General features: G+C 63.0%; 60 protein-coding genes and 1 tRNA gene (1 of these 61 running past the window's edge). 20 read left to right on the top strand and 41 right to left on the bottom strand.

What is annotated here, in order from left to right; genetic code table 11:
- From P1T08_03310 to P1T08_03260, 11 genes are all read right to left on the bottom strand, one after another.
- Positions 1-152 carry the beginning of a pilus assembly protein TadG-related protein gene (locus P1T08_03310; GenBank protein MDF1595120.1) on the bottom strand. 238 nt of this gene lie to the left of the window's left edge, so only the first 152 of its 390 coding nucleotides appear in the window; it begins with the start codon at positions 150-152; its stop codon lies off the left edge, out of view.
- Complete coding sequence (locus tag P1T08_03305; GenBank protein MDF1595119.1) at positions 149-577, bottom strand: TadE/TadG family type IV pilus assembly protein; 429 nt, start codon at positions 575-577, stop codon at positions 149-151. Before P1T08_03305 ends, P1T08_03310 begins: the two co-directional genes overlap by 4 nt.
- A complete protein-coding gene (locus tag P1T08_03300) occupies positions 574-960 on the bottom strand; it encodes a pilus assembly protein (protein MDF1595118.1) in 387 nt (128 codons plus the stop codon). The genes P1T08_03305 and P1T08_03300 overlap by 4 nt, the downstream gene beginning before the upstream one ends.
- Before the next feature lie 29 nt (positions 961-989).
- Positions 990-1,202: a hypothetical protein gene (locus P1T08_03295; GenBank protein ID MDF1595117.1), complete on the bottom strand. Its 213-nt coding sequence runs from the start codon at positions 1,200-1,202 to the stop codon at positions 990-992.
- 67 nt (positions 1,203-1,269) lie between these two features.
- Positions 1,270-2,184, bottom strand: coding sequence for a type II secretion system F family protein (locus P1T08_03290; protein MDF1595116.1), 915 nt, complete (start codon positions 2,182-2,184; stop codon positions 1,270-1,272).
- Positions 2,181-3,041: a pilus assembly protein TadB gene (locus tag P1T08_03285; GenBank protein ID MDF1595115.1), complete on the bottom strand. Its 861-nt coding sequence runs from the start codon at positions 3,039-3,041 to the stop codon at positions 2,181-2,183. The genes P1T08_03290 and P1T08_03285 overlap by 4 nt, the downstream gene beginning before the upstream one ends.
- A complete protein-coding gene (locus tag P1T08_03280) occupies positions 3,038-4,345 on the bottom strand; it encodes an ATPase, T2SS/T4P/T4SS family (GenBank protein MDF1595114.1) in 1,308 nt (435 codons plus the stop codon). Before P1T08_03280 ends, P1T08_03285 begins: the two co-directional genes overlap by 4 nt.
- Entirely contained in the window at positions 4,342-5,130 is a 789-nt protein-coding gene (locus tag P1T08_03275; GenBank protein MDF1595113.1) for a chromosome partitioning protein, read from the bottom strand. Before P1T08_03275 ends, P1T08_03280 begins: the two co-directional genes overlap by 4 nt.
- Positions 5,127-5,714, bottom strand: coding sequence for a hypothetical protein (locus tag P1T08_03270; GenBank protein ID MDF1595112.1), 588 nt, complete (start codon positions 5,712-5,714; stop codon positions 5,127-5,129). The genes P1T08_03275 and P1T08_03270 overlap by 4 nt, the downstream gene beginning before the upstream one ends.
- 109 nt (positions 5,715-5,823) lie before the next feature.
- The gene (locus tag P1T08_03265; GenBank protein ID MDF1595111.1) at positions 5,824-6,717 is read right to left on the bottom strand and encodes a hypothetical protein; all 894 of its coding nucleotides are present in this window, start codon (positions 6,715-6,717) and stop codon (positions 5,824-5,826) included.
- The gene (locus P1T08_03260) at positions 6,675-7,706 is read right to left on the bottom strand and encodes a hypothetical protein (protein MDF1595110.1); all 1,032 of its coding nucleotides are present in this window, start codon (positions 7,704-7,706) and stop codon (positions 6,675-6,677) included. The genes P1T08_03265 and P1T08_03260 overlap by 43 nt, the downstream gene beginning before the upstream one ends.
- Positions 7,707-8,100: 394 nt before the next feature.
- Here P1T08_03260 and P1T08_03255 point away from each other — a divergent pair, with 394 nt between their 5' ends.
- The 5 genes from P1T08_03255 to P1T08_03235 all read left to right on the top strand — a co-directional run bounded on the left by P1T08_03255 (position 8,101) and on the right by P1T08_03235 (position 12,551).
- On the top strand, positions 8,101-8,343 hold the full coding sequence (locus P1T08_03255; GenBank protein ID MDF1595109.1) for a helix-turn-helix domain-containing protein: 243 nt from the start codon (positions 8,101-8,103) through the stop codon (positions 8,341-8,343).
- A 58-nt stretch (positions 8,344-8,401) separates the two neighbouring features.
- Positions 8,402-9,568, top strand: a complete 1,167-nt coding sequence (locus P1T08_03250; GenBank protein ID MDF1595108.1) for a tyrosine-type recombinase/integrase — start codon at positions 8,402-8,404, stop codon at positions 9,566-9,568.
- Positions 9,569-9,575: 7 nt separating this feature from the next.
- The gene (locus P1T08_03245) at positions 9,576-11,657 is read left to right on the top strand and encodes a DUF262 domain-containing protein (protein ID MDF1595107.1); all 2,082 of its coding nucleotides are present in this window, start codon (positions 9,576-9,578) and stop codon (positions 11,655-11,657) included.
- 67 nt (positions 11,658-11,724) lie between these two features.
- Positions 11,725-11,967, top strand: coding sequence for a hypothetical protein (locus P1T08_03240; GenBank protein ID MDF1595106.1), 243 nt, complete (start codon positions 11,725-11,727; stop codon positions 11,965-11,967).
- Positions 11,967-12,551: a hypothetical protein gene (locus P1T08_03235; protein MDF1595105.1), complete on the top strand. Its 585-nt coding sequence runs from the start codon at positions 11,967-11,969 to the stop codon at positions 12,549-12,551. The genes P1T08_03240 and P1T08_03235 overlap by 1 nt, the downstream gene beginning before the upstream one ends.
- A 53-nt stretch (positions 12,552-12,604) precedes the next feature.
- Here the strand turns inward: P1T08_03235 and P1T08_03230 are convergent, their stop codons facing one another.
- The 5 genes from P1T08_03230 to P1T08_03210 form a co-directional block, all read right to left on the bottom strand.
- Positions 12,605-13,264 (bottom strand): hypothetical protein, encoded by a 660-nt coding sequence (locus P1T08_03230; protein ID MDF1595104.1) that lies wholly within the window; start codon positions 13,262-13,264, stop codon positions 12,605-12,607.
- A gap of 140 nt (positions 13,265-13,404) precedes the next feature.
- The gene (locus tag P1T08_03225; protein ID MDF1595103.1) at positions 13,405-14,058 is read right to left on the bottom strand and encodes a transposase; all 654 of its coding nucleotides are present in this window, start codon (positions 14,056-14,058) and stop codon (positions 13,405-13,407) included.
- 14 nt (positions 14,059-14,072) lie between these two features.
- Positions 14,073-15,626 (bottom strand): group II intron reverse transcriptase/maturase, encoded by a 1,554-nt coding sequence (ltrA, locus tag P1T08_03220; protein MDF1595102.1) that lies wholly within the window; start codon positions 15,624-15,626, stop codon positions 14,073-14,075.
- Positions 15,627-16,047: 421 nt separating this feature from the next.
- The gene (locus P1T08_03215; protein ID MDF1595101.1) at positions 16,048-16,914 is read right to left on the bottom strand and encodes a transposase; all 867 of its coding nucleotides are present in this window, start codon (positions 16,912-16,914) and stop codon (positions 16,048-16,050) included.
- Between the two features lie 69 nt (positions 16,915-16,983).
- Positions 16,984-17,478, bottom strand: coding sequence for an ABC transporter permease (locus tag P1T08_03210; GenBank protein ID MDF1595100.1), 495 nt, complete (start codon positions 17,476-17,478; stop codon positions 16,984-16,986).
- A gap of 231 nt (positions 17,479-17,709) precedes the next feature.
- Here P1T08_03210 and P1T08_03205 point away from each other — a divergent pair, with 231 nt between their 5' ends.
- Positions 17,710-17,856, top strand: a complete 147-nt coding sequence (locus P1T08_03205) for a hypothetical protein (GenBank protein ID MDF1595099.1) — start codon at positions 17,710-17,712, stop codon at positions 17,854-17,856.
- Here the strand turns inward: P1T08_03205 and P1T08_03200 are convergent.
- From P1T08_03200 to P1T08_03155, 10 genes are all read right to left on the bottom strand, one after another.
- On the bottom strand, positions 17,831-18,793 hold the full coding sequence (locus P1T08_03200) for an ABC transporter ATP-binding protein (GenBank protein ID MDF1595098.1): 963 nt from the start codon (positions 18,791-18,793) through the stop codon (positions 17,831-17,833). The genes P1T08_03205 and P1T08_03200 overlap by 26 nt on opposite strands.
- Positions 18,786-19,124, bottom strand: a complete 339-nt coding sequence (locus tag P1T08_03195; GenBank protein MDF1595097.1) for a hypothetical protein — start codon at positions 19,122-19,124, stop codon at positions 18,786-18,788. Before P1T08_03195 ends, P1T08_03200 begins: the two co-directional genes overlap by 8 nt.
- Positions 19,124-19,807, bottom strand: a complete 684-nt coding sequence (locus tag P1T08_03190; GenBank protein ID MDF1595096.1) for a Clp protease N-terminal domain-containing protein — start codon at positions 19,805-19,807, stop codon at positions 19,124-19,126. Before P1T08_03190 ends, P1T08_03195 begins: the two co-directional genes overlap by 1 nt.
- Before the next feature lie 236 nt (positions 19,808-20,043).
- A tRNA-Met gene (locus P1T08_03185) sits at positions 20,044-20,117 on the bottom strand.
- Positions 20,118-20,234: 117 nt separating this feature from the next.
- A complete protein-coding gene (locus P1T08_03180) occupies positions 20,235-23,105 on the bottom strand; it encodes a UPF0182 family protein (protein ID MDF1595095.1) in 2,871 nt (956 codons plus the stop codon).
- Positions 23,106-23,355: 250 nt separating this feature from the next.
- Entirely contained in the window at positions 23,356-25,290 is a 1,935-nt protein-coding gene (locus P1T08_03175; GenBank protein MDF1595094.1) for a DivIVA domain-containing protein, read from the bottom strand.
- A gap of 47 nt (positions 25,291-25,337) precedes the next feature.
- Positions 25,338-26,408, bottom strand: a complete 1,071-nt coding sequence (locus tag P1T08_03170) for a PDZ domain-containing protein (protein MDF1595093.1) — start codon at positions 26,406-26,408, stop codon at positions 25,338-25,340.
- Between the two features lie 110 nt (positions 26,409-26,518).
- Positions 26,519-28,702 carry a hypothetical protein gene (locus P1T08_03165; GenBank protein ID MDF1595092.1) on the bottom strand — a complete coding sequence of 728 codons (2,184 nt, stop codon included), beginning with the start codon at positions 28,700-28,702 and terminating at the stop codon, positions 26,519-26,521.
- A gap of 53 nt (positions 28,703-28,755) precedes the next feature.
- Positions 28,756-29,301, bottom strand: coding sequence for a class E sortase (locus P1T08_03160; GenBank protein MDF1595091.1), 546 nt, complete (start codon positions 29,299-29,301; stop codon positions 28,756-28,758).
- A 106-nt stretch (positions 29,302-29,407) separates the two neighbouring features.
- Positions 29,408-30,721, bottom strand: a complete 1,314-nt coding sequence (locus tag P1T08_03155) for an ABC transporter substrate-binding protein (protein ID MDF1595090.1) — start codon at positions 30,719-30,721, stop codon at positions 29,408-29,410.
- Between the two features lie 2 nt (positions 30,722-30,723).
- On the opposite strand from P1T08_03155, the gene P1T08_03150 reads away from it, so the two are divergent.
- Entirely contained in the window at positions 30,724-31,299 is a 576-nt protein-coding gene (locus P1T08_03150) for a biotin transporter BioY (GenBank protein MDF1595089.1), read from the top strand.
- A 92-nt stretch (positions 31,300-31,391) separates the two neighbouring features.
- Entirely contained in the window at positions 31,392-31,769 is a 378-nt protein-coding gene (locus tag P1T08_03145) for a four helix bundle protein (protein ID MDF1595088.1), read from the top strand.
- A 106-nt stretch (positions 31,770-31,875) separates the two neighbouring features.
- Here P1T08_03145 and P1T08_03140 read toward each other — a convergent pair whose 3' ends face one another.
- The 7 genes from P1T08_03140 to P1T08_03110 all read right to left on the bottom strand — a co-directional run bounded on the left by P1T08_03140 (position 31,876) and on the right by P1T08_03110 (position 39,372).
- Complete coding sequence (locus tag P1T08_03140) at positions 31,876-33,294, bottom strand: ABC transporter substrate-binding protein (GenBank protein ID MDF1595087.1); 1,419 nt, start codon at positions 33,292-33,294, stop codon at positions 31,876-31,878.
- 42 nt (positions 33,295-33,336) lie between these two features.
- On the bottom strand, positions 33,337-34,446 hold the full coding sequence (locus P1T08_03135) for a branched-chain amino acid ABC transporter permease (GenBank protein MDF1595086.1): 1,110 nt from the start codon (positions 34,444-34,446) through the stop codon (positions 33,337-33,339).
- Positions 34,443-35,339 (bottom strand): branched-chain amino acid ABC transporter permease, encoded by an 897-nt coding sequence (locus P1T08_03130; GenBank protein ID MDF1595085.1) that lies wholly within the window; start codon positions 35,337-35,339, stop codon positions 34,443-34,445. Before P1T08_03130 ends, P1T08_03135 begins: the two co-directional genes overlap by 4 nt.
- The gene (locus P1T08_03125; protein MDF1595084.1) at positions 35,336-37,189 is read right to left on the bottom strand and encodes an AMP-binding protein; all 1,854 of its coding nucleotides are present in this window, start codon (positions 37,187-37,189) and stop codon (positions 35,336-35,338) included. The genes P1T08_03130 and P1T08_03125 overlap by 4 nt, the downstream gene beginning before the upstream one ends.
- Entirely contained in the window at positions 37,186-38,010 is an 825-nt protein-coding gene (locus P1T08_03120; protein ID MDF1595083.1) for an ABC transporter ATP-binding protein, read from the bottom strand. Before P1T08_03120 ends, P1T08_03125 begins: the two co-directional genes overlap by 4 nt.
- Positions 38,007-38,795, bottom strand: coding sequence for an ABC transporter ATP-binding protein (locus tag P1T08_03115; protein MDF1595082.1), 789 nt, complete (start codon positions 38,793-38,795; stop codon positions 38,007-38,009). Before P1T08_03115 ends, P1T08_03120 begins: the two co-directional genes overlap by 4 nt.
- A 142-nt stretch (positions 38,796-38,937) precedes the next feature.
- A complete protein-coding gene (locus tag P1T08_03110; protein ID MDF1595081.1) occupies positions 38,938-39,372 on the bottom strand; it encodes a molybdenum cofactor biosynthesis protein MoaE in 435 nt (144 codons plus the stop codon).
- 12 nt (positions 39,373-39,384) lie between these two features.
- Between P1T08_03110 and P1T08_03105 the strand changes: the two genes are divergently transcribed.
- The 3 genes from P1T08_03105 (at position 39,385) to P1T08_03095 (ending at position 42,340) form a co-directional block, all read left to right on the top strand.
- A complete protein-coding gene (locus tag P1T08_03105) occupies positions 39,385-40,683 on the top strand; it encodes a trypsin-like peptidase domain-containing protein (protein ID MDF1595080.1) in 1,299 nt (432 codons plus the stop codon).
- Positions 40,680-41,771: a zinc-dependent metalloprotease gene (locus P1T08_03100; protein MDF1595079.1), complete on the top strand. Its 1,092-nt coding sequence runs from the start codon at positions 40,680-40,682 to the stop codon at positions 41,769-41,771. The genes P1T08_03105 and P1T08_03100 overlap by 4 nt, the downstream gene beginning before the upstream one ends.
- Before the next feature lie 104 nt (positions 41,772-41,875).
- Entirely contained in the window at positions 41,876-42,340 is a 465-nt protein-coding gene (locus P1T08_03095; GenBank protein ID MDF1595078.1) for a redoxin domain-containing protein, read from the top strand.
- A 7-nt stretch (positions 42,341-42,347) separates the two neighbouring features.
- Here the strand turns inward: P1T08_03095 and P1T08_03090 are convergent, their stop codons facing one another.
- The 6 genes from P1T08_03090 to P1T08_03065 form a co-directional block, all read right to left on the bottom strand.
- The gene (locus tag P1T08_03090; GenBank protein ID MDF1595077.1) at positions 42,348-43,250 is read right to left on the bottom strand and encodes a hypothetical protein; all 903 of its coding nucleotides are present in this window, start codon (positions 43,248-43,250) and stop codon (positions 42,348-42,350) included.
- On the bottom strand, positions 43,247-43,672 hold the full coding sequence (locus P1T08_03085) for a zf-HC2 domain-containing protein (GenBank protein ID MDF1595076.1): 426 nt from the start codon (positions 43,670-43,672) through the stop codon (positions 43,247-43,249). Before P1T08_03085 ends, P1T08_03090 begins: the two co-directional genes overlap by 4 nt.
- Positions 43,669-44,172 carry a sigma-70 family RNA polymerase sigma factor gene (locus P1T08_03080; protein MDF1595075.1) on the bottom strand — a complete coding sequence of 168 codons (504 nt, stop codon included), beginning with the start codon at positions 44,170-44,172 and terminating at the stop codon, positions 43,669-43,671. The genes P1T08_03085 and P1T08_03080 overlap by 4 nt, the downstream gene beginning before the upstream one ends.
- 41 nt (positions 44,173-44,213) lie before the next feature.
- On the bottom strand, positions 44,214-44,390 hold the full coding sequence (gene tatA, locus P1T08_03075) for a twin-arginine translocase TatA/TatE family subunit (GenBank protein MDF1595074.1): 177 nt from the start codon (positions 44,388-44,390) through the stop codon (positions 44,214-44,216).
- 212 nt (positions 44,391-44,602) lie between these two features.
- Positions 44,603-45,547: a hypothetical protein gene (locus P1T08_03070; GenBank protein MDF1595073.1), complete on the bottom strand. Its 945-nt coding sequence runs from the start codon at positions 45,545-45,547 to the stop codon at positions 44,603-44,605.
- A gap of 138 nt (positions 45,548-45,685) precedes the next feature.
- Positions 45,686-45,970, bottom strand: coding sequence for a WhiB family transcriptional regulator (locus P1T08_03065; GenBank protein MDF1595072.1), 285 nt, complete (start codon positions 45,968-45,970; stop codon positions 45,686-45,688).
- Positions 45,971-46,324: 354 nt separating this feature from the next.
- Here P1T08_03065 and P1T08_03060 point away from each other — a divergent pair, with 354 nt between their 5' ends.
- The 6 genes from P1T08_03060 (at position 46,325) to P1T08_03035 (ending at position 52,726) form a co-directional block, all read left to right on the top strand.
- Entirely contained in the window at positions 46,325-47,056 is a 732-nt protein-coding gene (locus tag P1T08_03060) for a succinate dehydrogenase cytochrome b subunit (GenBank protein ID MDF1595071.1), read from the top strand.
- Positions 47,057-47,070: 14 nt separating this feature from the next.
- Positions 47,071-48,996, top strand: a complete 1,926-nt coding sequence (locus tag P1T08_03055) for a fumarate reductase/succinate dehydrogenase flavoprotein subunit (protein ID MDF1595070.1) — start codon at positions 47,071-47,073, stop codon at positions 48,994-48,996.
- Positions 48,996-49,760, top strand: a complete 765-nt coding sequence (locus P1T08_03050) for a succinate dehydrogenase/fumarate reductase iron-sulfur subunit (protein MDF1595069.1) — start codon at positions 48,996-48,998, stop codon at positions 49,758-49,760. Before P1T08_03055 ends, P1T08_03050 begins: the two co-directional genes overlap by 1 nt.
- Positions 49,761-50,405: 645 nt before the next feature.
- Positions 50,406-50,852, top strand: a complete 447-nt coding sequence (locus P1T08_03045; protein ID MDF1595068.1) for a pilus assembly protein — start codon at positions 50,406-50,408, stop codon at positions 50,850-50,852.
- Entirely contained in the window at positions 50,840-52,264 is a 1,425-nt protein-coding gene (locus P1T08_03040) for a pilus assembly protein TadG-related protein (GenBank protein ID MDF1595067.1), read from the top strand. Before P1T08_03045 ends, P1T08_03040 begins: the two co-directional genes overlap by 13 nt.
- A 72-nt stretch (positions 52,265-52,336) precedes the next feature.
- Positions 52,337-52,726: an SCP2 sterol-binding domain-containing protein gene (locus P1T08_03035; GenBank protein MDF1595066.1), complete on the top strand. Its 390-nt coding sequence runs from the start codon at positions 52,337-52,339 to the stop codon at positions 52,724-52,726.
- Between the two features lie 391 nt (positions 52,727-53,117).
- Here P1T08_03035 and P1T08_03030 read toward each other — a convergent pair whose 3' ends face one another.
- Positions 53,118-53,420 (bottom strand): HU family DNA-binding protein, encoded by a 303-nt coding sequence (locus P1T08_03030; GenBank protein ID MDF1595065.1) that lies wholly within the window; start codon positions 53,418-53,420, stop codon positions 53,118-53,120.
- A 380-nt stretch (positions 53,421-53,800) separates the two neighbouring features.
- Positions 53,801-54,739 carry a malate dehydrogenase gene (gene mdh / locus P1T08_03025; GenBank protein MDF1595064.1) on the bottom strand — a complete coding sequence of 313 codons (939 nt, stop codon included), beginning with the start codon at positions 54,737-54,739 and terminating at the stop codon, positions 53,801-53,803.
- Positions 54,740-54,825: 86 nt separating this feature from the next.
- On the opposite strand from mdh, the gene P1T08_03020 reads away from it, so the two are divergent.
- The 3 genes from P1T08_03020 to P1T08_03010 all read left to right on the top strand — a co-directional run.
- Positions 54,826-55,971: a hypothetical protein gene (locus P1T08_03020; GenBank protein MDF1595063.1), complete on the top strand. Its 1,146-nt coding sequence runs from the start codon at positions 54,826-54,828 to the stop codon at positions 55,969-55,971.
- Between the two features lie 17 nt (positions 55,972-55,988).
- Positions 55,989-56,855 carry a dihydrodipicolinate synthase family protein gene (locus P1T08_03015; protein ID MDF1595062.1) on the top strand — a complete coding sequence of 289 codons (867 nt, stop codon included), beginning with the start codon at positions 55,989-55,991 and terminating at the stop codon, positions 56,853-56,855.
- A gap of 68 nt (positions 56,856-56,923) precedes the next feature.
- Positions 56,924-57,407 (top strand): helix-turn-helix domain-containing protein (locus P1T08_03010; GenBank protein ID MDF1595061.1); only part of this gene is annotated, 484 nt, incomplete at its 3' end.

The following is a 57,407-nucleotide window of genomic DNA, read 5'->3' as shown; positions in this document are numbered from 1 at the left end:
TGGGCGCCGGCCCGGGCGGCGTTGTCAGCCAAGTGGCTCGCCTCCCTGAGGGCGTTGACTTTCCGGCCACCGTCGATTGCCAGCCCCGCTGCCATCAGCAGGGCAAGAGCGATGACCGCAAGGAACGTGGAGACGGCCCCACGCTCGTTCATGGGACGCTCCGGGGGTTTGCTCGGTAGGTGTCGACCACCTCGATGGCGTTGGCGGTGAAGGTACGGCTTCCGGGAACGGCCAGCATGGCGATATCACCGAATGCCGCCTGACAGGTGACGGCAACGGCGACCTGGCCTCCCGCTGCGAAGTTGGTTGTGTCGACGGACACGTCGAGGGTCCGGCACGCCACTCCACCTTCGGTGATGTTGGCGAAGGCTGTCGCCTGGGCGGCTTCCACCGCTGCTGACGGGGTGGCGGTGAGGGAGGCGGCTCGGGCCGCCTCGTGGGCGGCGTGGGCGACGTCGCCTTCTGCTTGGGCGACCCGACCCGCGAACACGACCAAGAGCATGAACCCGATCAGCAGCGGCGTGAGCACCGCCAATTCGGTGGAGACTGCCCCGTGTTCGTCGCGAATCCGCATCATCGGTCCGGCTCCGGTACGAACCGTTCCACCGGACCAGACGCCCGAACCGCCACGCTCCAGTCGAATCCGGGGATGAGCCGAGGTGCCCGTCCGGTGATCTCGACAGTGACGGTCTCGGCGGTGCGGGTGACGGTCACCTGGGGGTCGGTGAGGTTGCCAGCAGCGTCGAGGAACCATTCGGCCGCTCGGATCCCGTCGCCGTCGGTGGCGGTGACGACCTGGGCGGCGTCGACGGCTTCGCGAGCTGCGCCGTCGGCGACCTGATGGGCGTGCCACCACAGCGCGATCTGAAACGGGACCAACACGAGCGCGATGAGCACCGGCATGACCACGGCCAGTTCGGTGGAGGTGAGGCCCTCCTCGCCTGTTCGTCTCCTCGTCATCGTTACCACGACCTGCGCCTTCGGCTCGATCAGGGGGCGGGCACGTTGTCGGGGATCGCTTCGGCGTTGGATCGCATCTTGGCGATGAGTATCACCCCGGCGGCGACGGCGACGGCGACGAGCACGCCGGTGAGGACGGCTGCCTCGGTCGACATTGCTCCCTTCTCGTCTCGGAGGCGGACTCCGACCGAAGCCAGGGTGACTTCGATGAGGAGGCGGGTGTACTCGATGTAGGCGGTCATATCAGTCGCTCCTTCCAATAGCGGATCGTGCGGTGTTGTAGACGCTTGATGTTTCCTTTCGGTGGTGTCATGGGACCGTCCCCGGCGTGGAGATCGCTTGGACGACTCCGAAGCCGATGAAGAGGATCATCCCGACGACGAGGGTCACCACCGGCAGGAGCATCTTCTCGGTGGCGGCTTCGGCTTGGGCTTCGATAGCGGCGGTCTGGGCTGCACGCATGGAGTCGGCTTTGGCGGCGAGGGACGCCCGAATGCGCGCCCCCTGGTCGCCAGCCAAATGAGCCGATGCGGCGAGTTCGCGGAGTTCGTCGATGCCGAGCTCTTGACCGAGTTCGTCGAAGACGTCCCATGGGGTGCGGTTGGTGACCTGCGCTTTGCGGAGGGCGGCCCGGATCTCGGTGAATGCCCACCCCTCGCCCAGGTCGGCGGAGGTCTGGAGTGCGGTTTCGAGCCCCCCTCCGCCGGCCAGGATGATGGTGACCAGATCGAGATAGGCGGAGAGGGAGTGGCGGAAGTCCCGCCGGCGACGTTCGATCCGCTCCGACAATCCGAGGTCTGGCCACATGAACCCGCCGACACCGAACCCGACGGCGAGGGCCGCTACCCACCCAGGTGACATCGATACGCCCCCGACGGCCAACACCGTGGCGAAGCCGAGGGGGAGGAACAGTCCGGCGAGTCCGCCCACCAACTTTTCGTAGGCGTGGGCTTCGATTGGTTTGCCCACTGCCCGCAGCCGCTGGTCGAGGTGTCCCAGGTCCACCAGTCCAGTGGCTTCCATGACCCGGACAGCCATCTGGCCGGCCCGCCCGGTCATCCCTGCCACCGACCCCGAGTGGGCCTGGATGGGTGTCCGGCGGGGACGCCCCAGATCCGCCAGTGCCTTCTGGAGTGGCACCGGTCGAGGGAACATCGCCCTGGCGGCCAAGAAGACACCGAGCCCGATCCCCCCACCCGCGGCCATGACCGCCAGTACCGTCATCGGAGCGCCTCCTTGTGTGAGATGTGGCGGAGGGTGAAGCGTTCTGGTGCTTCGAGCTGGCTGTAGTGGTGGAGCATCACCCCAGCACCGAAGAACACAGCCATGACGACCAGCAGCCAGACTTGGCCGCCGGCGGTGTCGTAGGGCTCCAACAGGTGGCCGGCGAACAGGTATAGGAAGACGACCGTGGCAGTGGTCGTGGCGACTGCGATTCGGGCAGAGGTTCTGATCCGGGCGCGGCCGATCTCGATGCGGGTGCGCATCCGGACGTCTCCCCGGATGGCCTCGGCCAGACGGGCGAGGAGCCCACCGAGGTCGCGGGCCTCGAGACGGGCGGCAGCGGCCAGGGCAGCGACGATCAGGTCGGCGGATGAATGGTTGAGATCATTGGCGAGACCGTCGAGGGCGGCTTCGAGGGGCTGATGGCGCAGCCGGTGAGCGAACGCCTGCAACTGCCTTCGGATGGCGGTTGGCGCGACGGCGGCGGTCTGGATGAGTGATTCCTCCAACCCCGACGCTCCGGCCATGGTGTCGCGGATCATGTCTGCCCAGGTGGCGATGGCGTCGGCGGTAGCCGTCTCCTGTGCACGCCGAGCGGTGCCACCCATAGCGGCAGGTCCCGCCAGCACGCCGAGGGTGGTGCCGATGCCCGCGACTGGCCACCCGGTGACCAGTCCCACGATGATGCCCGTGAGCAGTGCTCCGGCGAGCCAAGCGGTGGCCCGTTCCGCCCGTACCGCCGCAGGTACCAGCCGGCGGGCATCGGGTACCACCTTGATTCCTCTCACCGCGGTGACGCCCAACCACAGTCCGAACCCGATGAGACCACCGGTGGCTGCGGCGACGAGGAGATTCATGTTCGCCGCCAACCAGAAGCGGTCGAAAGGAAGGAGGCGTCAAAGCTGGCGGCGACCAGTCGTGCCAGCGTGTCGTTTCTGATGGTCGGGCCGGGAGCCGGTACCGCTTTTCCGTCGGCTGCCGGTCGGTAGACCTCGTTGGTCGCGATCTGGCGCTGCTCCGCCTCCAACACCTCGCGGATGCTGGTGACCCGGCGGGTGCCGTCCACCCATCCCAGGTGGACAATCAGGTCCACGGCGTTGGCGATCCACTTGTTCGACGTCTCCTCGTCGAGACCGGCTTCGGCCGTGTACATGCCGAGTCGAACGATCGCTCCCTTGGAAGAGTCGGCATGGATCGAGGACATCGAACCGTCGTTGCCCTGGGACATGGCCCGCAGCATGTCGACCACCTCGACACCGCGGATCTCCCCAACGATCACCCGGTCGGGGTTCTGACGCAGCGTCGCCCGCACACAATCAGCCAGGGACGCTTCGCCTCGGCCTTCAATATTCGCACCCCGGCGCTCCCACATCACCTGGTCGGGGTGGAGATCAGCGAACCGGTCTAAACCGATCTCGAGGTTGTCCTCAACGGTGACAACCCGCTCATCCGGCGGAATCTCATTGAGGAGACACCGCAGCATCGTCGTCTTGCCGGTGTTCGTCCCTCCGGCCACGATCAGGTTCAGTTTCGCTCTCACCGCCGCCCCCAAGAACTCGGCCAACCCTTCGTCGATCACGCCCAGCTCGATGAGATGCTTGAGCCGGTAGATACTGAAGTCGTGGCGGCGGATTGTGATCGCCGGCCGACCCGTCAACCCCATCACCGCATGGAGGCGCTCACCTCCCGGGAGTTGCAGGTGCAGCTCCCACGACACCTGATCCCAACGCTTCTCGCTGCGTCCGATCCTGCGGGCGGCGCTGGCGACCATGTCGATCAGGTCACGGTCCGAATCGGCGGCCGGCTCGCCTCGGACCTTGGTGCCGTCCCGGTACACGAGCCACACGTTGTCGAAACCGTTGACATGGATGTTCGACACGTCCGGATCATCAATGTATGGCTGGAGACGTCCCAGCCCGTGGACCCGGTGGAAAACCGCCTCGGCCAGGTCCGACTCCGTGGCCGGGTCGAGAGGAGTCTGTCCGTTCCGGTAGGCGTTCTCGGTAAGTTGGGTCAGCTCGGCGGCGATCAGTGAGTGGGTGAGGGCACGTTCGTCTTCGAGGCTCAACGGAGCATCCCCGTCGTGAGTCCGGAGATGCTCGGACAGCTTCTCTGCCACCGCACGGTGCAGCCGCCCACCCAGGTCGTTGTTGCCGGTCACGAACCCGTCTCCTCTGCAACCTTCGACGCCACAACCTCCGCTGCGGGGACCATTGCCATACCCTGATCGAGGACGGCGCGGGGCGGCGCCAAGCTGGCCGCCAGCGTGGCTGCCGATCGGACAAGGAGGGAACGGCGCAGGTCGCGAACCGCGCCATGGGTGCCCGACAGCACAGCCGCCGTCCTCGGATCCCAGGCGATCACACCGGCCACTTCAGCACCGAACGCGGCGGCCACCTCGTCGGACCCGTACGGCCGGTCACCGACCAACAACAAGCCGGCGTCGATCCCGGATTCTTTGAGAGCCGCCCGTCGATGGGCGGCAGGTCGAAGCTGATCGAGCGACGGGCGTGTCACCACCATCACCACTCCTGCCTCCAGCAGAGGACCGATCACGCCAGAACCCGGTGGCATCCGGCCACAGTCAACGATCACGTCAACCTCGGTCTGGGCAGCGGACCAGACGGCGAATGCTCCGGCCAGATCCCCCAACACGGCATGAGCCTCGTCGGCGGAGGCAGGACCGACCAGCACCCGAACCCCACCGGGTAGCTGCTGTGCGCACTGCCAAACCGCGTCGTCGTCGAGTTCCCGCCGAGCGACAGCCGCCAGCGAAGACAACCCAGGGGAATCACCGAGGCCGTACCGGGCCGCGATCACCCCACCGAAAGGGTCAGCTTCCACCAGCAGACAGGAGCGACGCTCCGGCCAGGTCGCTGCCACCGCCAATGCAGTGGTCGTCACCCCGGGAGCGCCGTGGGCGGAACCAAAACAGACCAGGCTCATCGTTCGACCCCCGCGACCAACACCAACCGAACCTGACCCGCCCCAGCTGCCCCAGCTACCTCGGCAGCCGCGGTGGCCGGAACCCGCAGCGAAATGAACCGGTCCCCCTGCGTGCCCAGCTCGGCGACATCGAACACCTCCGCTGACCGGACCACCACCCGGGTGCTGGTGCTATCCGAAACAGACGACCCCCCGTCGGTCACTACCACGTCCACCCGGTCACCAGGCGCCAACAGCAGCGTCGGATACTCGCCCGGCGACAACGCCAACCCGACCACACCCTCCCCGGCGTCGAGGACGCTCCGGGAAACGAAATGCGCACCGGTGAGGATGGTTCCCGCCTCCAGATCAGCCACCGCGGTCAGACCCACGATCCCCGACGCCGCCTCCGACGACAGTGTCGTGATCGGGTCGTCGGTCGCCACAAACACCACCATCAGGTCACCGGAGGAGATCACCTGGCCCCTCTCCACCGGCTCGGCGAGAGCCAGCACGGGCTCTCGGGCGGCGGCACCCGAGAACAGCACCACCGCCACCAGCGCGCTCACCGCCACCACGAACACCGCGATCAGCAGCTGAGGCACCTGCACCCTGCGGCGTGGCGGCTCCAACCGGAAGGGGCCAGAACCAAGTTTGCCGTCGCCAGCTGGGTCCGCTCGCCCAATCGATGAGCTTGTAGTGCTCCGAGTCACGTCATCCTCCTGTCTCCACCGCTTGGATCTCGCCGACCGCCACCCCGAATGCGGCGCTCAGATCAGCCGTGCCGAACACTCCCTGGTAGACGTCGTTGATCCACCACTCGAACTCCCACGTAACCGTCACCGACGCCTCGAAACGGCCCTCCGGCTCGCCGTAGGACGAGTGCTCATACGTGTATGAACAGTCCGTCGCGTCCTCCGAAGCCCCGGACGTCCACGCCACACCCGGCCCCAAACATGTGACTCCACCCCCGTCGCCCATCACCCAACGGGCATGAGTCGGAGTCGCCCGCACCGTCACAGTGGTAAACCCACGAGTCTCAGAAACCTCGACCGGCGACCAGGACGCCGGATCCAGCCACAACCATGTCGGAACAGCAACGAATGTCTGCTGGACCAGGGGCGGACTCGTCTCCGGGACAGGCGGTGGCGGTTCCAAACGGGCCACCGCCACATCGCGGATCGCCTCAGGCGGCACCGGTGGTGTCACCTCCACCGCGAACTCGTGGGAATGGACCGGCTCCCCATCCCGCCAGCAGGTCACGTTCCACCACCAATACTCCCCCGTCGGATCGAACCCAAGATGCTCCACGTCCCCCGCGGTGAACTCGTCGGTGGCATAGAACTCGACCTCATCACCCTCCTGGTACGGGCCCACTGCGGCGGTGCAATAGATGTCCCAGGTCTCATGAACCGTCCGCTCACCAGGCCGTCCCGGCGTCTTGCCGTGGCACTCAGCAACCACATCACCGCCGCCCTGATAGATGTCACCCTCGCCGGAGCAGTGGTTGGCAGACGCCGGCGCGGCTTGGAGCACCACCGCCGCGGAGATGGCGATGGCGAGACTCAGACGGACGGAAGTCCGCGATCTGTTGGAGCAAATTCGCATGCGAAATCCACTTGCCCTTGTAGGTCGGACACCTTCCACAGGCCGTCCTCGAGAATCATCACGGCTGACTCGAGGTTCCTTTGACCGGTCCGAACGGCCGGCACGTCGTCGAGTCGCTCGCCCGTATCAATGTCATAAAGCCCGTAATCGGGGGATGGCTCGAGGCAGCTGAGAATCACGAGTTCGGTCGGGCTGCGCAGCTCGATCACCTCGGGGTGCAGGCTGGGTTGACCCCGAAGCGCAGCTCCGCGAGCCTCGTGATCAGAGAGAAGATCCACGACCAGACCAAGCTGCGGCTCGGCAAGAACTTGATCAATGATCGGGGACTCGGGGTCGGCTGGATCCCAGTAGTCCGTCCAACCCGCGTAGAAGGCCTCATATCCCTCAATGGCTGCCTCGGCCATGGCCCTGGGAACGCATCCGCCAGCTCTGGGGATACGAACGGCGTCCACGATCCAGCCCTTGTCGCTTCGAATAAGATCCGCCTCGTACCAGACGCCGACGGCGTCGGTGAACGATGGTGCCAAGAGCACGCAGTCCTCGACGGTGGCCCGATCAGCGTCCGAGGTCGTGACGGCTGCGTGCAACGCGACTTCGGTTTGAACCGGACCAAGGCCAGACGAGCGTTGGCGCTCGAACAGAGTGAGAGCACCATCGACCACCTCCGGGGAGGCAACGGCTTCGAGAGGACCCCGATCAAGGTCATCGGACGCCCGCACATCGATCCATGCGTTCCAGTACGCGCCCCATGCGGCGATCACGTCCTGTTCGGAGGGACGGGTCGTGGTGGTCGTGAGCGACGTCGGCGTTGTTGTTGAGGACGCTTCGCCAGTGGTCGACACCGGATCGGTCGACGATGTCGTCGTGGATTCCGTGGATCCGGTCGACGTGCAGGCGCCAAGGATCAGCAGCGCCGCAAATGCGACGCCAACGACAAACGGCGGCCGGGGCAGGTCGCCGAACCCGATTGACCAGCGCCCTGGGCTCAAATGGCTACCACCTTTCACAGACGCTGAACCAACACTACGCGTCGGAGGTAGCAGGGGGTGGGGCAGAAATATTCGCATCATGTCATCAAGGAGATATGGGGCGCCTGCCGCGGGGCAACGCGACAGCCCTGTCATTTCAATGTCGGCAGCCCTCCAACACAGCGTGGGGCCGCCCGGGATAGCAAGATCTGACATCTCCATGAGCAGACAGTTGCATCGAACCCTGTCACCAGAGTGTCAGTAGCCCTGTCAAGAACCCTCCAATCCCAACGTGCTCCTGGGGAACTCGGGGTCTCGGCGCGCTAGTGGGCGTTGCGTGGGCGCGGGAGCTGGCGGGTAGGAATCGACAACGAAATGGCACTCCCCTGAAAGGGTCAGCATCCACGATCTGCCCATGAACGAAGACGACCGCCTTCTTACGGCTGAGGATCTCGCCGCCTTCCTCGACGTCCCGATCAAGACGCTGTACGCGTGGCGGTACCGGGGAGAGGGACCCGTCGGCTTTCGGGTGGGCAAGCACGTCCGCTACCGGTGGACTGATGTCGAACAATGGATCCGAGACCGGGTTCGTGTCGCCGAGGTACGAAGGAGCTCGGATCGGACTCGCACCCGAACGCATGTCGGTGATCGTCGGTAGAGTCGCAATTGGGTGGCTTCGGCCGACGACCGGATCCGCTATTGGCTCAGGAGCGAACATGGCGAACATCAGGAGACGGCAGACGGCAAGTGGCGAGACCCGCTGGGATGTCCGCTACCGCGATCCGGATAAGGGAGATCGAACCCGTACCTTCCATCGGAAGGCCGACGCACAGAAGTTCGCCAACGTGGTGGAAGCGGACATCACCCGCGGCGATTGGCTCGACCCCCAACTCGGCAGGGAAACCTTCGGCGACTGGGCAGACCGTTGGGTGCCGACCATCGCCGGCCTCACCCCCAAGACACGCGAGAGCTACGAGTCAATCCTTCGTCGTCATCTCCTCCCCCGATTCGAAGACACTCCTGTCAACCGCATGGACCACCCAACTGTTGTGGCGTTGCTGGCCGAACTCACCTCGACCGGAGCGGGGGCCGGCACGGTGCGCAATGTCCGGGACGTACTCCGGCTCGTACTCGAGTTAGCCCGACGATCCGGCGCGATCAAGGTCAATCCGGTTGAAGGTGCAAAGGCTCCGAAGAAGCCGCCCGCCGAGATGGTGTTCCTCAGTGCCGACCAGATCATGACCCTCGGAGAGGAACTGGCCAATCCGCCGATCAGGCGAGGTGGCGGGGAGCACCTACGGCCCCGATATCAGGAGCGTGGGCTGCTCGTGCGATTCGCCGGCTTCACTGGTCTACGGGCGGGCGAGATCGTCGCGCTCCGAACGGAGTCGGTTGATCTCCTCCATGGTCGCGTCCAAGTTGTGGCCTCGGCGACGGAGGCGTATGGGAAGCTCCAGTTCGGAGCACCAAAGACCTACCAACGTCGGGCAGTACCCATCCCCCAGGCACTCGTCGCAGAGCTGACGACGCACCTTGCTGGCAAGGCCGGTCGCGACTTCGTGTTCACCTCATCAAGGGGCGGACCACTCCGACACTCGAACTTCTACGCCCGGCATTTCAAGCCTGCGGTGCTCCGAGCCGGTCTCCCTGAGCAGATGAGATTCCACGACTTGCGGCACAGCTACGCCGCCATGCTCATCGCCGAAGGAGCCCACCCACGGGCGATCATGGAGCGGATGGGGCACAGCACCATCCAGGTCACCCTCGGAACCTACGGCCACCTCTTCCCGAGTCTCGAAGCCGCGCTCACCGATGCCCTCGACGAGGTGTACCGAAGGGCAGAGCCGACGCGCCCGGCCGATGTCCGTGAGATGGGCTTGTAGCGCCGAAATGAAGTCCGACACCGTCGACCTCAAGCTCCTCTTCGGGAAGGACGTCAGGTACCTGGTTCCTCTGTTTCAGCGCCCGTACGTCTGGAACCAGGTGGAACACTGGGAACCACTCTGGTCGGATGTCACCCCGATCGTCGAGTCGTATCGGACCACGCCGGAGGATGCCGCGCCCCATTTCTTGGGCGCCGTAGTACTCGACCACGTATCGACCCAGGTGGCCGAACTCGAGGCACGTCAGGTCATCGATGGTCAGCAGCGACTGACAACCCTCCAGATATTGATCGCGGCCTGCCGGGATGTGGCCCAGGGGCGGAGCTTCGACAAGCAAGCCCGCGTCCTGGCAAAGCTCACCGAGAACGACCAGGACTTGATCGTCGAGAGTCACCATCTTCTCAAAGTGTGGCCCACCAACGTCGACCGCGCTTCCTTTGAGGCCGTGATGGCAGGACGGGTCAAAGAGGCCGACCGCAACTCTCCGATAACTCGGTGCTACCAGTACTTCACCAAGACGGCATCGCAGTGGTTGGAGGAAGCCGAGGATGATGCCGAGGCCGCCCTGGGCGCGCTGACATCCGTGCTTCGATCGCTGCTCAAGGTCGTGGTCATTGACCTCGAACGCAACGACAACGCACAAGTCATCTTCGAGACGCTCAACGCCCGAGGTACGCCGCTGCGGGCATCGGACCTGATCAAGAACCTGCTGTTCCAGCGGGCAACCGATGCTGGCGAACCGGTCGAGCACCTCTACGAGACCTACTGGCGGGAGCTCGAGGAGCCCCGATGGAGGAAGGAAATCCGACAAGGCCGGCTGAAACGCCTGCGCCTCGACTTGTTCCTCAGCCACTACCTGACGATGCGGAACGGGAAAGAGGTCAGTGTGCCCTCCCTGTTCGACCAGTTCCGCACTTTCACGACGAGCAGCTGGTCCGAGTCGGTGGAGGATCTCCTCAAGGATCTCAGGAAATACGCAGCCGTCTACGACCTGTTCGACAACCTGTCGACGGATGATCCCCGTGGCCTCTTTTTCTATCGCTTGCGAACCATGCAGATCACCACGGCGGACCCACTGCTCCTCTATCTCTTCGGCCTGGAGGATGACGGCATGGCATCCGACTCGCTCGACAGAGTGCTTCGGAGGTTGGAGGACTATCTGGTTCGTCGGATGGCGTGCCGGCTCACTACCAAGAACTACAACATCGTGTTCCTCGGACTTCTCCAGGCCGTCCAGGAGGACCCCACGAACGCCGATACCGTGACCGAGCGCCACCTGTCAGCGTTGGAGGGCGACAGTCAGCTCTGGCCGGACGACAAGGCATTCCGAACTGCGCTCGAGACAGGTGAGCTGTACAGGGCGCTGTCGCGAGCCCGCCTCCGAATCGTCCTTGAAGCCCTAGAGACGGCCTCCAAGACCAAGTACGCCGAGACACTCCTTGTGCTCGACAAGCTAACGATCGAACACTTGATGCCTCAGGCCTGGCAAGCACATTGGCCCCTACCCTCTGATAAGCACCCGCTCGCGGCCGAGAAGGAACGAGAGCAGCGGATCCACCGTCTCGGCAACCTCACCCTCGTGACCGAGCGGCTCAACCCGAAACTCTCAAACGGATCGTGGGCGGCAAAGCGTGCCGACATCCTTGAACACAGTGCTCTTTCGCTCAACCGGAGTGTCCCACCCCAGTGGGACGAGGACGCCATCGACAACCGCGGTGGCACCCTCGCCGACGTCGCGATCTCCATCTGGCCTGGACCGTCTGACGGAGCCAGGCAGGACATTGCCACATACGCTGAGGAGCCGGAGGAAGAGCCGCTCCGCACTGAACCCATCAGCGCGGAGGATCTTTCGCTCGGCCTACTGCGTATCCCCGTCGAGGCCGCGGCGCTGTTCCCAGCTGACGACGGTGAGGTGACCGTCATCCTGAGGGGCATGGAGACATCGGGCTCATGGCAGGCTGGTCTCGCTGGCGACGGTGATGGTTTTGGCGCTCTGACATTGGATCCGAGCTTGCTTGGGAGGCTCGCCGAGGAAGACGATTCCATGATCATCACAGGGCATGCCCCAAACGGGGTCTTCGTTGACTGAACCCTGGCCAAGAATCGCCTCCCCGGGGGCGGTGCCGGAGCTCACGACTGTTGAGTGCGACTGAGCCATGACATGCCGAGACGAAATCCTCGAAGCCTTCCGGAACCTCGCCCGTCGACATCGACGCGACACGTTCTCCCCCTCCGAGGTCGTGGATGAGATGAGGGGCCAGGGGACCCGATACCGAGAGTCCACGATCCGAACTCACATCGTGTCCCGGCTGTGCGGTAACGCCCCTGACCACCACGCGGTCGTCTACGACGACCTCGAACGGGTCGAACCCGGCCTGTGCAGGCTGAGGCGAGCGTGATGGAGATCGCGATTCTGGCCTGGGGTTCCCTCATCTGGAGGCCGACGCACTGCGGAGAGACCCTCGCGCTGCAGGTACCGGGCCAGTGGGAACAGGACGGTCCGTCGCTCCCGGTTGAATTCGCCAGGATCTCCCGCGATGGTTCTCTCACCCTCGTCGTCGTACCCGGCTATCCCCACCAGGTCAGGACGCTCTGGTCGGTGAGCAGCCATAAGGAACTCGACCCAGCCATCCGCAATCTCGCGACCCGAGAGGGCATCACGGAGAATCTCTCATCGATCCACGGGGTCCGCCGAGACGGCTCCCGAATCGGTTCCGTCGATGACCGCATCGCGTCAACTGCCCTCGGCTGGCTGTTGGAGCGACCGACCCTCGATGCAGTCATCTGGACGGGTCTTGGCACGCAGCCGGGTCGATGGCGAGACCGGGGTTACACCGAGGGCTTCACTCCTGACAATGCCGTGTCATACCTCAGGTCACTCCAAGACGAGGAAACCCATCCGGCCCACGAGTACATGCGACGGACGCCCGCGCAGATCACCTCCCCGATCCGCCAACGTGCCACGGCCGAGGGGTTCTCCTGAGTCGCCTTTGCGAGCACACTCTCCTGCCGGGTGACTGAGCCAGCTCTCTAGATCTAGAAGACCTCCCAGGTGCCCCAATCGATCCCGCGCCGACGTGTGGTGCGACCTTGGATTGCATCAGCGACGGCCTCCGCGGCCTGTGCTCCGATCTCAGCCTTCCGATCCTCTGGCATGTCGTCCCACAGCTCTTCGGACACCACATGGAGATCACCTCCGAGGGGATAGGTCCGGAAGGGGACACCGAAGCTCCTCAACCGTCGGCGTATTGCGGATCGCAGCGGCTCGAGCTGGTCGCCAGGAACACCCGTCACCACGGTTCCAGCCTCGGCAAGGACCTCATCCACAACGAATCCAACAATCAAGGGAATCCGGTCATCAGGAGTAATGCTCTCCAGATCGCGGGAGACGATGCGGAGACAGTTTCGACAGCTCGGTACGTGAACGCTGATACCCACACGGTCAAACGGTGGCCCATCCCCGGACTCCATCTCGATCCACTCCAGACCGCAAAGGGTGCGAACCTTCCAGATCGGCGCGAACAGGGCGTCGAGGTCGTACGACGTCGCCCAGGCTTCGCTCCCTGTGCGCCACTCCGCGAGAGCCTGGCGCCCCCGTTCATACCCTTCCGCCAGACCCGCAAGGTGGCTCGAGGAGACACCGACAAGCAAGTATCGGACGTCGCGAATTGCTAGTTCATTCAGCCCATGACGCATCGTGACTTACAGTCAAGTCCAGATCGCTCGGATGCTCCGCTTTCCGCATGAGTTCTTTCACGGCGTGCAGCCGCATTTCGGACCACCGACTGTCAGCTGATGACTCGGTGGGTGAAGGTTCTGACCGCCAAAAAGCGGCGCTACGCGATGAATCGTGGTTGGCGGCCTCGTATTCGTGCGGTGGGTTGAGTATGCCATTTGATGCCGAGTCGTCCGATGAGGCGACGGCGGTAGTGGTCATGGTTTCGGAAGCCGTGGGCGTTGCGGCGGATCTTCTCGGTGAGCATGTGGATGTTCTCGACTCGTCCGTTGGAGGCCCGCTGGGTCCGGTGGTAGGCGAAGACCTGTTCGGACCAGCGGCTGATGGTGCGGGCGAGACGGGTGAGCTCGGGGACGTCGGCGTCGGCTGAGAAGATGTAGAAGGCGATCATCCGCCGTCGGGCATGATCCTCGTCGACAGCCGAGAACACTTCTCTCAGCAGCTCCTTGGCTACCCATGCCGCTCCCACCTCCCCGTCAGGGTCGCCAGCATCCAACATGGTCTTCATCCATTCGAAGCGGTCGGCTGAGAGTCGTTCGTCGGCGGTCAACAGGACACGGCGTGCCCGATACAACGGGTCGCTCTTCCGGCCCCGATGTCCGAGCGTTTGTTGTTGGACACGACGGCGGACATCGTCGATCGCCTGGTTGGCGAGACGGACGGGTAGGGGTCGGAGGCGAAGCGCCGTGCGTCCTTGCGGATGTCGGTTTCTTCGCCCCCGCCCTCCGAACCCGGCGTGCTTGTTTCCAGGCACCGGGCTCTCCACGTTCAGCCCATGGTGAGAATCTCTTCCAGCCAAGCGTGCTCGTCGGCGTCGTCTACGTTGACCAGACGGAATCGGGCTCCGGCCGGGTCGACCTCGTGGGTGTTCCAGGCGTGGGCGATTCGTTGGCCTCGGTAGCGGTATCGCACGACGGGCATCCTCTCTGGGTTGTAGAGGGACAGATCTCCTGAGCGTGGTTCCCATTCGGGATACCGGCGCTGGAGGTCTTTCCATCCCCACGAGGGGTGCTTGCGTTTGATCCACCGGATGACACGACGCCATGCGAAATGGCCGAGGTAGCGGAATGTCCGTTTCGATGAACCGAAACGGAAATACGCTGCCCAGCCTCGCAGGGCGGTGTTGAGTGGATAGAGGATCTCGGCTAATTCCAGGTTGGTGGTGTTCGAGGCGGTGAGTTCCCGCACCCGGTCCTTGATCCGCTCCAAGGAGCGGCGGGACGGGTAGGTGTAGATCACGTCGCCTCGGCCGGGGACATGCTGCTTGGAGATGGTGTATCCCAAGAAGTCGATGCCCTCGCTGAGATGGGTGATACGGGTCTTGTCCCTGTGGAGAGTCAGTCCCATCTCGAAGAGATGGTCTGCGATCTCCTCCCGCAGGATCTCGGCTTGTGGCTGGGCGTCGGGGCCTTTGATCATCACCACGAAGTCGTCCGCGTAGCGGACCATCCGATAGGTGATGAGCCCCTTCTTGCGTCGCCAGTGCGCCTGGTCCCAGGTGCCGAACAGCTCTTGTTGGCGCTGATCGAAGAACCGATCGAGGCCGTCGAGAGCAATGTTGGCGAACAGGGGCGAAACCACGCCACCTTGGGGTGTGCCGATCATGGTGGCCTCACGGTCACCGGATTCGGTCATCACCCCTGCTTTGAGGAAGGATCGGCACCATGCCAGCACCCGCTTGTCGGAGATCCTCGCCGTGAGCCCATCGGTGATGAGCCAGTGGGGGATCTCGTCGAAGCAGGCTTGGATGTCACCCTCGATCACCCAGTCGTAACCGATCGGGTTCTGAGCGAGGTGGACAACCTCGGCGATGGCGTCGTGGGCGCGTCGTCCGGGCCGAAACCCGTATGACTGAGACCGGAAACCGGCCTCGAATACGGGTTCGATCACCCCACGGAGCGCCTCTCCCACCACCCGGTCCCGCAAAGCGGGCACCCCGAGACGGCGGGTTCCTTCATCCCGTTTGGGGATCAGCTTCTCTCTCACCTCCAAAGCCTGGAAGGTCCGACTCCACAGGTCGTCTCGGATATCGGTGAGGAACCGCTCCACACCCCGCCGTTCGACCGAGCCACGAGTGGCCCCGTCAACACCGGCGGTGTGGGCTCCCTTGCGGCTGGCCACCCGATGCCACGCCGCCACCAAGCTGTGACGGTCATATACCAGGTTGGCCAGATCCGAGAACCGCCGCTGCGGTTCGTCCCTTGCCCATCGGTAGAGCTTTTGCTGCACGTCGAGTAACCAGGCTCGTGCCTCGTCGGGCTCGGGCCACGGATCACCAATATTCACTGGTGGCTCCTCTCGCGCCAGTTGCTCTGTCTTCACGCTGGACCCCTTCGCCCTGCGACCGGCTTTCCCGGCCTCCACGACAGGTCGTCACTCCTGCGACTACTACGGGTCCTCCGCCACGTCCCCACCCCATCACCAGACCATGTGGTTAGCCCCAAAGGGGGCGGGATGAGACGCTTCCCACGTTCACACGCAACCGTTTGAAGAGTTAGGCACTCGGCTCTATCCCGGAAGGCATGTCCAGCGGGCACACACAGCGTTCCGCCGGTCCCGGCCCAGGGAAAGGCCGGGCGGCTCCCCATCCACGGGAGAGAGCCGTCACCTCCACACCGCCCATATCCACCAGGTTGGAGCGGTCGACCCATTACGGGACCTCGTAGCCGATGCGTTTTCCTATACCTTCTCCTCTCGCTAGCCCGCCACGGCCATCTGATGGTGCTGACCGTGCGGTACGTTGTCAGGGCGCTTCGTCCCAGACGGCGCATGTCCGCCGCCAAGACGGCCCCCAGCTTCTCCCGGCCACTGTGATGACCGAGGGCAGGCATCCCGGCCTGCACGGTGTGCGTGCGCCTCGTGGCGCACCATGAAAGTGATCGACGACCACGGTGGCGTTGTCGAGACGGTCCTCGAGCGCCCGGCGGTAGCCGGCGGCCGGATCGAGGGTGGCGAGCCGGATACGGTCACACCAGTCCTCTCCCCGCTCTGTGAGCCACTTGCCCAACACGTCACGGGAACGGCCTTCGATCACGTCGAGGAGCCGGTGACGGTCCAAGTCGACGATCTGGGTGGTGTAGACGGTCCGATGATCCCCGGTGGCGTTCAAGAACCGTTTCTCGTCGACCCCGATCGCCGACACCCCCTCCAACCGGTCAGGGTCATCGACGGCAGGGTCGGTGAAGACGGCGGTCGCCTGATGAGCGGTGTGCCAGCCCACCCCGAAGGCTGCCGCCGCCGCCGCGATCGAGTCACCATCGACGTTGACCATCTCGGCGATCCGTCTCCGCGCCCGTTCGGTCAGCGCCGCCCGAGGGAGAATCTCCGATGTCGTCTCCGACCAGGTCGCCACCTCACAGTCAGGATCGGGGCATCTGAACCGCCGTTTCGACCATGCCAGCACCGTTGGTGTCCCCGAGATGGGAAGATCCCGCACCAGCGTCCGGGACCGGCCATGACCGGTCGCCCGAGTTCCACACCCGACACAGCCGACCACATCGGTGACGGTCTCGACGAACAGCCACAACTCGCCGTCCACCAGCTGCTGGGCACCCACCACGAACCCGGGCATCCCCACCAGCACAGTCGCACCACGGCTACCTTGAATCACGGACAAGGGTCTCTCCTTCTGCAGATCTACATTCCGCAGAATGACGGGGCCCTTGCCCGCGTCGTGGGATTACCGAATCAGCTCCCGGAACTCACCACGCCCCACACTCCATCGCGTTGAGCCCAAAAAGCTCAGTCCGACTGCGCCGATGAGGAGCACGAGGAGGAAGGCTGGGGTGGGCATGTGTGGTAGCTGGGCGGTGAGGGTGGCGCGTAGTCCTTCGCTGACGTACACCATCGGGTTAGCCAGCACGAGTACCTGGAGCCATGGGATGTTGCTGAGGGCGGCCCACGGGTAGTAGACGCCTCCAAGCATCGTCATCGGAAGGAGCACGAGGGCGAACAGGACCTGGATCTTGTCGGGGTCGGTGACCGTGCCCAGGAATAGTGCGCCGGCGGAGGCGAGGATGGAGCCGCTGACCATGACGAGGATCAGAAGCGGCCAACTGGCCACCTCGATGACGGGTGCCTGACCGGCGGCGTGGATGAACAACACGGCGGGGAACACCAACAACCCGCCGATGAGGGCCTGGATGGCGCCGACGACGATCTTCTCCAGCGCCAAAGCCGAAACCGGCAGGGGGCGAGAACCCGGTCTTCGATCGACCGGAGCAAGGACAGTTCCATCATCAGCGGGAAGATCACCGCGAACAGGCCTTGCATCACGATTGCCATGCCCACGAGCCCGGGGACGAGGATGGTCGAGTAGCTGGTGCCGGTCTCCTCGGCGAAGCGGCCTCCGCTGATCGTCGGGATCACGTAGGCGAAGACGAACACGAAGAGGAGTGGCTGGAGAATGACTCTCATGAAGGAGGTGGCGAAGGTGCGACGCATCACACGCATATCCCGCGCGAGCATGGCGAGGAAGGCGCTCATCGCTCTGGGGTCGTGGGACCTGGAGCGATCGGCAGCCGTGGTCATTCTCGATACTCCCGTCCTGTAAGGGTCAGGTAGACGGTCTCCAAGCTGGGAGGCATTCGGGTGGCCTCGACCACGGGGACACCTGCGGAGGTGCCCAACGCGATGAGCTCGCCGAGCAGCCTGACATCGGACTGTGTGATGACCCGCAGTCGACCGTCGGTGACATCCATCTGTCGTACCGTGGGGCGGCCGGCGAGATCGGCGACACTGTCCGGGGGCGTGCCGTCGAAGGCCACGGTGATCACGGTGTCCGCTCCCGAGCTTCTCTTCAGGGCTTCGACGGTGTCGCAGGCCAAAACTACGCCATCGTCGATGATGGCTACTCGGTCGCACAGCTGCTCAGCCTCCTCCATGTAGTGGGTGGTGAGCAGGATGGTTTGGCCGTCCGCCTGCAACTGGCGCAACGAGTCCCACAAGTTGACGCGGGTCTGGGCGTCGAGGCCGACGGTGGGCTCGTCGAGGAACAACACCTGTGGCCGGTGGGCCAGTGCCCGGCAGATCATTAGACGTCTCGCCTGGCCACCGGACAGCTCCCTCGGCATCGCTCGCTGCTTGTCGGCGACACCGAACAGGTCGAGCAACTCCCGAGCACGGTCACGCGCTCCCCTGGAGCTCATGCCGAAGTACCGGCTCCGGAACTCGAGGTTCTCGGCGACGGTCAGATCCTGATCCAGGGTGTTGTTCTGGGACACCATCCCGATTCGACGTTTGACCTCGACCGGGTGGTGGACCACGTCAATCCCGAGAACCGACGCCGACCCCGAGGTGGGGACGATCAGGGTGGTGAGCATGCCGATGGTGGTCGACTTGCCCGCACCGTTGGGACCCAAGAGACCGAAGAACTCTCCGTCCGGGATCGCCAGGTCGATACCTCGCACCGCGGGCACTTCACCGTCGCTTGCGAGGAAGGTCTTGCTCAGTCCAATTGCTTGAACGGCAGGCACGGACACGTCAGACACCTCCCCGCTCCGCCATACGCAGGCCATGATGATGCTCCACCAGGTCGGCTGCCACCGACAACAGCGGATCCGGCCCGGGTGCCGGCAGAGGTGCTCGGTCGCCGGCTCCGCCGTCCACGACAACCGAGACGGTGCAGCGCCTTTGGATCCGGGCATGGGGTGGCGGCTCTTGGCCAACGATCCGCAACGCGTCGGGAAACTCGGCCGGCCAACCAGGCGAACCCGACGAAACCACCACCCGAAGGCGGGCTCGTGCCGCTTCCCGGCGGGCGTCGCACAGACTCCGGCCGATTAGGAGGGGCGTCTCCACATTGCGGTGAGACACCCGCATCACTCCTCCTCGATCCATGCCTCGACCGCCTTCCGGCTGATCCCCGATTCGAGGAGAACCCGAGCGCCCGGTGACTTCTCGTCGCGGAGGATCCCGAGGAGGATGTGCCCGGTTCCGATACGACGATCACCGCTACGGATCGTCTCCCGCAATGCCAGCTCCAGCACCTTCTTGGAGTCAGCCGAGAACGGAATATGACGACCAGCGCCGGCAGCGCCCTCGTCCGAATCCGTCTCCCGCTGGGCCGCAGACCTGATCGCGTCCACGGAACCGAGAGCCGTGATCGCCCGACAAGCAACACTCTCCGGATCGTCAACGAGCCCAAGCACCAGGTGCTCGGTACCCACATGAGTACTCCCCGCCTCTCGGGCATGGGTCACGGCACTGCGCACCACATGCCGCGCCTCCTCGGCCAACCGGGTAAGAAAGAAGCCTCCACGACGTTGACGTCCTTTCGGGGTGAACCGTTTCTGTGCGGCCTGTTTGCTCACCCCCATGCATTCCCCGATCTCCTCCCAGGTCGCACCCGACGAACGGGCACGCGCCACAAAATGGCCGACCAGGCCGTCACCCAACTCGGTGATTCGACCCGACAGGACAACCGCCTCGGTGAGCTGCTGTAGCAAATCAGCCTCCGGGGTTGTCTTCTCGACCAGACGGATCAGGTCATCTGGCGTAGGCAAAGACTCCATCATGCCGTCAACCCAGAGTTGACCTCCGCAGTCTGTCAACTCTGGGTTGACCAAAGTCGAACGCCTTGGGCGACCTTGTCAGGAGGACTCAGAGACCCATCGACGGCCGAAGATTGCCCACCAGCTTTCGGCTCTCGCGGTATGGACGCGGTATGGAGGCTCACAACGGCCGATCCCAGGGATCCCAGAAAAGCCGAAAACCCTTGCAGTGCAAGGGTTTTCGTTCGTAGCGGGGGCAGGATTTGAACCTGCGACCTTCGGGTTATGAGCCCGACGAGCTACCAGACTGCTCCACCCCGCGTCGTGTTGTCCTTCAAGTGTACGTCAGCCCTGGATGGACTGCAAAGGCACATCGGCCCATTCCGGCGTTGCTCTATGCCAGAACACGGGCACTCAACAACGCAAGAATGGGGAAGTGTCAGCCGCCGGTGCCGATCAGTTCGATTGCCTGGGCGATGAACTCCTGCGCTTCGATGATCTTGGCCTGATAGGCGCCAAGGTCGCCCCGGTCCAGCGCAGTCTGTGCTGCAGTGAACGCCGCATCCGCCTGCCGTAGAAGGTTGGCCACATCTCCGGACACCGGTTCACCGTCACCCGGCTCGACACCCGGGACGACTCCGTCACCCGGTACAACATAGCCTTCGAAAACGGCCGCCATTGCTTCGTCGAGGGTGTCTCGCATCACAATCCGATCGTCGAATACGACGACCACTTTCTTGAACTCGGGCAGCGCCGAACCGCGGTCCTCACCCTGGAGGTAGATCGGCTGCACATACAACACGGACTCGTCCACCGGCACCACCAGCATGTTGCCCTGGATGACGACCGAGCCTTCCTGGCCGAGCAGCGTGAACTCCGGCGAGATGCTTGGATCCTGATTGATCCGGACGCCGACCTGGCCGGGGCCGTCCACCAACCGGTCGCGCGGGAGTTCGTAGTCGATCAGCTGGCCGTAGTTGTCCGGCCCCGACTTGGCGACGAGGAACGACGACATATTGGGCCGGTTCGACGGTGTGAACGGCTGCATCAGGATGAACGACAGGTCGGCCTCATCGGGGAGTCGCATCAGCAGGTAGTACGGCAACATCGGTCGGAACACGTTGCCGTCTGCGTCGCGGTAGGCGCCCTCGAATCGGATCACTTCCGACGCCGTGGTTGATGGATCCCTGGCGATCGCCCACGGGTCGCCGTTGTTGATAAACACCCTGGAATCGGTCACGTGATACAGGGCGTAGACGTCGCTCTGTATCCGGAACAGATCCTCCGGATACCGAAGGTGCGCTACGAGCGACTCAGGCATCTCTTCAAAATCCGTGAATAAGTCGGGGTAGATCTTACGGTAAGTCTGGATGATCGGATCGGTTGGGTCGACCACGTAGAACGTCATCGTTCCGTCGTATGCGTCGATCGCTACCTTCACGGAGTTCCGCACGTAGTTGAGGCCGACCGGCAATCGCGCCTCGGCACTGAGGCGAGCCGTGTTGGTCGGCTCTGAGTAGGGGAACTGATCGGTGACCGTGTACATGTCGATCATCCAGATGAGATCGCCGTCAAGAGCCACGAGATAGGGATCGCCGTCGGGGTACAGGAACGGCGCAGCCGTGGTGACCCGATCGGTGATGTTGCGCACCATCAAGACCTTGCTCTCGCTGGTCGGCTGCTGGGCGATGAGGGTATTGAAATCCCCGAACCGAAGGGCGAAGGCGGCCCGCCGGAAGATGTTGCCTATGCGGACCCCACCGGCGCCATCGTAGGTGTTGAACTCCACCGCGTTCTCGCCGGCACCGAGCGGGAAGTCGACTTCCTTTTCGTTGGTGCCGACGATCACGAAACTGCCGCTGTTCAGTCCCTCTCCAAAATAGATCCGCGGCGAATCGATCTCCAGGCCGGCCACCTCGGTCTCCGGCGGGATGTCCTTCACGTAGAAGTCCGGCTGCCCCTCGATAGTCACGGCGTTGGCAGGACTCAAGACAGCCCCGAAGCCGTGTGTGAAGACGAGATGTTCATTGACCCACCCGGTCACCTCGAGCCCTTCGAGATCGAGTTCGCGAGCCGACAGCATCACCTGGGTGAGTTCGCCGTCAACGAGATACCGGTCGATGTCCACGTCCTCGAACTTGTAGAACGTGCGTAGTTCCTGCAACTGCCGGTAGGTGGACTCCAGCACAGCCGGATCCCACAAGCGCAGGTTGTCGATCGTTGGCCGGTTCGCCTCGATCGCCGTTGCGTCGAGGTCCTGGGTGGCGGCAAACGAGCGCACGTCAACATCAGCCAGCCCGAAGGCGTCTCGGGTGAACTCGATCATTCGACCCACATAGGGCAGCTCGCGCTCGATCTCGTTTGGATCAACCTGAAAACGCTGGACGGCAGCAGGAATGATGTTGCCGACGATCAGCGACACCGCCAGCCAGCTGCCCACCGCCACCGCCGGCAGCAGCCATCCTCTCCGCCTGAGGTTGTAGAGGAGGAGGGCGGCAGCCGCCAGAGAAATCAGAACGAGGAGATTGAGGGCGGGGATCCGTGCCGTCACGTCTGTGTGGCCGGCACCGAAGACGAGACCCCTGGTTGAACTGAGAAGCTCGTAGGCATCGAGTCGATAGGCGCCTGCCTTGATGATGGCAAGCACCGCGAAGAGCACCGAAAGATGCGCCCGGACGCCGGGGCCTATCTCGGGGGCGCGCCCCTGGCGCACCCTGATCCCACCGTTGAGGTAGTGCAAGGCGGCCACCAGTATCGAAGTGGCGATCACGAGCTGGAACGTCCAGCTCACCAACTCACGCCACAGCGGCAACCGGAACACGAAGAACCCGACGTCGATGCCGAACTGCGGGTCGACAATGCCGAAGTTGCTGGCGTTCAGAAAGGCCAGGACCGGATCGAGCAACGATGCCGTTCCGATTCCAAGCATGACCCCGAAGGCGGCGGCCAGCAGAAGACGTACCCGGCGGATACGCGGCTCAACCCATTCGCTGAATCTCTCGACCACCTCTTCATCGTCGCCCAGGTCCACCAGTCGGAACCTCGGCGAGAGACGGTCGGCCAACACGAGGTTGCTGATCAAGAAACTGAATGCGATTACCGACGCAACGGCCACGATGGCGGCCGTCGTCCAGAAGCGCGTCGACCAGACCGATACCAGGTCAATCGAACTGAACCACAGGTAGTCCGTCCAGAATCCGGCCAGCGTACGAAGGGCCAGAAGAACTACGGCGGCGATGACGACAACGACACCGAGGCCGCGCCTGCGCGGCCCCGGGACGTACTCGGTGGGTGGTTCACGATTCAGCATATGACAGCCATTCTATGACTCGTTGGAGATTCAAGGGAGCGGTCGTCGACGGTTGCGAGCTCTAAGGTTCTAAGTTGTGAGTTCTGGGTTCTGCCGTCCTAACAGTTGGTCGACAACGAGAAGGCTACGGAGACCCAGTACCTACAACCTAGAACCTAGAACCTCGACGGCGAAATGCAGCTGCCCCCTCTGCCTCGAAGACTCAGCATCTCCCCCACTCCGTGGGAGAAAAACGCGAAAGGAGCGGCGGCTAGGCGGGAACGACTGTGCAGTTGCAGCCGGGATGCACCGGCGGCACGCCCTCGATGCCAGGGAAGTCAGAATCGATAGCAACTGAGCCGACTTTGGCGGCCGCTTTGCAGGTCGGGCATCCTCTTCCGGCAAGCACCCACCGGACTCTCGTCCCTCCCCCACTCGAGGCGCCGGCCAGCATTCCGCGATGGAACGCCCTCGCCGCGAACTCCCGGATCCGGCGCTCGGCCTCGTCGGTTCGCCAGGCGCGGTAGACCCTCGACAGCGATGCAGAAAGCGCTCTCGGTCCCTGTTCGCCGGCCGATTCGGCCACATGTGACAGAGCGGCGAGCAACGCCGACGAGAAGTCCTCGGAGTGGTCGGGGATGTCGCCTTTGCGCGGTCTCGGTCTTCCGGTCTCAACTCCCAGAGATGACCCGGCCGCTGATTGGCCGGCCGCGTAGCTCTCCTGCACGAGAATCAGGAGGTCGCCCCTGACCCGGTCGGCAAGGTCGACGGACTCAGGATCCCAATGCTCTTTGACTCTCACATCCTCCAGCGTGAGGTTCTGAGCCTCCGTCAGTTGCCGCTTCACCCCTCGCAAGATCCGGTTGGTGATAGGAAGGAGCAACTGGTCACGTTCAGCGATGGCGTCGCTGCCAACCGTCGCGGCAGGAGCTTCATCTGCGGAAGTTAGCGCTGCCGGTGGTGGTACCTGCACGCCCGATTCTTCGGGGTATTCGGGGGCCGCCGCAGGTTTCACCTTTGGTGGTTCGCGGAGCGTTGCGAACAGTGAATCGAGCGCCCACGCTTCTTCGACAACCGGCTCGTCGTCGAGTGCGTCGATGATCTCGAGGTCTTGCCGGGGTTCCGTCGCCTCGACAGCCAACTCCAGGCCACCGTCCGGTTCCTCAGATTCCGGCACCTCGTCAGCGACGGCATCATCATCATCCGGCTCATCGACCTCCGGCTCGAGTTCCGGGTCTTGACCGACAGCCGGTCGACCGTTCAGCTCGGCCAGAGCAGCATCGTCCCTGAGACGCCGAACCTCATCGGCGAGCGATGCCGCGTCGACTGGTTCCTCGGACTCGATTTTTCTGGCGGGGATGATCCGCACACTGTCGGCCGGCGCCCAATCGGCCGGGCGCGGCTGAGCGGCGGCCTCGGAAGTGACGGCCGGAATCAGGCGGACGGACGCAGGCTGGGCGGGATCAGCCGGGATCGGGGCTCGCTGCTCTCCGATCTCGGTTTCCATGGCATGGATCTTCGAGCGAACGGTCTCGAGTTCCGCCAGCAACTCATCGCGGCGCACCTCCAGTGCTCGCGCCCGTTCCTGCGCGGCCTCGGCCTGCTTCCGGGCAGTGTCGATGATCTCATCGTGCTGGACTCGAGCCGTCGAGAGCAACCTTTCCGACTCCATCTTGGCGGTCCGCACCGACTCCTCTGCCGCACGCCGGGCACCCGCCTGGCTTCGATGCGACTCCCGCTCGGCGTGGCCGACAATCGCCAGCGCCTCTCTCTCTGCCGTCTCCATGATTTGTCTGGCTTCCGCCTGGCTCGCTTCCAGCATCTCTTTGGAGGTCGACCAGGCGTCACCGCGCAATGCCTCTGCATCCGACTGGGCCTCATCGCGATGTTGCAGGGCAGCATCCTCCGCGGAACGGCGCCACTCTGCAACCTCGGCGGCGGCCCGTACGCGCATGCCCTCGGCTGCCGATCGGGCCGCTTCCAGAACCTCGCCGACCTCGGCGGTCACTCGCTGAAACTCAGTTCGCAGGTCCGGGTCAGCCTGCTGATCGGCCCTCATTCTGAGACGCGTGTGTTCGGTCTCCAGGGCCTCAACCATGCGGGCGACCCTATCGAGAAACTCGGCGACCTCCGACTGGTCGTACCCGCGAAAGGTCGTCCGGAAAGACCTACTGCGAATTTGATCGGGGGAAACGAGGTCGGCCATTGCCCGAACGATACCTGTTCACTCCTGAGAATCCGGGGTTTGAACCCTCACGCAGGCGGTAATCCATCCAGAAACGCCAGGGCTTCATCAACACTCTCGACGGCAACCAGCTCAACGTCGTCATCGACGACCGAGGCGGCGGCATCGTAGTTGGCGGCGGGCACGAGCACGTACTGCGCTCCGGCTTCCTGAGCAGCTACCACCTTCTGCTTGATGCCACCGATGGCCCCGACGGTCCCATCCGAACGAATGGTGCCGGTGCCGGCGATCCTCCATCCGTGCGTCAGGTCGCCATCGGTGAGCGTATCGATGACGGCCAGGGTGTACATGAGACCTGCCGACGGTCCGCCGATATTTTGGGAATCGATATCGATCTCGATTGGAAACTCGAACGAAGGGTTGTACGTTTCGGCGAGGAATCCGACCATGGGCCGATCCGCAAACTCGGTGTGCTCGATGAGCAACACATCGACGTCGAGAGTTTCGTCTGCACGGCGGATCGTGAACGTGATCGTGTCCCCGATGTCGTAGCTGGTTATTTCGGCGACACCGTCGGGGGCAAGCATCACCGGAACTCCCTCAACGGCAATGATCACGTCGCCCTCACGCAGAACCGCCGCGGCGGGGACGTCCTCGAGCACCGAGGCCACCATCACGCCTTCCCCGGATAGCGTTACTTCGTATCCGAGTTCGTCGAGGGCGACGAGGATGGCGGTTGTCTTCGACTCGTCCATTGAGCGCAAATTGATTTCCCGCTGCTCTTCCCGGGTCACCTCATCCGGTCGAATAGCCTGGCGCGCCACGAGATCGATCGCAGGATCGATCGACCCGAGGGCATACTCAAATACGTTCACCTCCTGCAAGACAACGGTGAGCATGTAGAGGTCGCCCTTCGACTGCTGCGTGTCTACCCCGTCGTAGATGACGAAGTCGCCAACGTCGTAGAGGGGGCCCGGCGACATGGCGAAGTACGGGAGCGTGACGTTCCACGCCGCCACCGTGAGCCCGATCGTCAGCAAGAACACGCCGACGACGACCCATGGCCAGCGCGGACGCCGGCGGGCCGGTAGGAGTTCAGCGTCTATCGGCTGCGGAGAGCTCTCGAAGTCGAGTTCCATGGGAGGAATGGTACATCCGGCCATGGGCAATAGAGCACGCGCCATTGGCACTTGGCGTTGGCCTCGCACAAGCGGTGGAGTTCTCCCCGAGCTATTCAGGGGTCGACGAGTCAATCACCGTTGACTTCGTAGACTGCGTCGACGAAGGCCCGGAGTCCCACCTTTGGGCGTTCGCTCCAGGTGACCGCATTCCACGATTCCCAGCTGTAACCGTCGGTTTCGAAGGTATTCGATCCCACCACGATCGTTATGCCCAGGCGTTCTAGCTCAGCCGTCGACAACCTTCCGTCGGCAGAAACGACCAGCGCCGCACGAGATGATGGATCGGACAGACCGACGATCCCCCACGGCAGTCTCATCTCGATCACCTTTCCTCGCGCGGCCCACACGGTACGGGAGACGTAGTCCCGACTGCCGGGATCGGATGAGCCTGTGGGCAGGGGATTCAGGTCGAACCACTCGATTGGCTGATCGATCTCGAGTACAGGGATGGCCAGCGGGCGGTTGAGGTTCAACCGCTGGGGGTTCCAGGCCCCGCTTCCCTCGACCAGGTCGGCGTCCGCGATGTCGTAGAACCCGAGCCGGCAACCCAGGACGAGGTCGTTGTAATCGTTTGAGGCCCGAACGAACGCATTCGCCTCCAGGCCGGGACCTACCACGACCGCGGTGTCAGATGAAGCCCCCCGACCCGGCGACCCAGGCAATCCACCATTGCCACCCGGCACAACGTCGAAACCGACGACGACGGGCACCTCGTTCCAGGCCTCTTCCTCGCTCAGCAGGAGACGCAAGTAGAGATATCCCTCATCGTGGGTGACCCGGACCTCGTGCATAACATCGCCGGATTCCATGATGACCTGGGAGTTCTCGACCCTCCAGTCGTCATCGAAGCCATCTACCACAATGGGAGCCCCCTGCCCACCGGGGTCCATGGCGATGAGGCCGAAGTGGGCTTCGTTGGTCAAGGGGTTCTGCCAGAGCTGCCGTCTACCGGCCGGCAACTCGGTGTCCATGGTGTTCCAAGTACGTTTGAACCATTCGTCCTGCCAGGCGAACACGAACCCGCCGGACAACCCGAGGTCGTGCTGGGTGCGCAATAGTCCGGCGTTGATGGCCATCGCTTCCGCCTCGTCGTGTCCGCCCTGATCTCGTCCGAGCGATCCGCTGTGGGCGGGCCCGAGCGACGACGGCACACCGAACTCCAGCACCATCACCGGCAGGCCGGCCCGGGCGTGGTGGTCGCGGAGCTTGGTCAGGTAGCCGGCGTAGGCGTCGATCCGACCGTTGTATTCGAAGTCGGCGATGCCGGGTTCGTAGCGCATGAAATCGGGGTAGTAGGGATAGGCGTGGTAGCTGGCGTAGAGACCGCCCGGCCACTCAGGTGAGGCAACGAGATGGTTGGCGTCGATGCCCACCATGTCCTCGGTCTCCAATGGTTCCGTCGGATGTATGAGGGGGTCGGTTGTCGGCCAGTTCGAGAAAGTGAGCGGCATAGTGCGACCGTAGGAGGCTTCGATCCGGGCGATGCGATCCATCATCTCGGCCAACCATGCCTCGGTTGGCGACGCATCTCCGGTGGCGCTCACAAAGCGGCCGCGGTATGTCCGACCGGCGTTGCGAACATCCGAATCCTGCACGATCACCGGGTTCATCTCGACCCCGAACGCCCACGAAACCACCCAGGGCGAAACGTCGGCCGTGTACCGGCCGGACGCGTAGCCTCCACGCCCGGGCAGCACGACATCCCCGTGAAGGGCGGCTACCGCGTTTTCGATGTCGGCACGGGTGAGTTCGAGAACCGCGGGATCGAATAGGTCGTGGGTCTCGGCCATCAACTCCTGGGGAACCCACACGCCGTGGACGAGGTACAGCGGGTGGTCGGGGTTGGCCAGATTGAAGGCAAGCAGCTCTCGATAGAAGCACGGTGGCTGCATCGTGTAGATGCGAATTGCATGCACCCCGGTTCCGGCGATCATCGGCAGCCATCGACGCCAGGTCTCTGCGTCAACCTTCAGCTCTGCCGGGAGGCGACCGGGAATGGACGACCCAACATTGACTCCGGTGAGAAACGGAATCTCTCCACCCTCGGTCAGCAGAGTGAAACCCGATGCATCGGCGCTGGCCACCAGTGACAATCCGTTGACCTCCACCGGTGCCGGTGCCCGGCTCGGCCCCCCGGTAGGGGTGGTCAATGAGATCTGCTCTGTCTGCCTGGACGACGGTGAGGTTCCGGCACCGCATGCAGTCGCCATCAACAAGAGCACAACAAAGCAAGCGATGTATCTCGACGCCATATCAGTACTTCGGCAGGCCCGGCCGGCCCCTTGACGCCTTCCGAACCTCATCGCTACGGGAACTGCACCACCGGTTGTTCCCGCAGCTCGGCCCTGATCACGATCCGGTGGGTGGCCGAGCCTTTCGGATGACAGGCGAACAAAGTCACCATTGGAGTGTCTGTTTGGTCAACGATCCAGGTATCGGTTGGAGTGACGATCATCGACTCGACGATCTCATATGTGGCAACCCGGCCGTCCATCCCGGTCACATAGACGATGTCGCCCTCCACCAATTCGTCGAGGTCGTAGAAGGGGGCGCTGTGGGTGGTCCGATGACCGGCGAGCACCATGTTGCCCGGCGCGCCGGGGCCGGCCGTCCCGGACCAATGAGCGACGCCCTTGTCGATGACTGATAGGTCGACGCCTTCTCTGATCACTTCGTCGAGGCCGATCGCCGGAACCTCGAGGCGCCCGACGTGGACACCGAGGCTCTGAGTGAACGAATCGACCGCCGCCCGTTCCTGTAGGAGAGCCGTGTTCTCCGCGGCGGCGGGGGCAGGGATCGAGGTCACCACGGAAGCGAAGAGGGCGACAAGGACGATGACGAGCCGGCGCATACGAACCCATCGGCCCCCTCAACGACCTCCTTGAGGGATCCACAAACCCCGTTTTCGCGCGGGATTCCCACCGTATAGGGAGCGAATCACGCGCGAGAACGGGGTTTTAGGGATCGAGGAAGGGTGAGGCCACGTACTCTTCGCTCGCCGGGACCCCGAACGGCAGGCCGTACGAATCGGCCGTGATCGCCCCAACTGCCGCAGCCGAAACAGGGACCGGCCCGACGAGCGAGGACAAAGGACCGTCGAGGCCGAGATCGATCCCGTCCAGTCGGCCTGTGGCGGCGCGGAGGCCGGGACGCGTGAGATCAGAGGCTTCGAGCGCCTCCTCGAGAATGAGATGGAAAGTTGCCGCCTGGCTGTACCCGAGCAGGGTGTACCAGCTCGCCGCCGCGGTGTCGCCGAACACATCATCGAGCAGTTGGCCGGCCGGCGAATCGGCCGGTGGTCGGGCCCCCAGCACCCAGGTTCGCTCGAGTGCGGCCAGACCGGCGTCCAGCCCGGCATCCCCTCCCAGGGCTGAGGGCACACTCGAGTCGAACGATTGCGGAGACACGAGCCAGGTCGGTTGGAAGTCCAGGGAACCGGCGGTAGCCAGAATGCGAACCAGCGCGTCCGGTGTCGTGCATGCCACCACGATTGCCGCTCCCGACGACGACAGTTGACCAACCACTTCGCCGAAATCGGTGGCCGTCAGAGCGTGAGCGACTCTGCCGACATTGGAGAGGCCGAGATCCGATACGGCCCCGTCGTAGCCGCCGACGCAGTCTTCGCCGTAACTCCCCTCCTGGTAGAGGATGGCGGTCTGGCCGGTGATCTCAGACTCAGTCGCCCAGACGAGCCCGGCCGCCACCTGATCTCGGTCGGTCGGAAGGAGGAGATTCGGCACAACTGCCCCATGGCCGAGCCACTCCGAGGAGAGACTGCCTGCCATCGTCAACATTCCCTCGTTCAGAGCGAGGGGGCCGAGCCGCTCGTCGATCAAGGTTCCGAGCGAGCCGCTGATTCCGACGACGCTTCCGCTCAGTTCACGGAACCCGTCCTCGGCTGTGTCCGGATCGTACGCAGTGTCGAACACCCGCACGACGACGGGGAACTGCCCACCGACACCGCCGAGCACGTCGTTGACGTAGGCCCAGTAGGCATTCTGTCCATCCAGTGCGGCTTCCCCGAACGCCGCCACCGGTCCCGTGCGCGGCACCATCACGCCCACGCCGATCATGCCGTCTTCGATACCGGTGCCGGCCGGGGCCGCGGACGTCACGGTGCTTCCCACTGAACCCGTCGGGAACCCACTAGCAGTCGTGACGGTCGACTCGGACCCGGATGTGCAGGCGGTTGTCACGATGATCAACGCCAGCGAAGTAACCAACATTCTGCCGTTCAAGTCGATACCCTCAGATCGGTCGAGAGGAGACATTCTTGCAAGCCAACGCCCCCGTACTGTCAACCCGCATCCTGCCACGCACCCGGGTCTCGACCGCGGTTCTGGTCGTCACCTTTGCCGCACTGACCGCGCTCGCCGCCCAAATCCGGATTCCGCTCGGCATCACCCCGGTGCCACTGACGGGCCAGACCTTCGCGGTTTTGTTGAGTGGGGCGGCCCTCGGATTCCGGGCTGGTGCGGCCGCGCAAGCCCTGTATGTGGCAATCGGTCTCGCCGGGTTTCCGGTTTTTCAGGGCGGCGAGGGCGGATGGACCTACGCCTCCGGCGCCACCGCCGGATACCTGGCCGGCTTCGTCATCTCAGCGGCAATCGTCGGCTACCTCGCAGAGCAGCGACAAGACCGCAGAGTTGTGACGGCCGTCCCCGCCCTGCTGGCCGGCAACGCCGTGATCTACCTCTGCGGTGTCCCGTGGCTGATGCACGTGCTCGGCACGGACCTCGCCGGTGGATTGACCGCCGGGTTCGCGCCGTTCGTGGTCGGCGATCTTCTGAAGATCATGGCGGCCGGCATGCTGCTCCCAGTGCTGTGGCGGGTCGCGGGCGAACGGTAGAGCGGCCGATGGCCGCTGGCAATTGGCAGTTGGCAATTGGCCCCCGGCTCAGTGTCTCCGTTCTTGTCCCTCGGCTGATGTACAACACATGAGTGAAAGACTTCCGTCGCCTAGATGTATGGCATCTCTCGATCCGACTCGTGACAAATATCTACGAAGCATCGAGCAGGTTCCCCGGTTCCGAGAGATTTGGCCTGACGAGCCAGATCCGGCGTGCAGCCGTGTCGATTCCATCGAATATCGCGGAAGGTTCCGGCCGCGACTCGCAACGTGATCTTGCCCGTTTTCTTGGATACGCCCGAGGTTCTAGCGCTGAGGTCGAGTGCCAGTTAGTCATCGCACATCGCCTCGGGTTTCTAGAGGAAGGCCACCTCGGACCACTTCTAGCTGAAACTCAACGGGCTCAGAGAATGCTCAGTTCACTGATCCGCAAGCTCCGAGTCGAGGCAACGAAGACGACCCCCGCCTGACCGCGCCCACGGAGCTGGGCCAATTGCCAATTGCTCTTTTGCCCCACCACGCGTTTGGGGGGCCGCATCAGCGGCCCCCCAAACAGATTGCTCGTAACGCTTCTTGCTACCCGGCGCAGGCTTCAGTGAACTCGTAGCTCTCCGCGGTCGGACCGACGAAGAAGTCCTGAACCGTTGCGATACCGGTCGTCGCATCGGCCGAGTACCCACCAATGACGCCTTCCCTGGGGAATACGTCGTTGGGGTCACCGGCGAACGATCGCGACGGCATCATGCCCTCATAGTCGACATCGGTCAGCGCAAAGGCAGCATTCATGATCCCCTCATGTGACAGATCACCTGAGGCATAGGCTCCCTCGAGCGCCGCCTTCAGGCCGTACTGCGACACCCATCCGGAGATGAAGAAGTCGTTGGCCGGGAATCCGGCTGCCGTCACCGCTTGCCGCATCTTCTCGTGACCGGCGGAGTCGTAGTCCCAACCACCCACGAATGAGGACTGGTAGTAGATACCCAGCTCAAAGGCGGGAGCAGCGGCCGAGGCCAGCAGCGCCGAGTTCCATGAAGGAGCCGCACCGATGAACAGCGGGACGCTGGCGCCCAGTTGCTGAGCGGCGCCACCAACGATGGCGGCCGTCTCCGACGGACCCGTCACCAGAATGATGACATCGGCCGGATCGGCGACGATCTTGGCGACCGCCTCAGTCTGAGCAGGGTCACCGCCGGCCGAGACCGGAATGACCGTCTCTTCCCATGCCACGGTGAGACCGTTGGCTTCGGCCGCGGTCTTCACACCGGCCGCGTAGTCGAAGCCGTAGTCGCTCGGGAACTCGAGAATGCCGATGGTGGCGAACGTCCGGCCGGCCGCAGGCACAGCCTGCACCGCCCAGTCGATCGCGTTCATGGCCTCGAAGCAGTAGCCGGTGCCGAACTCGATGACGAGGTCTTCGAAGGCCCAGCCGGACCACCACGACATTGGAGCGGCAATCGTGCTGTCCCTGGTGTAGTCGGGGAGCGCCGCCAATGTCTGCGGGGTGCCGAGCGACTGCGCGATGGCGGCCACATCTTCGGCGATCGTGTTGTAGTCGGCGACGAGCTTCTCAGGCTGGTAGGCGGTGTCTTTCTTGAGGTTCTCGGGGATGGCCACGTCGTAGGCGCCGCTGATGCCGTCTCCGGCATTGACCGTCGCCCAGAACAGGCTCTGGCCGCCGTACAGACCGGCCGAGGCGCCGGCGAACGGACCGGATTCGTCGGTCAGGACACCGAGGTAGATGCATCCGCGATCGGGGTTACCACCCGGGCACGGCTCCTCAGTTACACCCGGACCGGTGGTGATCATCATGTCGGCCACCGTCGTTTCGGTGGGTGTCGTATCCGCCACGGTTGTGTCTGGTGCCGTATCCGCCACCGTTGTATCTGGTGCCGTATCCGCCACCGTGGTGTCGGTCGAATCCTGCGCGCAGGCCGCCAGCACCAGTGCAAACGCGGCCAGCAGCGCCAGGACATTCCATCTTCGTAGTCGTCTCACGTCTTCTTTCCTCCTCATGTCATCCGGGCTACCCCGGAAGCCTCAGTACGAGAAAGGCCAGGCCTTCCAGTAGTTTCGAATCCGAATCCAAATGCCGTAGAGCCCCATCGGCTCGAAGATCAGAAAGGCGATGATCAGAACACCAAAAATGACCCGCTCGAGTTGCGACGTGCTCAGTATGCCTTGCGAACCCACCTCCAGAAAGGGCAGCACATCACCGGCGGCGTCGATCATGCGCGGCAACAAGGTGAGAAACGCCGCCCCCATGATCGAACCGGCAATGCTGGCTGCCCCGCCGATCACCACCATCGCGATGTAGTTTATCGAGAGCAGCAGGTTGAAGGAGGCTGTGTTCACAAATCCCGTCACCGTGAACAACAACGCTCCCGCTACCCCCGCATAGAACGACGACACCGCAAAGGCGAGTACCTTGTACCGGGTCAGGTCGATACCCATCACCTCTGCGGCGATGTCCCGATCGCGGATCGCCGCGAAGGCCCGCCCGATCCGGGAGCGGACCAGATTCTTCGCCATGAACCCCATGAAGATCAGCACCACCAGCCCGAGCCAGTAGATCTGCTGTTCGCGGGTGACATTGAAACCACCGATGGTGCCATCGAGGTCGAACCTCCACCCGAGCAAACTGAGTTCCGCAGGCTCTCGCCCGATCCCGGGCCCACCAGTCACGGAGTCCCACTCGCGGAAGATGTGCTCGCCGAGAAACACGAGGCCGAGCGTTAGGAACGCCAGGTAGAGACCTCTGAGGCGTACTGCGACGGGGGCAATGATCGCTCCGACCAACCCGGCGGCCAGGCCGGCCGCCGGCAGCCAGATGAGGATGTCGATGCCGAGTCCCGTTACGCGATCCGTCGCCGCCCCGCCCAGTGCAGCTCCTGCATAGGCGCCGATACCCAGAAAGAAGGCGTGACCCAGCGAGACCTGGCCGGCATATCCGGTGATGAGGTTCAGGCCGATCACTCCCACCGACGCGATGAACGCCGTGGCAATCAAGATCATCCAGTCGCGCGGCAGCCAGATGGGGAGTACAGCAACCGCGATCAAACCGATGACGAACCAGACCCGCTGGGTGTTGCTGGGGAAGATGCCGGCATCCGCCTCGTACCGGGTGAAGAGGTTCGGACGGCCTCTCATACCCGCTCAACCTCCTCGGTCCCGAACAACCCGTACGGTTTGATCAGCAACACGATCAGCAGCACGAGGTACGGGACTACCTGACTGAAGTTGCCACCCAGGAAACTCAGGTGCTGACTCTGATACGTGGCGGTGTATGCCTCTGCGAGGCCGATGATCAGCGCCCCCACCACTGCCCCGCCGATCGAATCGAGGCCGCCTACGACGATGGCCGGAAGGGCCTTCAGAGCCACGATATAGGTGCTCTGTGAAAGGCCGCTCAGATCGGACGAAGCGAACGTTCCGGCTAGAGCCGCCATGGCGCCCGCCATGATCCAGGCCAGCGAGAAGATCCGTCCAACCGAAATCCCCTGTGCCAGAGCGACTTCCTGGTCGATGGCCGTCGCTCGCATGGCCAGGCCAACTCTCGAATATCGGAAGAAGGCGAACAGCAAGCTGCCCACGATGAAGGCGGTAACGATCATGGCGACCGCACGGTGCTGGACGACCACCCCACCGATCTGCCAGGTTCCGAACCCCCAGGGATCTCCGACCGAACGAATATTGATTCCGATCAGGTTGTTGATCGGCGTGCGGATGGCGATGTCGAGACCGATCGTCAGGATGGCAATGGCGAACAGCGGCTTCCCGATCATCGGGCGCACCGCGATCCGCTCCGCCAGCCACCCCATGGCGCCGGCGGCTACGACCCCGAGCGCCAGCGCCAGCCAGAAGTTCAGATCCTTGTCGACCGAGAACCAGGACACCATGTAGGCAGCGAACAACATGATGGCTGGATGGGCGAAGCTGAGCACCTGCATCGACTTGTAGATGATGACGAACCCGAGCGCCAGCAGCATGTAGATCGAGGCCAGCGAAAGCCCGGCGACCGTGGCCTGCAGGAACGTCGTCACGCGTACATCTCCTCGATGATGTCGGAGAATTGGTCGGTCAACACGCGGCGCTTGATCTTCTGCGTAGCCGTGAGTTCGCCTTCCTCATGATCCAGTTCTTTGGGGATGAGCGCGAACTTCTTGATCGTCTCGACCCTGGCAAAGTGTTCGTTGGCAGTGTCGACTGCTTTCTGGATCAGCTCCCGGACCTGCGGCTTCTCGGACAGGTCGCGATAGGTCGTGAAGGTGATGTTCTTCCGCAGAGCCCAGTTGGCCACCGTGTCGAACTCGATTCCGATCAGTGCGGTCAGGAACTTGCGACGGTCCCCGATGACCATGGCCTCTTTGATGAAGGGAGAGACCTTCAGCTTGTTCTCGATCTCCGAGGGTGAGATGTTCTTTCCACCGGCGGTGATGATGATGTCCTTCTTGCGGTCGACGATGCGCAGGAAACCCCGCTCCGTCCACTCGGCAACGTCACCCGTATGCATCCATCCTTCGGAGTCGATCGTCTCGGCCGTTGCCTCGGGATTCTTGAAATAGCCCAGGAAGATCCCGGGTGAACGGACCAGCATCTCGCCGTCTTCCGCCAGTTCGATCTCCACATCGTCGATCGGCTTGCCGATCGTGCCCAGTTCGATCTCGTCGCGGGTGGTCACGGTGCCGACCGCCGTTGTCTCGGTCATCCCCCATCCCTCGTAGATGGGGACGCCGAGAGCCATGAAGAACTTGAGTACTTCCGGGGCGATGGGCGCCGAACCGCTGACGGCCTGCAGGCACCTCTGCATCCCGATCTTCCTCTTGAGTGCCCGGTACACGAGCACATCACCGACCGCGTGTGTAATGCTTCCCCACAAGCCCCGGGATCCCTTGCCAAGGAGCCGATCGGCGTTCTTCATGCCGGTGCTGAGAAAGATCTTGTAGAGGACCTTCTTGATCGGCGAGGCATCTGCCATGCGGATCTGCACGCCGGCGTGCATCTTTTCCCAGATCCGCGGCGGAGCGGGAAAGTAGGTCGGCTGGATCTCGGTCAGGTCCGAAACAACGGTCTCGATGGACTCGGCGAAGTTGACCGTCGCCCGCATGGCCAGGGCGCCGGCCAGGTCGTAGAGGCGTCCGAAGACGTGACACAGCGGCAGGTACGAAAGATATTGGACCGATTGGGGCACGGATTCACCGGCAATGAGCTTTCGCCCGCTCTCCGCCACCCAAATCATGTTGTTGTGGGAGAGCATGGCGCCCTTAGGCGGACCGGTCGTTCCCGATGTGTACACCAGCGTCCCAACCTCGTTCGGGTCGATACCGTCGACGAGTTCATCGACGCGGCGCGGTGACTCCTCGAGTGCCGCCCTGCCCAGGCCGAGGAACACCTCCCACGACATGAGCATCGGATCGTTGTACGACCGAACGCCGCGCGGTTCCACGTAGATGATCTTGGTGAGATTCGGCAGGCTGTCCTTCACCGCCAGCGCCTTGTCGACCTGTTCCTGATCCTCGGCGATGAGCACCTTCGCCTCACTGTGCCACAGCAGGTACTCGACCTCGGCGGCCGGATTGGTGGCATACAAACCGACCGAGGCGGCTTGAATCGCAGCGGCGGCGATGTCGGACACCACCCAGGCGATCCGATTCTCCGACTGGATGGCCACCTTGTCGCCCGGGCGGACGCCGAGCGACCACATCGCCATCGCGGCTGCCTGCACCAGGTCCCAGTAGCCGCCGTAGGTGGTCTCCTGCCAGATCCCGAACTCTTTCTCCCGGAGAGCTACCCGATTCGGCTCCTCCCGGGCAATCGACCGGAGGAGGGCAGGAATGCTGTTGACTCCCAGAGCGGAGGCGCCGGTGCCTGAACGTTCGAGCGTGCTCGTCATGGTTGATCACCTGTTTCCTTGGCGACACCGATGGGTTCATCGCCGTGTGGTTCGAACTCCTCGCCGAGGTACGCCTTGATCACGTCCGGATCTCGCTGAACGGCCGCCGGCAGACCCTCCGCGATCTTGCGACCGAAGTCGAGGACCATTACCCGATCGGCAATGTCCATCACGAGACCCATATCGTGCTCTACGAGGATCATGGCGATGCCGAGCTCATCCTGAATGTCGAGGATGAAGCGAGCCATGTCCTCGGTCTCCTCGAGGTTCATCCCGGCGGCCGGTTCGTCCAGCAAGAGGATGCGCGGGTCCATCGCCAGCGCCCGACCCAGTTCGACCCGTTTCTGGATGCCGTAGGGCAGCATCCCGACCAGGCTCTTGCGGTGGGCTTCGATCTCGAGAAAGTCGATGATCTCCTCAGCCCGTCTTCGGTGCTCGGTCTCTTCTCGCTTCGCCCATCCCCAGAACAGGGCGGAAGCAAGCACGCCGGACTTCATGCGGAGATTGCGGCCGAGCAGGATGTTGTCGAGCACGGTCAGGTTGGAGAACAGTTCGATGTTTTGGAAGGTTCGCGCAACCCCCAACTGGGCGATGCGGTGTGGCTTCATGCCGACGATCCCGGTTCCGTCGACGAGGATGGCGCCTTCCTGGGGATGATAAACACCATTCAGACAGTTGAAGATCGATGTCTTGCCGGCGCCATTCGGACCAATGATGGCGAAGAGTTCCCCGTCGTCGACGTGGAAGCTGACCCCATCGATGGCGGTGACGCCGGCGAACGAGAGCCGTACTTCGTTGAAGGCCAGCAGATGGTCGCTCACGACAACCACCGCTTCCGTCGCTTGTAGTGCTTGACATCCCGAAAGGATTTCCGTTCGCCGCCGGCTGCGTGCAGACCGAGGTAGAACTCCTGGACGTCTTCGTCCCGCATGAGTTGATCAGAAGGCTTGTCCATCACGATCTTCCCGGTCTCCATGATGTATCCGTGTTCTGAGATCGAGAGGGCCATGTTGGCGTTCTGCTCGACGAGGAGCACCCCGGTCCCCTGCTCATTGATCTCGACGATGATGTCGCGTATCTGCTGAACAAGGAGAGGGGCGAGCCCGAGGCTGGGCTCGTCGAGGAGCAGGTACTTGGGATCGGACATCATCCCGCGGCCGATGGCGAGCATCTGTTGCTCTCCGCCGGAGAGGTAGCCGGCCAGCGACTTGCGTCGCTCTTTGAGAATCGGAAAGAGGTCGAAGACGCGAGAGGTATGCGATTCCACATCGCCCTTGCTGGTATGGGCGCCAACGCGGAGGTTCTCTTCGACGGTGAACTCTCCAAACACCCGCCTGCCCTCGAGAACCTGCGTTACCCCCCGCCCGACGATCTGTGATGGGCGAGCCTTGGTGATGACGCTTCCGTCGACGCTGATCTCGCCTTTGGTGATGTCTCCGTTGTGGACGTCGAGCAAACCAGTGATGGCGCGCAAGACGGTGGTCTTGCCGGCGCCGTTTGCCCCCAGCAGGGCCACGATCTTCCCCTCGGGAACCTGAAACGAGATCCCCCGCAGCACGAGGATCACATCGTGATATACGACTTCCAGGTTGGCCACTTCAAGCAACGACCCCTACCTCCACCGTCCGTCCGGGTGGGGGCATTCTATTCACGGTCACGCCTCCGCGTCGGAATGTCGGGACTTTTCGCGCTCGAGAGCTCCGGAACCGAAGACCCAGAACGTAGAACCTACAACCGAGAACCTGCTCTTAGGCTCCCTCGACCCAATCTGCGCCACCGCTCCAGTGTTCCTTCTTCCAGATCGGCGCCCGCTCCTTGAGTTCATCGATGAGGAACCTGGCGGCTTCGAACGCATCGGCCCGGTGAGCGGATGAGACGGCCACCACCACCGACGGCTCTCCGACATCGACGCGCCCGACGCGATGGGCAACCGTCACATGCAAGATCGACCACTTCTCCCTTGCTTCTACGACGATTGCTCCGACCTTGGCTTCGACCTGCTCCGGGTAGGCCTCGTAGTCGAGGTGCGTCACTCCGGTCTTGCCCGGCGAGTAGTTGCGCGCCGTTCCGGTGAAGATGACCGAAGCTCCGCTCTCGGGCGAGCTGATGCTCTCGGCCACCCGGGCGATGTCGAGTGGGTCGGCGCTGACGAGCAGCTTCGTCCTTACCCGTGGTTCATTCATACAATGCAGTTTATGAGCCAGCCCGAGCTTCCTCCGTTCCATCGGCCCCGGACGGCCCCGGTGACGCCGCCTCCACCTCCTGCCCCGACGGAGACGCCGGCCCCAACCGACGCCGGCCAACGGCCCGCCAAAAAGGCGAGAGTCCGTCGACGGGGAAGTGTGCTGCTGGCCATCATCGGCGGCCTCATCGGAAGCGCCCTCACCGTCGGGGCATTGTGGATAGGCGGGGTGTTCGAAGACGACGTCCAGGCCGGGACCGGGACGGGCATCACGCAGGTCGAGCCGTTAGCCGAGCCTGCCCTCGATGCGGTGAGCGACGATCCGCCCGGTGCCGTGATCATCACTCCACTGGACGGCAACTCCCGTGTCGCAGCAGTTGCCGCCAGAGCGATCCCGGCCATCGTGACCGTGGAAGTCGGCGACAACGTCAGCGTGCCGTCTGAAGGCGAAACCGAGTTGGTCTTCCGAGCCTTCGCCACCGGCTCAGGAGTCGTCTTCAGGTCGGACGGATACATCCTCACCAACAACCACGTCGTCGAGGACACGGTGATCACGAAGGTGGTCTTCTCTGATGGACGAAGATTCATTGCCGAAGTCGTGGGGACCGACCCGTTGACCGACATCGCCGTACTCAAGATCGATGCCATCGGTCTCGCCTCAATCGAGTTCGCCGATATCGACGAACTGGCGATCGGCGACGAAGCCATCGCCGTGGGGAGCCCGCTCGGTCTGGAAGGCGGCCCGTCGGTCACTGCCGGGGTGGTCTCGGCATTCAATCGTCAGCTATCGACCGGACCCGGGCAGAACGATGCACTGTACGGGCTGCTGCAGACCGATGCCCCCATCACGCTTGGATCAAGTGGCGGGGCACTGCTCAACGGCCAGGCCCAGCTGATCGGCATCACCACCGCAATCGGGGTCAGCGATGTCGGCGCGGAGGGGCTCGGCTTTGCGGTGCCCGTCGATATGGTCAAACGTCTGGCGGCCGACCTGATCGCCGACGGAGTCGTTCATCACGCCTATCTCGGTATCGGTGTCGACGACGCGCTGAGCGAATCGGATGAGGGAGCAGAGATCCCATCCGGAGCTGCCGTCACCGGCTTCGCAACGGGTTCCGCCATCCAGGTGGCCGGCGCAGAGGTGGGTGACATCGTCGTCTCTATCAACGGCACACCGGTGAGAACGACGTTCGATCTCCTGTCGATTCTTCGCTCGTACCGGGCAGGCGACGAAATCGATGTTGTTGTCAACCGGGACGGCAATGAAATGGAGTTGAACGTGGAGTTGGGCCAGCGCCCTGAAGACCTGTGAGCGAAGACCTCTTCTCGCAGCTCTTCGAGCTCTTCAACCAACCCGGCCCCATCAATTGGCGCCTGGCCCGAGAGGTGGCCAACCATCTCACGGGCGAGCCCGAGCCGATCGATCCGTGGTTGGCGGACGAATACCAGCAGCTCACCCGCCTGGCCCAACTACAGATCGCCGAATCCACTCCTCTCGAAGTCCGGTCGGCGCTCTCGGGGTCGCCAGTCGATCGGGTCAGCTGGGCAACAGAGAACCTTCGCAGCTTCCGCTACCTCGTCGAACCACTGGCGGAGAAGCTCGACACCTCCTCGGGTGGAGGACCACTCGACGCCATACTCAAACCGTTGGGACCGGCCTTGCTCGGCATGCAGATGGGCGTCATGGTTGGGTTCCTCAGTCACCGGGTTCTCGGCCAATTCGATATCGGACTTCCGACCGCCGACGTCCAGGATGTCTACTACGTCGTTCCCAACATCGAGGCGTTCGCCAGAGACAACGGGCTGGAGCCGCAGAATGTGCGCCTGTGGGTGGCCATGCACGAGGTGACCCACCAGGCCGAGTTCTCAGTGCCATGGGTACGGCAGCATTTCTTCGATCTGGTCGAGCGGTACGTCGGGAGCATCGAGGTCGACATGTCCGGGATCACCGACCGCCTGCAGCAGATGCAGGATCCGTCGCAGCTCGAGAAGATGATGGAGGATCCGACCGGCCTGGCCGGACTCCTGTCGACCGAAGCCCAGCTACCGGCTCTCGAGGATGCCCAAGCCCTGATGGCGATGCTCGAAGGATACGGCGACTACATAATGGACCGCGCCGCCACCAAGCTCCTGCCCGATCTCGACCGCCTGCGAGCGGCGATGGACGCCAGGCGGTCGGAACCGGCGCATGGCGAGCAAGGGCTCAACAAGCTGCTCGGACTCGAGCTCAAGCAAGAGCAGTACCGGCTTGGTGCGAGGTTCTGCGCAGAGGTCGAGCGACGCTGGGGCGACGACGCGCTGCACCAGGTCTGGGAGTCTCCGGACCACCTGCCGACACTTGCCGAACTAGAGGACCCGGTCGGCTGGGCGGCGCGAGTACTGCTGGAAGATGGGATCTAGCCGAGCCGTGTGGGCCGGGCGATCTCAGCACCCGCAGGTTTCGCACGGGGCCAATTGCCAATTGCCTCTTGCTACCGTTTTCCAGACACCACAGAGGAGTTCAGATGCCAATCTCCATCGGCGATGCTGCCCCGGATTTCACGCTCAAGGATCAGGACGGTAACGAGGTCTCGCTCGGCGACCTCAAGGGCCGCAAGTCGCTGATCGTCTTCATTCCGTTCCCGTTCACCGGCAACTGCGAAGGCGAGTTGTGCGACATCCGCGACAACCTGCACCAACTCGAGCGTTTCGACGCCAATGTAATCTCGATCACGTGCGACACCCGTCCTGCCAACAAGGCGTGGTCGGATTCTCAGAACTTCACGTTCCCGATCCTCTCGGATTTCTGGCCACACGGCGCCACCGCCCAGGCGTTTGGGTGTTTCAATGAGACGACAGGTAGCGCCTGGCGGGCTACTTATGTCCTCGACGCAGACGGAATCGTGCGCGACATCATCGCCACGGACTCTTTGACCGTCCGGCGCTCGGTGGCCGATTACCCGAAGGCTCTGGAAGCGATCGACGGCTGAGCAGTTCCTAGCCGAACAAACCTCTCCAGAACCTGACGAAGAAGTTCGGCTTGCCCGGGGCAGGCAGAGCTTCGAGCACATCTTCCTGGAGATCGAGCGGAAGATCGCCGACCAGAACGATTCCACCAGACCTGGTCTCCCAGGCGAGGATCACCTGTCCTGGATAGAACTGTCGCTGGTACTCGCCGCCCCGCATCTTCACGACCGGTGCATCGGCGAGTTCTGGAACCTCGATGGCGCGCTCCGACACGAACACCGTGAACGAGAAGATCCCATCTGCGTAGTAGCCATTCGTCACGCCCGCGGCCGGACCTTCGGAAACCTCGGTCAAGGAGAACCCGGCGATTTCCTTCGGGAAGGCATCGGCGTCCACTACGCCCGCTTCGCTCGATCCAGGTCGGGTCGTGAGGCCGGCGAGCAGGTCGTCCGGGATGACGGGCGTCTTCGGATCGAAGCTCAAGAACCGACTCGAGCAGTAGGTCGAGCCGTCGGCGTTGTGAACGTCTGAGGCGAGCAACGCCCCCGACGATTGATCGAAGAACAATCCAACCCGCACGAGGTCGTCCTCGACTACATCGACCACCGTCACCGGACGGCTCAAGAATCGATCCCGACCCGATACTTCGACGCGGTATTGGTCTCCGAGCACCCAGTTGTCGCCGTGGTAGACCCGGGTGACCCCTATTGCGCCTTCGCCGTCCTCGACCACGCGCACCCCATTGGCCTGACGCACAACGGTGAGTTCCGAGACAACGCCGTCGGGCGTGTAGCAGACAACGCTTTCCTCACCACTGAACTCGGCAGCCGACTGTTGTTCGAGATACGGGGTGAGATCATCCAGCGCCAAGGCTGGCCCGGCTCCGATCACCATGGCGACGATGAGAAGGAAGACAAAAGCGCCGCGTCTCATTCGGCGCCTCCGATCGGCAGGGAAACAGCCGGAACGGCCTTGCCGGGTGTCAGCAGCGGATCGAGTTGCGACCGGTTGTTGTGCTCGAGGCTGATCTCATTGAAGGTGATCGGCACCGTCGGTTCCGGCGTCACGAAGGTGGCGACACCAACGAAGACCGCAACGGTGGCCGCTGCCGCCGCCATCCATACCCGCGGCCGCCGAACCAATGGAATCACCACGTCAACGTCACCGCCGTTGAGGAGTCCGGCGGGGAGATCGAGTACCGGCAACGAACGGAGTGCCGATCGCGCCAGGTGGAGGTCGGCGAGTTCCGTCTGGCAGGTGGCGCAATCGCCGATATGCGACGTGACGAGATTTCGCTCGCTTTCCGTGACTTCACCGTCGAGGTAGGCGGAGAGGAGTTCGCCTAGATGGGTCATCCCAGAGCCTCCCTCAGCATCTTCCGGCCCCTGTGAATCCGGCTGCGCACCGTGCCGACCGGCACGGCGGAGGCGAGGGCGATCTCATCGTACGAGAGGCCGATTACATCACACATCACGACGGCCTCCCGGAAGTCGTACGGCAGACCGAGCAAGGCCTTCTGCATATCATCCCCAAGGCGAAGGGAGGCGAGCACGTCGTCGGGCGACGGTGTGCTGATTGCCGCGAAACGATCGAGTTCGTCCGGCAGAGCCGAGATTGGGCGCCGGTTCTTGCGGCGAACGTCATCGAGGAAAGCGTTGCGGGTGATACGCCAGAGCCAGCCCTCGAAGGATCCGGGCTGATAGCCGGCAAGTCCGCGTCTGACGCGCAGAAGCACTTCCTGAGCGAGATCGGCAGCATCATCCGGGTTTCCGGTGAGCCGATATGCGAAGTTGTAGATCTTCCGGCCATGAGTCCGGGCCACCTCTTCCCAGCTGAGAGGAACGTCTTCAGGCACGTGTGCCTACCCGAAGAACGCCGGATGGCAAGATTGAGTTCCTAGGTATCAGTGTGTTCTTCAGGCGAGTTCTCATCGACACCCGCCTCGAGGCCCTTCCTGAACTCCTTTGCCGACGCACCGAGCGAACGGGCAAGGTCGGGGAGCTTCCGAGCCCCGAAGAGGAGCAGGACGATCGCCAAGATTATGAGTAACTCGGTTGGCTTGAGTCCAAACATGGATATCTCCCTTTACCCGCATCATAACCCTCGTTGCCGAACAAACCTTCGAGGTTGAGACGCACAAAGCGTTTGAGCGGTTCCCTGGTGAGTCCTCGATCGATCGCCGCTGAGTCGGTTCTGGGTTTTGGGTTATAGGTCCTAACGCGGCCTGGAGCTACTCAGAACTCAGAACGTAGAACCTAAAACGGGAGTAGCCAATCAGAGATTGGCTACTCGAGCGCCATCGAATCAACGAACTTCTGCAGCCGCTCGCGGGTGATGAACCGGCAACGGGGATCCCGGCGCTCCCGTTCGTAGACCTCGAAGGGGCCGAACTTGTCCGTAACGAGAAGAGCCCGGTCGGTCTTGGCTCCAGCTACTTCGGCGACGAACCGGCTGATGACACCGCCTTCGAGCTCGGGGTAGCCGCCTTCTTCGTGAGGGACCTGGCGAATGAACGTCCGGACCCCGGCCTTCTCGGCAATGAATGTGTCGTCGTTCACGCCAGGAGAGAGGCGATAGCCGAACATCGTGAGCATGGCCCGCACCAGGTCTCCAGCCTGCATCGTCGCCGGGTCGATACCCTGGGCGCGCAAGCCGAGATCGACCGCCCTCGGGAGCCGAAGCTCCGATCCGATTGGAGCCAGGAGATCCGATGCCTTCGTGTCGGCCAGGGACGGGATGTTTTCGGGCTTCTCGCCTGAAAACTCTTCTTCGAGCGGATCGTAGGCAATGTGGCCGAATGAGAATGCCGGCGGTGCGACCGAGGGAGGCGGGAGGACGCCCGGTTCCGGGAGATTGATTGCCCCCACCCGACGTGGCTCACCGTTGCGCCCTGCCATCGCCACGACCTTGGTGACCATGTCGATCGGCAGCGTGTGTCGCTTCTCACGGACGACCTCAATCGACTCGTGGAGCAGCAGTTCTTTCAGTACTTCGTCGACGTCGCCCTCCGGAAGCGGAACATCGAAGGTCACGGTGGCGACCTCGCCGCGAACGTGGAATTCGGCGACGTGTGGGCGGGGGTGCTCGACGTCGATCTCGGCTTGTGGCGCCTTGTTCTCGCCGGTTATCCCGTATTCCTTTTTCAGGAGTTCACGACGGTTGCGCAACATGATCGACACCACGACCAGCACGACCGCAACGACAATGAGGAAGATGCCACCTGCCTTCACGTCGACCTTTCTTGTAGCTATCTAGACCTGGATACTAGAAGAGGGCGAGGGAACCACCGGGTGTAGCCCAAGGTCCCAGGTTTTGGGTTGGTAGGTTCCAAGTAAAACCCAGAACCTCAAAACCCGGAACCTGTTGCCCTAGACCGCTTCGCGACGGCGGGCTGCTATCGAGCGTTCTTTACGGATCTTCCGCCGCTCACGCTCCGACAGACCGCCCCAGATCCCGAACTTCTCCCCGCTCACAATGGCGAACTCCAGGCATTCAACCCGGACTTCGCAGGCCATGCATATGGATTTCGCTTTGCGCGTCGATGCGCCGCGTTCTGGAAAGAACAGATCGGCATCGGCACCGCGGCAACTGGAGAAGTCCTGCCAGGCGAGATCGTCGACCGCGAGTGCTTCAATAAGTGTGCGTTGCAACAATGAACCCTTACACCCGTGTAGTTACATCTTTGTCATCATCGTTGTCGGCGCGCGCGCTGTCAAGACGGATCTATGGGGCGTACGCACTATTCCTACTTGGGAGTCGTTGGGTAGATGGGGCGTCGTGCCCCGGAGGCAATTGGCGATTGGCAATTGGCCCCAGGGCCGCAGGCACTCGCGGCCCCACTTCATCCACGCACAACCTAAAACCTAAAACCCAAAACCTCTGGCTGCTGGCGGCGGGCGACCGCCCGCCGCCCGAATGTGACCAATGGCCCCACAGCCCCGTGCCACAGCCCCCGCCCTTCCCTTCTAGGCTGTAATGCCATCAGCTAGAACCACCGAGGAGGCGCAGTGACTGCGACCGGCACGCCGACCAAGAAGGGGCCGCGTCCCTTCCTGGTTGAGTTCTACAGCTCGGCCGTCGGCAAGAAGTGGGTCATGGCCGTCACGGGGATCATCATCCTCGGGTACGTCTTCGTTCACATGTTCGGGAACTTGAAGATCTACCTCGGAGCAGATGATCTGGGCGTGTACGCCATCGACCATTACGGCGAGTGGCTCAGAGAACTCGGAGAACCATTGCTGCCGAAGACCGCATTCCTGTGGATCTTCCGGGCGGTGATGACGGTCTCGATCGTTCTCCACATCCATGCCGCCTACGCACTGACGATCATCAATCGAAAAGCACGACCACAGAAGTACCAGGCGCCCCGCGAGTATCTCGTGGCGAACTACGCGTCTCGAACGATGCGCTGGTCGGGCGTCATCATCCTGGCGTTCATCCTCTTCCACCTCGCCGATCTCACGATCGGCTCGACCAACCCCGATTTCATCACCGGAGAGATCCGCCACAACATGCTGGCAAGCTTCACGCAACCGGCAGTGGCGATCTTCTACATCGTCGCCAACATCCTGGTCGGCGTCCACATCTTCCACGGCGCCTGGAGTTTGTTCCAGAGCCTCGGGTGGAACAATCCGCGGTTCAATCCGTGGCGGAAATGGTTCGCGGCGGCGTTCGCCGGAGTCGTAATCATCGGGAACGTGAGCTTCCCGCTTTCGATCTGGGCCGGCTGGGTCGGTTAGAAGGGGATGCAGAGATGAGCAATATCGTTCTCGACGCAAAGGTCCCCGAGGGGCCGCTCGAAGAGAAATGGTCGAATGCCCGCTTCGATTTGAAGCTGGTCAACCCGGCCAACAAACGCAAGTACGAAGTAGTGATCATCGGCTCCGGCCTGGCCGGAGCCAGCGCCGCAGCCACGCTCGGCGAACTCGGCTACAACGTGACGATGATCACGTACCACGACTCGCCCCGGCGAGCCCACTCGATCGCCGCCCAGGGTGGGATCAACGCCGCCAAGAACTACCACAACGACGGGGATTCAGTCTTCCGCCTCTTCTACGACACGATCAAGGGTGGTGACTACCGCTCCCGTGAGGCCAATGTGTACCGCCTGGCGGAGGTCTCAAACGAGATCATCGACCAGACGGCGGCGCAGGGCGTTCCCTACGGACGTGAGTACGGAGGACTGCTGGACAACCGGTCATTCGGTGGTGCGCAGGTCTCACGCACGTTCTACAGCCGGGGGGCCACCGGTCAGCAACTGCTGCTTGGCGCCTACCAGGCGATGGCCCGCCAGATCGAGTTGGGCAAGGTCAAGCTCTACAACCGGATGGAGATGCTCGACGTCGTTGTCCACGAGGGCAAAGCGGTCGGTGTGGTCGCTCGAGATCTGGTGACGGGCGAGATCCGTTCGTTCTCCGGGCACGCGGTCGTGCTGGCGACCGGTGGCTACGCCAATGCTTACTACCTGTCGACGATGGCGATGATGTGCAACGGCACCGCCGTGTGGCGTGCTCACAAGCACGGGGCGTTGTTCGCCAACCCGTCGTTCACCCAGATCCATCCGACGGCGATCCCGGCTTCGGAGGAGTTCCAATCGAAGCTGACCCTCATGTCGGAGTCGCTGCGCAACGACGGACGCATCTGGGTACCGAAAGACAAGAACGAGGCCCGCTCCCCCGATCAGATCCCCGAAGCCGACCGCGACTACTTCCTCGAGCGCCGCTATCCCGCCTTCGGCAACCTCGTCCCGCGCGACGTGGCCAGCCGGGCGGCCAAGGTCATGTTCGACGAGGGCTACGGAGTTGGACCACTCAAGAACGGCGTCTACCTCGACTTCGCAGAAGCGATCGGTCGCCTCGGCAAGGATGTCATCGAGCAACGCTACGGCAATCTCTTTGAGATGTATGAGCGCATCACAGACGAGAACCCGTACAAGGTGCCGATGCGGATCTACCCGGCCCCCCATTACACGATGGGGGGGTTGTGGGTGGACTACAACCTGATGACGACGATTCCGGGACTCTATGCAATCGGCGAAGCAAACTTCTCCGACCACGGCGGCAACCGCCTGGGTGCTTCCGCCCTGATGCAGGGTTTGGCGGACGGATACTTCGTGTTGCCCAACACGATCGGCGACTATCTGTCCGACCAGTTGGGTACCGATCCGGTTCCGACCGACCACGCCGCTTTCAAGGCCGGCGAGAAGGCGGTCAAGGATCAGATCGATGAGTTGATCGCCATCAACGGCACTAGATCACCCGACTACTTCCATCGGGAGCTGGGCAAGGTGATGATTGCCGAAGTCGGCATGGCCAGGAACGAGGAGGGCTTGAAGAGAGCCATCGCCGAGATCCGGAGGCTCCGGGCGGAGTTTCACAAGGACGTCAAGGTCACCGGCACCAACGAGTCGTTCAATCAGACACTCGAAAAGGCCGGCCGGGTCGCCGACTTCCTGGAACTCGCCGAGCTGATGGCGATCGACGCCCTCAATCGTCGTGAGTCTTGCGGTGGCCACTTCCGGGAGGAGAGCCGGACCCCGGAGGGCGAGGCGCTGCGTGACGATGAGAACTACGCCTATGTAGCGGCGTGGGAGTTCAACGGGGTTGGCGAAGAACCAACCTTGCACAAGGAGCAGCTCGTGTTCGAAAACGTTGAGCTGGCGCAAAGGAGCTACAAGTAATGGACGTCACACTCAAAGTTTGGCGCCAGGACGGCCCAGAGGCGCCGGGACGATTCGAAACCTACGAAGCAACCGACATCAGCGATCACATGTCGTTCCTCGAGATGTGCGACATCGTCAACGAGAAGCTCGTTGAGAGGGGCATTGAACCGTTCTCGATCGACTCTGACTGCCGCGAAGGAATATGCGGCATGTGCGGAATCATGATCAACGGTCACCCGCACGGTGATCAGCTGGGGACGGCCACGTGTCAGCTGCACATGCGGAAGTTCAAGGACGGCGACGAGATCGTCCTCGAACCGTGGAAGGCCACCGGCTTCCCGGTCATTCGCGACCTGGTCGTGGATCGCAGTTCATTCGACCGGATCATCGAAGCCGGCGGCTACATCACGGTACCGACCGGATCGGCCCCGGACGCCAACATGGTCCCGGTACCGAAAGCGGTAGCCGACATCGCCTTCGACGCGGCGGCCTGCATCGGCTGTGGCGCCTGCGTGGCGGCCTGCCCGAACAGCGCCGCCCAGTTGTTCACCTCGGCCAAGCTGGCCCAACTGAACATGGTCCCGCAAGGTCAGCCGGAACGCTACGACCGCGTCGTGAGCATGGTGGACACGATGGAGGAGTTCTTCGGCTCCTGCACGAACCACGGAGAGTGCGAAGCAGCCTGCCCGAAGTCGATCACGATCGACTTCATCGCCATGATGAACAAGGACTACATCAAAGCGAAGTTCAAGAACCGGCGCTTGCTCGGCCAGAAGGCATAGGCGAACGCCCTCGGTCCCCCCGGAGGGGGGAAGGTACCGCAGCGGCTATTGCCGCTGGGGTAGGGGGGCTTGCTTTGCCGACCGGCGGTGGGCCATAGGCATTGAGCCGTGGGCACACAAGGGAGAGGGCAAACTCGCTTTTCGCGTTCCTCCCCCGCAGACGCGGGGGAGGTGGTTTCGCCGAAAGGCGAAAGCGGAGGGGGCAGAACCCGCTTTTCGCGTTCCTCCCCGCAGGTGCGGGGGAGGTGGCCTGCCGCCGGGCGGCAGGACGGAGAGGGCAAACCCACTTCTTTGCGTTCCTCCCCGCAGGTGCGGGGGAGGTGGCCTGCCGCCGGGCGGCAGGACGGAGGGGGCAAACCCGCGACTAGCTACCCGCGACGAGCAACAATCTCCCATTGAATAATCCCACTCTAAGTGGTAACCTGAATACCTGGCGTGGTAGACGCGCTAGGCTGGGGCGAGGCCGGCGAGGGCGTTGCTACAAACGCGAGCGGAGCATGATATGGCCGAGACGACAACGCATCTGGGGACGCACGACCGTCGATTTCTCTATTCCGGTTCCGCTCGACACTTGCCTAGAATGCACTCAGTGAGATTTTTAAGCGCGCCGCGCTCGAGCGAAGATTGCCGGGGGAGGCTGTAGACATGATCGGTTGGTTCAACAGACGCCTGAGGAAAGACCGTGAAGACGGTGCCGCCTTGGTGGAATTCGCAATAGTCCTCCCATTTCTCATGCTGCTGCTGATGGGAATGATTGAGTTTGGCTGGGCATTCGGCAACAACCTCGATGTCCGCCACGGGGCCCGAGAGGCAGCGCGCCTGGCAGCGGTCAACTTCGGCAGCGTCGCGGCGATGGGAGCATCGACGTGCGACTCGATGGACTTCTCGGACGGTCAGGTCATCACTTTCAGCCTGCTTGGAACCGCCGAAGTCGGACAACTCGCCCGTGTCTCTGTCGTGCTCTCTCCCTATACCTCCCTCTCAGGATTCCTCGATTGGGCGATGCCGGCTGCCTTATCAACCACGGTGGAGATCCGCCTTGAACAGAAGGCGACCTGGGCGTCTGGAGGAACGTACACATGCACTCCCTAGCTCGTGCAACTCAAGACGATCGAGGCGCCACAGCCATTCTTGTCGCGGCTTCGATGGTGGTTCTGGTGGGCTTTGCCGCTCTCGTAATTGACATCGGGGCCGGCCTCAACGAGCGCCGCCAGGATCAGACCGCAGCTGATGTTGCAGTGATGGCAGGTGCCCTCGAACTGGCCGGGACCGAGGACGACATCATCGCCCAGGTCAAGGACATCGCCAACAAGAACGTAAGGGCAACTATCAGCAATGCCGACTGGCTTGCATGCACCAATCCGCTCATGGACAGCTACGGGCCGGACTTCTCTGCACTCACGGATTCCTCCGGTAACTCCTACCCATGCATTTCGGCCGCCAACAACGGGTATCTGCAGGTGAAGATCCCCGTGCAGACGATCGACACGACGTTCGGTCGAATACTGGGCATCAATCAACTCACAACGGATGCTTTCGCCATCGCCGACGTTGCTCCAACCGAAGGGGGGGGAATTCTTCCGTTCGGCCTAACCAGCGAATCGACCGCCGGACTGCAATGTCTGCGGACCGGGCCTCCGGGAAACGTAGTGCCGCCCTGCGACACTGCACCTCCTCAAACTGGTAACTTTTTCATAGTCGATAGCCCGCTTTTCGGAAACGACGAGATGGGCATCGACGACATAGGCACGACTCGCCGCTGCTCCGGTCTTAATCAAAGCCGCTACTCCACCAACCTAGCGCTTGGACTCGATCACTTCGTAGAGATCCATGGGACTAACCCACTTCGACCCGACGAATGCGATGAGATCCTTCCCCCGAATCAACTCTGGGTTCAACCAGGTGACGGCTTTGCTATCGAGCCCGGGCTCATCAGCAACAGCACATACGCTGGACTCCCATCGCGGCTCCAGCAAGGCACGAATCCCAAGAGAAGTATCCGGGACGGTGCCGTAAGCCTGAATCTCGACAATCGGCCGCTGTGGGATTACCTAAGGGGGGGCGGTTCCGAGTGCAATGCCAGCAAGTTCAATGCCTCAAATACTGCGCTTCAGAAACAAGCGAACATGTCAACCTGCCTTCAAAGCGGCAATCCCACGTTTGATTCCACTATCAAGTACTCACCTCGTCTAGTGCAGGTTCCGAGATTCGAGGAAGCGACGTGGCCAACCGGAACAGGACTCCGAACCATCCTCACGTTCGAGGGTGTTTTCTTGCATGGGCTGTACTTCAACTGCGACGGCACCACTTGTGGGGTGGAATTCTATCCGGGTGAAGATGTGACCGAATTGTGCGAAGGGGCAGGCCCGTTCAACTGCAAGACAATAAGTGTCACGCAGGTCACAAGTTTCTTGATACCAGCGGCCAACATCCCTGCCGGGACATTTCCAAACAACGGGCCGAGCGGAAGCCTCAATGTGGCGGAAGCGAAGCTCTGGCGCTAACCGAGTCGGGCGCCCGCGACTTCTGGACCCTTGCTACCCTTCGGTAGATTCGCCGAAAAGGAGTAGTCAGATATGGCCGTCAAGTTCCTCACTGAAGACTGGGTCGCCGCCCTCAACGCAGCCCTCAATGCCCACGATGGGTTCAAGAGCGCCGCCGCCGGCATCAGTCTTGCTTTCCAGTTCAATGTGACCGACGTGCCCGAAGGCGCCGTCGAGAACTACTACCTCAAGATCGACAACGGCGCACCCACAGCCAGTTCGGGCGAGGTCGAAGGCTCCGACGTTGGCATCACGAGCAACTACGAGACCTCCGCCGAAATCGCCAAAGGCGAGCTGAACACGCAGACGGCGTTTATGACCGGCAAGCTCAAAGTCACCGGCAACCTGGCCAAGCTCATGATGCACCAGAACGTCATCCAGCAGTGGGGCGCAGCCACCGCCGCCATGGAAGTCGAGTATTAAGAGAGTCGCGGGTCGCGAGTTTCTCGTCGCGAGTTGTTCGTTGGGGCCGGCCTGGTCGCCCCCGATGCAATTGCCCCCTCCGCTGCTCGCCTGCCGGCGACCACCACCTTCCCCGGCTCAAACGCCGGGAGAGGAACGCGCGGAGAGACCTCACGCCACTTCCGCACTTCTCCCCCACCGCCCCCTCCGCTGAGACGCCGGGAGAAGGGACAAAACGGGGCGGCCCGCGCGGACCGCCCCGTTCGTCTCAGAACCTAGTGGTCTGTCTGCTATTTGATGACCGGGGTAGGCAGTGCCACGAACCCTGCCACAGCGGGGATCGTCCGGCAGGAGACCAAGTCACCAAATCCGCGACGGACCACTAGAACTCAAAACCTAGAACCTGCGGGTCCTACTTGCGGCGCTTGGCCACCTCTTCTTTGACCGCGGTGCCGGCCTTGAACTTCGGAACGAACTTGGTCTTGATGCGGATCGACTCGCCCGTTGCCGGGTTGAGGCCTTTGCGTCCCGGACGTTTGTCCGAGAAGAAACTTCCGAAACCGGCGATCTGGACGCGATCACCCTTCTTCATCGAAGCGGTGATCTCACCGAAGACCGTGTCGACCGCCGCCTTGGCGGCGACCTTCGTGATATCTGCCTCTTTGGCCACCTTGTCGATCAACTCACCTTTGTTCATGTGTCTGCCTCCAGACATTGAGGGGTAACTACAACTTTGTAAGTATAAGCAGGGTTGCTGGTCGCGAGTTCCCGGGTCCCCGACACGGACTGCCACCGCGGTTCTACGTTTTGGGTTCCAGGTTCTTTGTTGTTGCCACGCTGCGTTCGAGAGATGTCAGCATTCTTCGCAGCCGGTCGGCCTTGCCGGCCGAACTCCGGTGGGCGGTCACGCCCAGTTAACCAGATCACGGGTAAACACACCTCGAGGGTCGGATAATGAGCGAGTTTCCAAACGTCGAGTTTCCGATAGTCCTGCACAACAGCCTCCTGAGCAATGCTTCGCGCATCTTCTCAGGAGACAGGTCCTCAGAACCCACAACCCAGAACTCAGAACGGCGGCGGCAGCGCAGCAGTTTCCTAGCTGTAATCCACGTTGTGCAACTCGGCCACGTTAGCGGCTACCGCGTCTGCAGCCTCGTGCAGGGCAGCCATTTCGGTTTCGGTCAGCGGCAACTCGACGATTTCTTCGACGCCGTTGGCGCCCAGTTTGGCCGGAACGCCCAGGTAGCCGTGGACGACGCCGTATTCGCCGCTCGTGTAGGCGCACACCGGCAACACGGCACCGGAGTCCGTCAGGATCGCCTCGACCATCGCAGCCGCCGCCGACGACGGCGCGTAGTAGGCGCTGCCCGTCTTCAGGAGTCCAACGATCTCGGCGCCGCCCTTGCGGGTGCGGTCGATCAAGGCCTCGATCTGCTCCTCCGAGAACACCTCTTCGAGCGACTTGCCGCCCACCTTGCACTGCGAAGGCACGGGGACCATCGTCGGTCCGTGGCTACCAAGCGTCAACGCTTCGACATCAAAGATATCCACGTCTGCCATCTCGCTGATGAAGTGTGCAAGCCGCGAACTGTCGAGGATGCCGGCTTGACCCATCACCTTGTTCTTCGGCAGGCCGGAGACCTCGGCGGCCAGGGTCGTCATGTGATCGAGTGGGTTGGTCACCACTACCAAGATGGCATCCGGGGAGTACTTCATGATCTGTTCGGTGACGCTCTTCACCACTTTGGCGTTGACCGTCAGGAGGTCCATTCTGCTCATGCCGGGCTTGCGCGGCGACCCGGCCGTGATGACGACCACCTCGCTACCTGCTGTATCCGCATAGTCGTTCGTACCCACGACCAGCGTCCGGTACTTCTCGACCGGGCGGGCCTGGTTCATGTCCAGCGCCAGGCCCTGTGGGGTACCTTCGAGGATATCGGTCATGACCACCTGATCAACCAGGTCCATTCTGGCGATCTTCTCCGCGGTCGTTGACCCGTACTTCCCGGCGCCGACAACTGTTGTTTTGCGCACGTTTCTCCTCCGATGGGGTCGGTCCCCCAAGCGTACGTGATCAACCACTCCCCCGCCCCGGGTCCTTCGGATGCTATGAAGGGGACGTGCGACCCACCTCTGTGATCACCTCGATGCTCCTGCTGGCCCTCCTCGCCGGTTGCGCGGCGACCAACCCGACGACAATCCCGGTGAAAACGACCACAACCGGGGCGGCAGCCGTCGACCTCAACGACCCGGCGACCCAGGCGGCCCTGGGCTCACCACCACCTGATGGGGTCGTCTGGGAACGGTCCGTCGGTGACCTGACCGTCCTCGGACTCACCGCCGCCGCCGACCCCGGGGAGATGACCCTGCTGACCACCGCTCTGACCGACGTCCCCGCACCTCTGCTGGCGCACGGCACCCCCAGGTTCCTGGTGAGGGTCGCAGACATCGCCGGCGCCGAAACTCTCACTTCTGCCGTGACCCTGACGCTCGGACCCGATATCTACCTACTGGATCGCACGTTCACGGGCCGGGACCGGCCCATCTCCCGCCTCGACCTGACCTATGCCCTTGCCCACGAACTTGCTCACGTTGCGCAGTGGTTCTCCCTCGACGACGACTACGTACGCGGCGCCACCGCCGGCCGGATATCGAACATACAGCTCGACGCTGGATCGAGCGTCGTACGCGACTTCGCGACCGCCGTCGACTGGATCGATGAGTCCCAGGATGCAGACCAACCCGACTGGCAACCCACCGGGGGACCCGCCCCCACCGCATATGCGGGGACCAATCCGGTCGAGGACCTCGCCGAATCCGTGGCACTCGTCACCGTCGGCCGAGGCAACTGGATCGATCAGACGCGCCTCGACTGGATCACCAACTGGCTCGGAGTGTCCGAGGAGGATCTGTCGGCGGGAAATCCGTGGGTACCGGCCGGCTCGGAGGAGGTTCTGCCGACCAATCCCCTCTTCGACGAATCGCTGGCCGCCGACCTGGCCGAGAGTATGGGTGCCGTACACATCGAGCCTGCCTCGTTCGTCTTGCCCCCCACCGACGGCCCAACCCTTGTCGGTGAGATCCAGCAACAGCTCGGGGAGCGTGGCCTCGCAGGCACATTCGGATCCGTAGCGGCCGAGGGCTTCCCCAGGTACAGGGGAACATTCGCTGGCGACGACGGGGTCGTGTTCCTCGTTGAGCTGTGGGATCTCACTCTGGCCGCCGAGGGAGAGGAGGCCGTGCTGACTTACGTCGCCATATGGTGACCCGCTACCGTATGCGGATGCGTACACCACCAAGAATGATGCCCGCCCTCGTCACGCCGTTCACCGGCAACGGCAACCTCAACCTCAACGCTCACGCCGCCAACCTCACGGCCCTCAGCGAACGCGGAATCACCGGGTTCCTCATCGGTGGCTCGACCGGCGAGGGACCATATCTCGAGAACGGCGAACGCCGGACCCTGTTGGAGACCGCCCGGACGACGCTGGGCAGCACACCGTTCCTCATCGCGGGCATCGTGTCGGAGTCCCTGCGAGGCGCACTGCGCCAGATCGATGAGGCTGCCGACGGCGGCGCCGACGCGGTCCTCGTCCTCACCCCCACCACACTGACCCGCGGACGCGACGAGTACGTAGAGGGCTTCTTCAAGGATGTCGCCAAAGCTTCGGCGCTGCCGGTGCTTATCTATTCGGTGCCCCTCTACAGCGCCTACGAACCGCCGATCCAGGTCTTCGCCAGGATTGCCGCCCTCGACAACGTCGTCGGCATGAAGGATTCGGGTGGGAATCCTGCCCGCAAGGCTCAGATCATCGAGGCGACCGGCGACGACTTCGTGCTCTTCGCAGGTTCATCGAAAGCCATCGCCCTCTCCGTCACCGCCGGCGCCTACGGGTCGATCACCGCCTCAGGCAACTATGCGCCCGAACTCGTACAAGGGCTGGTGCGGAAAGCTCGACGGTCTGCCACCTCGGCAACAGAAGCCCAGGCACAACTCACCAAACTCAGCCTCGCCGTCGAGCAGTATGGGATTCCCGGCGTGAAGGTGGCCGCCGAAGCCGCCGGTCTCACTCCAGGCTCGCCGCGCAAGCCGCTCAAGAAGCTGCCGAAACGGACGGCCACACAGGTGCGGGCCGCAATGGGCCTCTGAGCGTCGGCAAAGCCGCCGCAGTTCTAGTGGTCTGTCGCTGAAATGGCGAACCGGTGTAGTGTTGGGGGATGGTTGCTACTGCTGAAGCGTTGCGGATGTCGCCCGAGCAGCGCAGTGAACTTGAGTCGATGGCGAAGTCTCAGACGTTGGCGCACCGTCAGGTTCGTCAAGCTCGGGCCCTGCTCCTTGCGAGCGACGGCTTCGCGAACGAGGAGATCGCCCGCCGCTCGGAGGCGTCAACGAAGACGGTGCGACGATGGCGGACCCGGTTCGCTGCTGAGGGCGTGGCGTGTGTAGGCCGGATCCGGCCCGGGCGTGGCCGGCCACCCGAGATCTCCGACGAGACGATCGAAGCGATCGTTCAGGACACCCTCCATACCCTCCCCGAAGACGGGTCGACGCATTGGTCGACCCGCACGATGGGAAACCGGTTCGACGTCGGCAAAGACACCATCGCGAGGATCTGGCGGGCACGGAACATCAAGCCGTGGCTGATCGACACGTTCAAGCTCTCGAACGATCCCCACTTCGAGGAGAAACTCGTCGACGTCG

The organism is Acidimicrobiia bacterium (assembly GCA_029210695.1).
Classification (GTDB): Bacteria; Actinomycetota; Acidimicrobiia; order Spongiisociales; family JAHEDJ01; genus JAHEDJ01.
This window is presented reverse-complemented; position numbering and strand designations above follow the sequence as displayed.

Coding starts and splice junctions, on each gene's coding strand:
- P1T08_03305 (MDF1595119.1), bottom strand. CDS start 577: ATGATGCGGATTCGCGACGAACACGGGGCAGTCTCCACCGAATTGGCG.
- P1T08_03300 (MDF1595118.1), bottom strand. CDS start 960: ATGACGAGGAGACGAACAGGCGAGGAGGGCCTCACCTCCACCGAACTG.
- P1T08_03295 (MDF1595117.1), bottom strand. CDS start 1,202: ATGACCGCCTACATCGAGTACACCCGCCTCCTCATCGAAGTCACCCTG.
- P1T08_03290 (MDF1595116.1), bottom strand. CDS start 2,184: ATGACGGTACTGGCGGTCATGGCCGCGGGTGGGGGGATCGGGCTCGGT.
- P1T08_03285 (MDF1595115.1), bottom strand. CDS start 3,041: ATGAATCTCCTCGTCGCCGCAGCCACCGGTGGTCTCATCGGGTTCGGA.
- P1T08_03275 (MDF1595113.1), bottom strand. CDS start 5,130: ATGAGCCTGGTCTGTTTTGGTTCCGCCCACGGCGCTCCCGGGGTGACG.
- P1T08_03265 (MDF1595111.1), bottom strand. CDS start 6,717: ATGCGAATTTGCTCCAACAGATCGCGGACTTCCGTCCGTCTGAGTCTC.
- P1T08_03255 (MDF1595109.1), top strand. CDS start 8,101: ATGAACGAAGACGACCGCCTTCTTACGGCTGAGGATCTCGCCGCCTTC.
- P1T08_03250 (MDF1595108.1), top strand. CDS start 8,402: ATGGCGAACATCAGGAGACGGCAGACGGCAAGTGGCGAGACCCGCTGG.
- P1T08_03245 (MDF1595107.1), top strand. CDS start 9,576: ATGAAGTCCGACACCGTCGACCTCAAGCTCCTCTTCGGGAAGGACGTC.
- P1T08_03240 (MDF1595106.1), top strand. CDS start 11,725: ATGACATGCCGAGACGAAATCCTCGAAGCCTTCCGGAACCTCGCCCGT.
- P1T08_03235 (MDF1595105.1), top strand. CDS start 11,967: ATGGAGATCGCGATTCTGGCCTGGGGTTCCCTCATCTGGAGGCCGACG.
- P1T08_03230 (MDF1595104.1), bottom strand. CDS start 13,264: ATGCGTCATGGGCTGAATGAACTAGCAATTCGCGACGTCCGATACTTG.
- P1T08_03205 (MDF1595099.1), top strand. CDS start 17,710: ATGACTCTCATGAAGGAGGTGGCGAAGGTGCGACGCATCACACGCATA.
- P1T08_03195 (MDF1595097.1), bottom strand. CDS start 19,124: ATGCGGGTGTCTCACCGCAATGTGGAGACGCCCCTCCTAATCGGCCGG.
- P1T08_03180 (MDF1595095.1), bottom strand. CDS start 23,105: ATGCTGAATCGTGAACCACCCACCGAGTACGTCCCGGGGCCGCGCAGG.
- P1T08_03175 (MDF1595094.1), bottom strand. CDS start 25,290: ATGGCCGACCTCGTTTCCCCCGATCAAATTCGCAGTAGGTCTTTCCGG.
- P1T08_03170 (MDF1595093.1), bottom strand. CDS start 26,408: ATGGAACTCGACTTCGAGAGCTCTCCGCAGCCGATAGACGCTGAACTC.
- P1T08_03165 (MDF1595092.1), bottom strand. CDS start 28,702: ATGGCGTCGAGATACATCGCTTGCTTTGTTGTGCTCTTGTTGATGGCG.
- P1T08_03160 (MDF1595091.1), bottom strand. CDS start 29,301: ATGCGCCGGCTCGTCATCGTCCTTGTCGCCCTCTTCGCTTCCGTGGTG.
- P1T08_03155 (MDF1595090.1), bottom strand. CDS start 30,721: ATGTCTCCTCTCGACCGATCTGAGGGTATCGACTTGAACGGCAGAATG.
- P1T08_03135 (MDF1595086.1), bottom strand. CDS start 34,446: ATGAGAGGCCGTCCGAACCTCTTCACCCGGTACGAGGCGGATGCCGGC.
- P1T08_03125 (MDF1595084.1), bottom strand. CDS start 37,189: ATGACGAGCACGCTCGAACGTTCAGGCACCGGCGCCTCCGCTCTGGGA.
- P1T08_03110 (MDF1595081.1), bottom strand. CDS start 39,372: ATGAATGAACCACGGGTAAGGACGAAGCTGCTCGTCAGCGCCGACCCA.
- P1T08_03105 (MDF1595080.1), top strand. CDS start 39,385: ATGAGCCAGCCCGAGCTTCCTCCGTTCCATCGGCCCCGGACGGCCCCG.
- P1T08_03095 (MDF1595078.1), top strand. CDS start 41,876: ATGCCAATCTCCATCGGCGATGCTGCCCCGGATTTCACGCTCAAGGAT.
- P1T08_03090 (MDF1595077.1), bottom strand. CDS start 43,250: ATGAGACGCGGCGCTTTTGTCTTCCTTCTCATCGTCGCCATGGTGATC.
- P1T08_03085 (MDF1595076.1), bottom strand. CDS start 43,672: ATGACCCATCTAGGCGAACTCCTCTCCGCCTACCTCGACGGTGAAGTC.
- tatA (MDF1595074.1), bottom strand. CDS start 44,390: ATGTTTGGACTCAAGCCAACCGAGTTACTCATAATCTTGGCGATCGTC.
- P1T08_03055 (MDF1595070.1), top strand. CDS start 47,071: ATGAGCAATATCGTTCTCGACGCAAAGGTCCCCGAGGGGCCGCTCGAA.
- P1T08_03050 (MDF1595069.1), top strand. CDS start 48,996: ATGGACGTCACACTCAAAGTTTGGCGCCAGGACGGCCCAGAGGCGCCG.
- P1T08_03045 (MDF1595068.1), top strand. CDS start 50,406: ATGATCGGTTGGTTCAACAGACGCCTGAGGAAAGACCGTGAAGACGGT.
- P1T08_03040 (MDF1595067.1), top strand. CDS start 50,840: ATGCACTCCCTAGCTCGTGCAACTCAAGACGATCGAGGCGCCACAGCC.
- P1T08_03035 (MDF1595066.1), top strand. CDS start 52,337: ATGGCCGTCAAGTTCCTCACTGAAGACTGGGTCGCCGCCCTCAACGCA.
- P1T08_03030 (MDF1595065.1), bottom strand. CDS start 53,420: ATGTCTGGAGGCAGACACATGAACAAAGGTGAGTTGATCGACAAGGTG.
- P1T08_03015 (MDF1595062.1), top strand. CDS start 55,989: ATGCGTACACCACCAAGAATGATGCCCGCCCTCGTCACGCCGTTCACC.